Below are 55,438 nucleotides of genomic sequence, written 5' to 3'. Positions count from 1 at the left end.
TTCCGCGATTTGCTCGCCGAACTGAGTGAGCGCTACGACCTGGTGATCATCGATACGCCGCCGCTGTTGGCGGTGACCGATGCGGCCATCGTTGGCCGTGAAGCCGGGATCAGCCTGATCGTCACGCGCTTCGGGGTGAACCCGGCCAAGGAGATCGAACTGACCATTCGCCGCTTCGCGCAGAACGGCATCGAGTTGAAAGGCGCGGTGTTCAACGGCGTCGAGAAGCGTGCGGCCAGCTACTACGGCAACGGCGGTTACGGCTATTACAACTACGAATACGCGTCCGACAAATCCTGACTGTCAGCGACTGTTTTTTCCTGTTTGAAGTGGGTGATTTGTGAAGAAAATACTGCACGTGGCAGAGACGATCAAAGGTGGCGTCGCGACCGTTATCCGTACGATTTCGGCTTCACCGGAAGGCGATGCGGCGAACTACGAACTGGTGTATCTGGTGCCGGAGGATCAGGCCAAAGAGTTGCACGGCATTGGCGCGCAACAGATCCGCACCTTCCCTCGCACCGGGCGCAACGTGCCGTCGTTGCTGCGTTTCGCCTGGCGCCTGACGCAGGTGATGCTCAAGGAAAAACCCGATGTGGTGCATTTGCACAGCACCTTTTCCGGGGTCATCGGCCGTTGCGTGTGCGTGCTGTTGCGACCGTGGCGCAAGCCGAAAATCGTTTACTGCCCGCATGCGTTTTCGTTCTTGATGGAAAGCTCGCCGATCAAGCAGAAAGTCTATGCGTGGATCGAGCGGGTGCTACAGAAAGTCACCGACGTGATCATTTGCGTCAGCCAGTACGAGCTCGACAAAGCCGCGCGTTTTGGCATTGAGCGCAAGCGCATGAAGCTCATCTATAACGGCATTCATCACCGCGATGACGCGCCGAAGGCTGACAGCCCTGCGCCGATTCATCTGCTGTTCGTCGGTCGCCTCGATTATCAGAAAGGCTTCGACGTGCTGCTCAAGGCCTACGCCAAGGTCCAGCGCAGCGACATGAAGCTGACCGTGGTCGGCAGCGCCGTCAACGAGGACGCGGTCGAGTGCCCGCCAATGGACGGCGTCGAGTACCTGCCGTGGGTCACCCCGAGCGAAGTGCAGGCGCTGTATCAACAATCCGATGCGTTGATCGTGCCGAGTCGTTGGGAAGGGTTTGCCATGGTGCCGCTGGAAGGCATGGCCATGGGCTTGCCGGTGATTGCCAGCAACTGCACCTCGCTGCCCGAGTTGGTCACCAATGAGGTGTCCGGCTACGTCTTCCCGTCCGGTGATCACCAGGCGCTGGCCGACGTGCTGAAAAAAATCCAGAAGCCGCGCCTGCTCGACCTCGGCAACGAAGGGCGCAGCATCGTCCGCGAGCGTTTCAGCGCTGCGTTGATGATTCGCCAGACCTACGACCTGTATCGCGCTCCCACTTTTTAAGTAGAACTCAAGCATATGAACGTAACGATTTTGCATGGCTACAGTGCGTCCAACTCCGGTGACGGCCTGCTCGTCGATCTGGCCATCGCCCTGGTGCAGCGCAACTTTGGCGAAGACACCGCGATCAGTGTGGTGGCTTCCGACCCGGACTCTTTCAGCTACTTGCCGCACCCGCGTTTCGATGCGCCGGTGATGGCGGCCAAGGGCCTTGGGCGGGTCAAACAAGCGGTGTTTCTCAACCAGTCCTACGCCGGGCTGGCGGATCTGTTGAAAAAAACCGATCTGATCGTCGGCGTCGGTGGCGGCTATATGCGCTCGAAAAGTGCCTTCGAACACGTCAAGTTGAAACTCGGCCACGCCAAACAACTGGAAACCGCGATCCTCAGCAAAGTGCCGTCGGTGTACTTGCCGCAAAGCATCGGCCCGTTCCATGGCGAGAGCAGCAAGATTGTCGAGCACTACGCCAGCGCTGATGCGGTGTTCGTGCGCGACAACCGTTCCTCGGCGATTTTCGACGCCTGCGAAAACGTCTATCGCGCACCGGATCTGGCGGTGCAGTCGCTGGCGAGCAAGATCCTCCTGCAGCCAAAATTCACCCGCTGCGCCGCTTCGCCGGCCACGGTCTGCGTGGTGCTGCGCAAGCCGCCGGAGTGGAGCAAAGACAAGAAAGTCGCTTACGTTGCCAACCTGAAGTTGCTGCTGCAGCGCCTGAAGCAAAAAAGCAAAGTGGTCTGCGCGGTGCAGAGCGCGGTGCGCGGCAACGATGACGGCGCGTTCTATCGCGAGTTGGGCATCACTGAAGACCTGCTGTCGTTGAAGGCGACGATTGCCAAGTATCAACCGGACCTGGTGATTTCCGTGCGCTTGCACGGCGCCATCGAATCGCTGCTCTCCGGCGTGCCGGCGTACCACATCAGCTACGAGCGCAAAGGCTTTGGCGCCTATCAGGACATGGGCGTCGAGGACTGGGTGATCAATGGCGGCGACATCGATGTCGATAAGATCATCGACACGGTATATGCGCCCAACGCGCTGTCGAATTTCGGCAAACGCCTGACCGACACCTGCCGGGAAATCGAAGCGAAAACCGTGGCCATGGACGAGATCATCAAGGGTGTCGTTCGATGATATTTCGGCTGCTGCTTCGCGGCGGAGCGTTAGGCGCGAAGTTTTTGCTGGTGTTGGCGATCACCCATTACCTCGGTTATGAGGCGCTGGGCTTTTACGGCGTGGTGGTCGCGGCCTCGTTGATCGCCTCGAAGTTCTACAGCGTCGGTTTCAGTTCCGAGATCAATCGGCTGATCAGCGTCGGCGGCAGTTCGCGCCGGGTGGTCGACAAAGTCCTGCTGCTGTATCTGGCGGTGGGATTGCTGCTGTCGGTGGTGACAGTGCTGATTTATTCACTGTTCCAGCAGGTTGCAGCGACGGCCATGCTGATTCTCTGCGTGACTTTGGTGTTGCTCACTGAGCACCTGTCGTTCGAGATCAACTCGTTCGTGTTTTCCGCGCAGAAAGCTACCGCCGGCGCGCTGCTGTTTTTCATCAAGACCGGCCTGTGGGCGGTGCTGGCGGTGGGCGGGATGATGCTCGGCTGGGTGTCGGGCATCGCCAGCGTGTTGTGGCTGTGGGTCGCCGCCAATGTGCTGGTGATCATTGCCGGTTACCTGATTGTGGTGAACGTGCACAAGGGCCGCGAAAGCGGCACGTTGGCGACGGGCACTGTGTGGAAGGCCGGCTTACCGTTCTACCTCGGCACCGGGCTGATCGCGTTGAGTCAGTACGCCGAGCGCTTTCTGATCATCGACCTGGAACCCTACGCCAGCCTCGGTAAATACGTGTACGCATGGTCGGCGGCGAACACCTTGCAAGCGTTGTCGTACGCGGTGGTGGCGGTGGTCGGGATTCCGGTGCTGGCCAAGCGTTTTCAAGCTGATCAGCAGGCGTTCACGGTCAAGCAGTTGTTCGTCAACAAGTGGGTGATGCGCTCGCTGGTGGTGTCGGCGGCGGTGGCGGTGGCGATCTATCTGTTCTTCAACGTCGTGCTCGATTACGTCGCCACCAGCGTGCCGCGTCCGGACAACGCCATTCTCGGTGTGCTGATTTTTTCCTTCGCCTTGCGCGCGATTGGCGACATTGTCTGGGGCGGTCTGATTGCTTCGAAAAACAGCCGGGTGTCACTGGCTAGCGCGGCCATTTGTTTGTTGATTTCGGTGCCGGTCAGCTATCTGTTGATCAAGCACTATTCGATTTATGGCGCGGCGTGGGGCAACGTCTTCGCGATCATCGTGCAGCTCGTGGTGATTGCCGTGCTGACCCGCGCAACCGCTGCGAAAAAGGCTGCGTTGTCATGGGCCTGAAACTGCCGTGCATCGAGTTTCGTGGCAAGCGACTCGATTCGTATGTGTCGTTCCTGATCCTCTTCACCGGGCTGTTTCTGTCGGTGGCGATGCCGCTGCTGATCCCCCGTGATCCGGGCCCGGATGCGATGACCTTGTGGTCGTCTTACGCCCGTGCCGACAACTGCAATTTCTGGAACCCGTTCTCGCCGGATCGCTCGTCCTACGAGTGTTCGGCGTTCCTGCTGCGGCCCACCGGGATCAACCTGACCAATGCCTGGGCCTACGGCATGTTCTGCAACTTTTTCCTCACGGCGATTCCGGTGGTGGTGTTTCGGCGCATGCCGTTGGCGATCTTCGGCACCTTGTGTCTGTGGGGGATTGTGCGTTCGTTTTTCCTGGAGAACCTGACCAAGGAAATCATCGTGTCGGTGGCGGTGTTGAGCATTTTGCTCAGCTCGCTGACGCGCAAATATCGCGGCGGCTTTTTCCTCTCGGCGGTGATCTACGGCGTGCTGATCCGGCCTTACTGGATTCTGTTTTCGCTGTCGTGGATCGGTGTCTGCGTGATGAAAAAGTATGTGTCGCGCACGACGTTCTTTCTGATGCTGTTCCTGTTTTACCTGGCCGTGGCCATGGCGATCCAGGTCGCTTTGGGGTTTCCGGTGTCGTCGATTCGCGCCAGCAACAACGAACTGCGCACGGCGGGCGAGGAGGGCTCCAAATCCTTGATCGTCTCGTGGCTTACCGGTAGCGACTTCGTTTCGCAGGCGCTGGACTCGATGATCATCTTCTTCCGCTTGTCGTTCCCGGTGGAGCTGATTCTGCTGTCCGGCCCCGGTCAGGTGATCTTCGTGGCGTTAATGATCATGACCGCGTTGCTGCTGTTCAAAGTCATCACCTCGACCGACTACAAAGGCGCGCCGATCCAGACCAAGCCCAAGGAACTGATCGCGATTCCGCTGGCGTTTCTGCTGGTGCAAGGGCTGTTCGAACCGGACTTCGGCTCTTTTGCCCGGCACTTCTCGATGGTGGTGCCGGTGTTGTTCGTCGGTCTGGGCTTGATGCTGCGGGCGAACAAACCGGTGCAGGTTGAATCAAGAATTCTGAATTGAGGCGGGTGCTTTATGTCGAGCAAGAAAAAGTCCCTGGAGATTGAAACCCTGCGTGGCCTGGCGTGCCTGCTGCTGGTGCTCTATCACGTCATCGGGCCGTTGGGCGGTGGGTTGAAGATCGATATCGGCTCGCCGTTCCGGGTGATCGCCGATTCGATGGTGTATGTGCGCATGCCGCTGTTCACCTTTATCTCCGGGTACATCTATTCCATTTATAAAATTCGCGGCAATGACTTTTCCGCGTTCTTCAGCGGCAAGGTACGTCGCTTGATCGTGCCGCTGTTTTGCGTCGGTGTGCCGTTCTCGGTGCTGCAAGCGGTGGGGCCGGGGGTGAACAAGGACGTAAGCGTGCTCGACGCGTTGTTGTCGTTCTGGGTGCCGATCAACCACTTCTGGTTCTTGCAGGCGGTGTTCATCATTTTCATGTTCGTCGGGCTGCTGGAGTGGCGCGGGATGTTGCGTTCGGCGATGCGGTTGTATGGGTTGTTTGCGTTCGCGGCTGTGTTGTTTCTGCTGCCGCCGTTCAAGTTCGATGCGTTCGGGATCAACGGCGCGATTTATCTGTTGCCGTTTTTTGTCGCGGGGATGATTGGTCAAGAGAACGTCGATGCGCTGAAGCAGCGCTTCAAGGTGATCGGGCCGTTGGTATTTGTGCTGATCTCGTTGACGTTGCTGTACGTGGCGGCGATTGATCGCGAGTTGATTGTTGATCGCCGTAGCCTGATCGGATTGACCGTGGGTTGCGTGTCTTGCATCGCGTTGCTGTCGAGTGATGTGCGCTCGAAAGCGCTGACGTGGCTGGGTGGTTATTCCTATGCGATCTTCCTGTTTCATGTGCTGTTCGCGGCGACGTCGCGGTTCGTGCTGGGGCGGTTGGGGGTGAAGGATGAGAGCTTGCTGGTGCTGGGCGGCTTGAGTTGTGGCTTGCTTGGGCCGGTGGTGTTGTCGATGGTTTTCAGTCGGTTCAATTTCACCTCGGTGTTGTTTCTTGGTGAGCGGGCGGCGAAGAAGAAACCGTTGGTGCCCGTTACCCCGGTGGTGCAAACCCAAAGCAGCTAAGAGCTTCGCGAGCAGGCTCGCTCCCACACTGGTTCCGTGTCGTACACAAGATCTCTTGTAGGAGCTGCGGCACGCTGCGATCTTTTGATCTTGTTTTTGAAGCGCAGGATCAAAAGATCGCAGCCTCGTTTCACTCGACAGCTCCTACAGTTGATCTGTGTACATCCCGGTATTCAGTGGGCCATTCCAGACTGAAGGAAATTTTGCATGTTGGCAGTAGATGACGCACAACCCGTCGCAGCGTCGGTGGTTCAGGTGGGCGATGCCCGTGAGCGTTTTGCGCAGTGGCGCGAAGGCAAGGCCGGCAACGTGTTGTCGGTCTCGGTGATTGGCGACAGCTACAGCGCCGGGCAGGATTTCTATCTGAACAAACTGGTGCAGCGCGTGGCCGGGGAGGTCGGTTTTGCCGGGCCCGGTTATGTCGGCTTCAATCACGGCGCGGCGCTGGGCGGCACGCATTTCAAATACACCCGCAGCAGTGAAAAGTATTTTGCCGGTGACTGGAAAGTGTCAGACCTGGGCCAGGCGAGTCCGGACAGTCGCACGGTGACAGGCCGACCCGGTGCATGGTTGCAAGTGGATGCGACTGCGACGCCGCGCATCGATACTGCTGTCACTCAGGCGAAATTGCTTTATCTGGGCAACGGCGAATCCAGCGAGATCCGCTACCGCTGGGCGCCCGGGCAAGACTGGCAACCGTTGAAGCTTGAGGGTTCGGGCGTTCAGGAAGTGCCACTGACAGGCCTCTCGGCGGCGAAAGACTGGTCCTTCAAACTGGAAGTTGTGAGGGGCTCGCCGACGTTGTTCGGCTTATGGATGAGCAACGATCAGAAAGGCGTTCGGGTTTCGAAACTCGCGGCCTCCGGTGCGGCCTCTGCGGACTTCTATCACCAGGACCCGCAGTGGCAGGTGCAGTGGAAAGCCGCGGTATCGAAGATTCCTGCGGATGTTTATCTGATCATGCTCGGTGGCAACGATCAGGGCTTCGGCGTGAAGCCGGCGCAGTACCTGCAGAACGTTCAGGGTCTGGTGGGCATGCTGCGCGAGATTCAACCGGCGGCAAGCATCAACCTGATCATGCGCCAGGACACCACGCGCTCCAGCGCTTACCCGATGTCGGCGTATGCGCAGGTGCTGGAGCCGTGGGCACGCGAGCAGCATCTGGGGTATGCCAATCTTCAGTGTGCGTTTGGCTCTGACGTCAAACGTTACGCGGCGGCGATGATTGGCCCGGACAAGATTCACCCGGTGCCGGCCACGGGCGGGAAGGTGATTGCCGATTACTTTTATGGCTGGATCACTGGCGCCAAGGACCGTTGCGACGCCTCCCCTAAATAACACGAAAACCCCAGAGCGGTGATCGTTCCCACGCTCCGCGTGGGAATGCCACCCGGGACGCTCCGCGTCCCCTCGCTGTGTGACGCAGAGCGTCACTGGATGCATTCCCACGCAGAGCGTGGGAACGATAAGGTGAGGGGAGTTATTCGAAGGCGTCGACTTGCTCGAGCAACTCGGCAATCTTCTGCGGCATCAACCGCGTATCGCACCGGGTCTCAACATTGATGATGATCGCCGGGTCGTTGCAGCAAATCCGCACGCGAAAACGCCAGTCACCAAAGATCACCTTTAGCCCATCACGGTCATCCATTTCCAGCGCCTGCTCGCCATACAGCTTTTTCAAATGCGCGAGCAGCGGATACGGATCGCGCAGCGGCCGGCGGATATCCCCGGAGGCGGGAAACACGCCAATCCGCTCCACCAGCAGAATCGTGCCCAGCCAGGTTTCGTTGGCGCTGGGCAACGGCTGATGGCGGGACAACCAGCTCATCACCCCGAGGTTACCCACCTCGCGTTCAATCTCTACGGAATGTTGTGCAATGTTCATGGTGGCCTCGTTGGGTGGGGGGAGCCGTCTCAGCGGCCCTTGAGATAGACGTTTTCGTAGCAGAAGTTGGTCGCCTGCAAATAACCTTCTGCGTCGCCGCAGTCGAAGCGCAGGCCTTTGAACTTGTAGGCCAGCACGCAACCGTTCTGCGCCTGTTTCATCAGCGCATCGGTGATCTGGATTTCGCCGCCCTTGCCCGGTTGGGTGTCGGCGATCAGGTCGAAAATATCCGGCGTGAGGATGTAGCGACCGATGATCGCCAGGTTCGACGGCGCGTCTTGCGGTGCCGGTTTTTCCACCATGTTGTTGACCCGGTAGATGCCGTCGGAAATCAGCTCGCCGGCGATCACCCCGTACTTGTGCGTCTGGTCAGCCGGGACTTCCTGGATGGCGACGATTGAGCAGCGGAATTTCTTGTACAGCTGGATCATCTGCGTGAGTACGCCGTCACCTTCCAGGTTCAGGCACAGGTCATCGGCCAGCACCACAGCAAACGGCTCGTCGCCGATCAGCGGCCGACCGCTGAGAATCGCGTGGCCCAGGCCCTTCATTTCCACCTGACGGGTGTAGGAGAAGGTGCAGGTGTCGATCAGTTCACGGGTGCCGGCAAGGAACTTCTCTTTCTCGGTGCCGCGAATCTGGTGTTCGAGTTCGTAGCTGATATCGAAATGGTCTTCCAGTGCACGCTTGCCGCGACCGGTGACGATGGCCATGTGTTGCAGACCGGCGTCCCGCGCTTCCTCAACGGCATATTCGATCAACGGCTTGTTGACGATCGGCAGCATCTCTTTCGGCATGGCTTTAGTGGCCGGCAAGAAACGCGTGCCATAGCCGGCAGCGGGGAACAAACATTTACGAATCATAAAAGTATCCTGGACAGTCATGGAACACAGGCGACGGATGCGCGCACTAATAGAGGGCGTGCAAGTTTCAATAATTATTGAACGAGTGATTTAATACCTGAGTCAGGTTATTCATGGCAATGTGCAGAGGTGTTAAAACATGGTAATGTTATGAGATGTCGGTTAGTGCGCTATTAGTTATTTTTAGTCGGTAAGTGTTGATAGTGGTTAGTGCGCAGGGAGTGCTAATAAGTACCCGGCAATACAGTTTGACCTGCAAAAATATTTATTGCCAGTCGTTGAACTAAATTTGTTTGAGGTTGTTGTCGCCTTATTTGTGTGGATTACGACACATATCCCATGCAAGAGGCTTGACACACCACGGGGCACTTATCCACAGACGGACCGCGCTATGAAGATTCTGGTAACGGGTGGCACCGGTTATATCGGCTCGCACACCACACTCGCGCTGCTTGAAGCAGGTTATGAAGTTGTTGTGCTGGATAATCTCTGCAACAGCAGCGAAGCGGCCCTGCACGCCATTGAAGGCATCTGCGGCAAGAGTGCCTGGATGATCCGCGGCGATGTCTGTGACCGGGCACTGCTTGACCGGATTTTCCGCGAGCACACCATCGACGCCGTGTTGCATTTCGCCGGGCTGAAGGCGGTCGGCGAGAGCGTGCGCAAGCCGCTTGATTACTACGAGACCAATGTCGGTGGCAGTATTAATCTGTGCCAGGCGATGGCGGCGGCGGGGGTGTTTCGCCTGGTGTTCAGTTCGTCGGCCACGGTGTATGGCGAGCCGGAACAGATGCCGATTCGTGAGGATTTCCCCATGGGTACACCGACCAATCCCTACGGCCAGTCCAAGTTGATCGTCGAGAATGTCCTGCGCGATCTGGCTCAGGCCGAGCCGCGCTGGAGCATCGCGCTGCTGCGTTACTTCAACCCGATCGGCGCGCACGACAGCGGCCACATGGGCGAAGACCCCAATGGCATCCCCAATAATCTGGTGCCTTACATCAGTCAGGTCGCGGTCGGCAGCCTGCCGGAGTTGTCGATCTTCGGTAATGATTACCCAACCATCGACGGCACTGGCGTGCGAGATTACATCCACGTGGTCGATCTGGCGGATGGGCACTTGAAGGCGTTGCAGTCGATCTCGGATCGCAGCGGCATTCATACCTGGAACCTCGGCACTGGCGATGGTTACAGCGTGCTGCAAGTGCTGCAGGCTTTTGAACAGGCGTGCGGGCAAGCGGTGCCGTATCGCATGATGCCACGTCGCAGCGGTGATATCGCCGAGAGTTGGGCCGACGCTTCCAAGGCTGAAAAAGAGTTGGGCTGGAAAGCCACGCGCAACTTGCAGGACATGGTCGCCGATACATGGCGCTGGCAATCGAATCATCCCAAAGGCTACTTGCGATGATGGCCATTTAGTTCGATGTTATTTTCAGTCAGGTTGTTAGATAACGTCGGGAAATTACACTGGCAATGCCTTTTGCAAGTCCGTAGATATAAACCTGCCGTTCGACTTTTATCAGTTGGGTAAGACTGTGAAAGAACGACGGATCATGTTCGCGTTTTTTGCGGACTTGAACGCTACCAACTCTGACTCAGACCGGTTTTTTAACAGGTCGAATGTTAGAAAGGAGTTGTTATGAAGAAAGTGATGGCAGTTGCCCTGTTGACGATGTTGAGCAACTGGGCTGCCGCAGCTGAAGCACCGCTGACGGCGGTAACCAATGTAGGTGGCAATGTGGCGGCTTCTCAAGCGCCGGCAGCCAGTACTGCAATGGTTGCCAGTGCAGTAGCGGCGTCCAACAGCGGTGGCAGTGCCAACGGCGGTACTACCGGTACCACAGGTACCACCGGTACAACCGGCACGCATAACTAACAGGAACATTTGTTAGTGCAGTACAAGGTCGCCCGACGCAAGTCGGGTGACTTTCTTTTTGGATTCGCCCTTGAATAGCGTAGTGCCATTATGACTCGTAGTGTTTATCTTTTAATGTTGGCAAGTCTCGCTTTGCAAGGTTGCATGTTTTCCCCCGGTCAATACCTGAGCACCAGTGACATCACCCGTCAGGGCGCCAGCGAAAGCAGCCGGGTCGAGCTGATTCCGATCACCCCCAAGCTGATTGCCATGAACCGCGCCACGCAAAAGCGTGAGTCGCTGCCAGCGGAGCTGTTGGCGACCCCGGCCGAGTACCGCATCGGCAACAACGATGTCCTGTACATCACGGTGTGGGACCACCCGGAGCTGACGGCCCCGTCCGGCGCGCAACAACAGATTGATGCCAACGGCCGTCTGGTGCGCTCCGACGGCACGCTGTATTACCCGTTCATCAAGGAAGTCCAGGCCGCCGGCCGGACCATCCAGCAACTGCGCTCGGATATCGAACAGCGGCTGTCGGCGTTCATCGCCGAGCCGCAGGTGGATGTCGCGGTGTTGCGTTTCGCCAGCCAGAAAGTCGTGGTCACCGGTGCGGTGACCAAGGCCGGGCCGCAAGCGATTTCCACCAACCCGCTGAGCGTGGTCGAAGCCCTCGGCTCGGCCGGTATCGACACCAACAATGCCGATTTGTCCGGGCTGCTGCTGACGCGCAAGGGCCGCACCTATCCGCTGAATCTCGACTCGCTCAATCAACAGGATTCCGAGTTGCAGAACGTCTACCTCAAGGGCGGCGATCAGCTGTATCTGCCGTACAACGACAACAAGCGCATCTACGTGATGGGCGAGGTCAATCAGCCACGCGCATTGAGCTTCAAGACCGCAACCATGAACCTCACCGACGTGCTCGGTTCGGTCGGCGGCCTGGCCCAGACCACCTCCAATGGCAACGCGGTGTACGTCATTCGTGGCGTGGAAAATCTCGACGTTGAGCCGGCCAAGATCTATCAGCTCGAAGCCGAGTCGCCGACCGCCATGGCGCTCGCTTCGCACTTCCAAGTTCGCCCGCAGGACGTGGTGTATGTCGGGCCTGCCAACGTGACTCGCTGGAACCGTCTGATCAGTCAATTGGTGCCGTCGGCATCGATTGTCGGTACTGGCGCTTCCGCTGCGAAGAACTGGAGCGAATACAGTAACAACAGCAAATAAGGTCGCCGACTTTGAACATTCTGAAAGTTGGCCTGTGCCTGACGGCGGCCTCGTTGCTGTGTGGCTGTAACCCTTTGATGAGCGCTTCGCTGAACAACCTCAAGGCTGCGGTCGTCGGCCCCGACGAAGTGGACGTGACGGCCGCCGAAGTGGCTGCGGTCAACTATCCGCAACTGAAACTGACCACGCCGTCCGGCTCCGGGGTGTTGGCGCTGATGCGCGAGCGTGAAGACCTGCAGTTCTGGGTCGCGTCCGGCAAACAGGTGCTGTTGCTGCGCGATGGCCTCGCCGTGCGCAGCGTCGGCCTGGGCCTGGAAGGCGATCTCGATGGCACGCGGCTGGCCGATGACGCGCCGTTCAAACAAGGTCTGCATCACGTGGCGGATGGTTTCACCACGCGGCGCTGGATCGACCTCTACAAGGGTCAGGAAGTCGGCGTGATCGTCAACAGCCGCTTCTCGCGCCGCTCCGAACAAACCCTGCAGATTCTCGACAAGGAATACAGCGTGCTGCGTGTCGATGAACAGATTGACGCGCCGGCCATCGGTCTGAGCGCGACCAATCATTACTGGGTCGACCCGCGCGACGGTTTCATCTTGCAGAGCGAGCAGCAACTGACGTCGCAGTTGCGCGTCAAGGTCGTGCAGCTGACGCCTGATCGCAGGCACCTGCCGTGATGCGCCTGAGGATGTTATCGGCGGGCCTGATGATGATCGCCAGTGTCAGTCAGGCGGCGGTCACGGTGTCGGGCGATGTCGCCAACCCCGGGCCGGTCCCGCTGCCACCCGGCGGGCGCCTGCTCGATGTGATCGGCGAAGCCGTGCCGAATGCCGAAGGCTATTGGCTGGCGGGCGGATTGCTGCGTCAGTCGCTGATTGAGGAGCAGACACGGCTGAAGGTCGGCGTGCTGTTTGATCTGGATGTGCTGCAGCGCATGTCGATGCTTTTCGATCGGCCGAGTCGAGCGGCGTTGGCGCAGCGCATGGCCGGGGAAGTGCGGCAGATGCCGGGAACCGGGCGGCAGATCGCCGATCTCGATCCGGTGGCGTTGGAAGTCGGCTTCGCACGCAACATTCGTCTCGACGATGGCGATCGTCTGGTCTATCCGAAGCGCGTCGACGAAGTGCAAGTGCTGGGCGCCGTCGCCGAGCCGTGCCACTTGCCGTATCAGCCGTTGCAGGAGGCTCGTGAGTACCTGCAAGGCTGCTCGATTCTCAGCGACGCCGAGGCCGATTATCTGTGGCTGATTCAGCCCAACGGCGCCTCGCAACGGGTCGGCATCGCCCACTGGAATCGCGAGTCCGGGCACTTTCCCGTGGCCGGCAGCAAGATTCTGGTGCCGCTGAAAAATGATGATCTGGATCCGCCTCTACCTGAACTGAATCAGCAGTTGGCCGAATTTATTGCCACGCAGCTGGCCGAGGTGGTTCGTTGAAGTTACGTTTTGCAGCTGTGTTGTTATTGCCCTGCGGTCTGGCCCATGCCGAGCCGCGCATCACCCAGAATGACTTCGGAGGCACCGGTCTGTTGCAGACGCCGACCGCGCGTATGGCGCCGGCCGGCGAGTTGAGCGTCAACGCCAACCGCACCGAACCGTACAGCCGCTACAGCGTTTCGTTGCAACCGCTGGACTGGCTCGAAGGCTCGTTTCGCTACACCGCGATCACCAACCGGCCGTACGGCTCGGAGGCCCTCAGCGGCAGCCAAAGCTATAAGGATAAGGCGGTCGACGTCAAAGTCCGGCTGTGGCAGGAGAGTCACTGGCTGCCCGATGTGGCGCTGGGTTTCCGAGACATCGGCGGTACGGGTTTGTTCTCCAGTGAATTTTTCGTCGCCAACAAGCGCTACGACAATTTCGATTTCAGCGCCGGGATTGCCTGGGGGTATCTCGGCAATCGCGGCGACATCGATAACCCGCTGGGCTATGTCAGCGATCGCTTCGACACCCGGCCAGAGCTGGAAGGCACCGGTGACGTCAACTCGGGTTCGTATTTTCGTGGCCGACCTTCGTTTTTCGGCGGCGTGAGTTACCAGACGCCGTGGGATCGCCTCAGCCTGAAACTCGAATACGAAGGCAACGATTACAAGAACGAACCGAAGGACAACATCATCAAGCAAGACTCGCCGATCAACCTTGGCGCGGTGTTCAAAGTCACCGATTCGATCGACCTCAGCGCTGCGTGGGAGCGTGGCAATACGGCGATGTTCGGCGTGACCTTCCACACCAATTTCGTCAGCCGCAAAGCGCCGGCCAAGACTTACGACCCGACCCCTGAACCGCTGCCGGCGAAGGCACCGACCACGGCGATGGATCAGGTCGATTGGGCCAACGTTTCGCAGCGCCTGCAGCAGAATGCCGGCTACAAAGTCGAGCGCATTACCCAGCGCGATTCCGAGTTGATCGTCTACGGCGAGCAGCAGCGTTACTTCCATTCGCCCAAGGCTGTCGGGCGGGCGAGCCGGGTGCTGGATAACAGCGTCAACGACGACATCGACTGGTTCACCGTGGTCAACAAACGCTACGACTTGCCGGTGGAAGAAACCAGCGTGCCGCGCCAGACCTTCCGTGAAGTGATCAACAACGAAGAGCCGCTGGTATCGCTGCACCGCACCACCGAAATCAACCCGGCGATGCCGCACAACGAGAAAACCCTCTACACCGAAGCACCGCAGCATTTCAGTTATGGCGTGGGCCTGGGCTTCAAGCAGAACGTCGGTGGTCCGGATGGTTTGCTCTATCAATTCACCGCCGATGCCGACGCCGAGTACCGCTTCAATCGAAACACCTGGTGGAACGGATTGCTCAGCACCAACCTGGTCAACAACTTCGACAAATTCGTCTACGACGCACCGAGCGGTTTGCCCCGTGTGCGCACGGATTTGCGTCAGTACCTGACCACCTCCAACACGACCATGCCGTTGTTCCAGGTCAGCCATGCCGAGCAATTGGATAAAGACCTGTATGGCATGGTGTATGGCGGTTATCTGGAGTCGATGTTTGCCGGTGTGGGCGGTGAAGTGCTGTTCCGTCCGACCGGTGAGCGCTGGTCGGTGGGGGCGGATATCAACTGGGTGCGTCAGCGGGATTTCGATCAGGGCTTTGCGCTGCGCGATTACTCGGTGGTGACCGGGCATGTCACGGCGTATACCGATTTGCCGTTCGATACATTGGCGGCTGTCAGCGTCGGGCGATACCTGGCCGGGGATTGGGGCGGCACGCTGGACATCTCGCGCGAGTTTTCCAATGGTGTGCGCTTTGGTGCCTGGGCGACGATCACCACGGCGAGCAGCGCCGAGTATGGCGAGGGTAGTTTCGACAAAGGCCTCTACCTGTCCATCCCGTTCGACGAAATGATGAGCATGTCGACCATGCGCCGCGCCAACCTGGTGTGGGCACCGCTGACCCGTGACGGTGGTGCACGTTTGAACCGCAGCTTCCAGCTGCACTCGATGACCGATAGCCGGGAAGGGGACATGTTCTATCGCAATTTCGAGAAGATTACGGAGTAAGCGCAGATCTCCGAAGCACCTCTGAAACCTGTGGGAGCTGGCTTGCCAGCGATGAGGTCGGCACATTCAATATTGATATTGGCTGACCCGCCGCCATCGCTGGCAAGTCGAATCGTCGCACCGCAGCTCCCACAGGTTATGTGTCTAGCCACAAGGCTTGAGCCAAACACAAATCCCCTGTAGGCCTTCGCCTGCTCGCGATAGCGTCAAACCAGTCGACAATCCCTGTTGCCTGACACACCGTCATCGCGAGCAGGCTCACTCCTACATTGGTTATTTGTCACGCCACAAATCCCGAGCCAATCCCGAATCCCTGTGGGAGCTGGCTTGCCAGCGATGAGGTCGGCACATTCAATATTGATATTGGCTGACCCACCGCCATCGCTGGCAAGTCGAATCGTCGCACCGCAGCTCCCACAGGTTATGTGTCTAGCCATAAGGCTTGAGCCAAACACAAATCCCCTGTAGGCCTTCGCCTGCTCGCGATAGCGTCAAACCAGTCGACAATCCCTGTTGCCTGACACACCGTCATCGCGAGCAGGCTCACTCCTACATTGGTTATTTGTCACGCCACAAATCCCGAGCCAATCCCGAATCCCTGTGGGAGCTGGCTTGCCAGCGATGAGGTCGGCACATTCAATATTGATATTGGCTGACCCACCGCCATCGCTGGCAAGCCAGCTCCCACAGTTTTTGCATCCATCCAAGATCCGATTCCATCCTCACATCCCAGGCACAAAAAAGGGGACTTTCGTCCCCTTGCGGTGTGCAGCGCTGAACCTCAGTAAATGTCCTTCGACAGCAACGTAAACGGTGTCTTCACCAGGATCTTCAGATCCAGCCACAACGACCAGCTGTTGATGTACTGCAGGTCAATCTCCACACGCTTCTGCATCTTGTCGAGCGTGTCCGTCTCACCACGGCAGCCGCTGATTTGAGCCAGCCCGGTGATCCCCGGTTTAATCCGGTGGCGCGCCATGTAGGCGAGGATTTTCCCCGAGTAGAAATGGTTGTGCGCAACCGCGTGCGGACGCGGGCCAACCAGTGCCATGTGTCCCTGCAACACGTTGAACAGTTGCGGCAATTCATCCAGCGAAGTGCGGCGAATAAAGCGACCGACTGCGGTGATGCGCGAGTCATTGCGGCTGGCCTGTTTCACGTCACGGTCATCGTGAACACGCATCGAGCGGAACTTCCAGACCTTGATTACCTTGCCGTTCCAGCCGTGGCGATCCTGCTTGAAGAACACCGGCCCCGGCGAGTTGATCTTCACCGCGAGGGCGATGATCAGCAGGATCGGACTCAGCGCAATGATCGCCAGAAACGCCACGGTTTTCTCAACCAGACTCTTGCTCAAAGCCGCAGTAGGGCGGCTGGTCAGCGGACTCTCGTTGAGGTAAATCGCCGGCAGGCCGTCCACGACTTTCACCGAGTGATTGAGCAGCGTCAGTGCGTTCAGATCCGGCACCCAGACCACGTCGACGTTGGCACCCAGCAAATCGCCATAAATCGCTTCGATTTTCGCGGCTTCGCACAGCGGCAGGGTGATGTACAAACGACGGATGTCATGGGCTTCAATCAGCTTCAGCAAGTCTTCCTGAGCGCCGACCACACGCGGTGCATCTTTACCCAGCGCCGACACATCACCGTTGCTGACCAAACCTACCAACGGCAGATTCTCCAACTGACTGAGCTTTTTCGCCAGACCCAGCGCCAGGTCGCCCGTGCCAACGATCAGCGTCTTGTGTTCACTTTTGCGCGAGCGCTGGTAGTACTTGGAAAACGCATGCAACGGCGCATAGAGAAATGCCTGACCGAGGAAGCCATACACCGCCCAGCTCAGAATCACCTGCCGCGAAAACAGCTCATCGGCCTGGCAAACAAACGCAATGCAAGCCAGCGCGGCCATGGTCATAGACCACCCCATGAACAGCCGACCCAGACCGGTCAGGTAGTTATCGCGTTTGCGATAAACACCGCTGAACGTATACGCCGGCACCGAGGCCAATACCGCAAGAGTGGCGCACATTCGGTAGTAGAACGCGACCGTCCCGGTGTGATGCTCGGCGAGGATGAACAGCAGCGTCACGACAAAGCCCTGCGCCAGCGCCCATTGGCCCCAAAAGGTCAGTCCCTTGAGGCCTGTGCTTCGATTGATACTTAGAGAAAGATCCATACGGTATCCCCAAAAGACGTCCATTCAGGTTTCAACAGTTGAAATCCGAGTTGTTATGCAGACTTATTGTTTTTGTTTTAACGAGTGTCCTGAGGTAACAACATCGATATGCCGAACTGTCGTCAGTCAATAGACTAAGTTATTGGCTGGAATGGTGTCTGACGAGTTCTAACAAGATGGCAAAGTGCCAACTTTTTAATAATTAAATAGAGCAGTGTTAGAAAAGGTCGCAGAGCAGGGGGTGAATAAATGATGTTGTATTTGTTACTGTTGGAGGGGTGGAGGCAGGGAATTGTTAATTCAGGGAGGAAGATGAAGCCAAACAGAGTGCTCTTGTTGTTTTTGTAATCGCACTTGTATCTGTTTGTTTTGTTCGCGGTATCGGCTGCGTGTTTACGCAACGATTTCCTGAATGAGGCAGTAACCGCGATTTCTTACAGCACGAAACAGGCGCTCACCATTACTGGCGCTTTTGAATTTGTCTTGAAGGCGACTCAGGCACATTTCCAGACCGCGATATTGCTCGGGCTCTCGACCGATACTGAGGATCAACTCGTCTCGGCTGACAACGCGCTCTTCATGATTGAGCATTTTCCTCACCAAAGCTGTTTCCAGACCAGTCAGACTGATCTCGATACCGTCTTTGACCAATGCACCTTGATCATTGTCGAGATGCCAGGTTTCGCTGCAAGGCAGATCGCCTTCAATGGCTGGTGGCATATTGCTGCTTTCGCCAGTCAGTGCCGGGATGCTTTGAAAAGGATTGGCGGTTTGCGCAGCCAGCCATTCGGACTCAAGAGTCGCTAGGATTCGCTGGGTATCATGCTCAATACTGCGAGCAACATTCTTTCGACTGACGCTTGGATATGTGAACTCCATCACCATTGGCGCGGAGGAGGGCGATGCAACACCTTCAGAGTTGCCAAACGAATTGAAGCGTTCGCTGGACAACATGCTTTCCAGTTCACGTTGCGACGTTGTGCTGTGAGTCACGACAACAAAATATTTCCTTGGGAGGGTTGTACTAGTTTCCATGTCTCTCTCCTAAATACACACCAAAATTGGCTAAAAGATAAATCGGCAGGCGAGCAATGACTTCCTCGGAAGTAATCGATAGGCAGGGTCTGGGCCCAAGAATGGCCTCGATAAATTCCACTCGAACTGCTGCTATGTTATGGAGTTTTATTGTTATGGGTCGTGTTGCCGCGCTCATTCAATTGCTTGATTTCTAATAGGCGTGAGATGCAGATAGAACGATATGGTTGCATTAGACGATCCTTCGTACGCATGCAAAAGGGTGGCTGCCCTTGAGTCAGGCAGTCGATATCAGACCCCGCAGCAGGCGATAGCCATAGCCGCGAATGCTCTGAATCGCGTTTGTACCATACATGTCCTTGATTTTTCCACGCAAGCGGCTGATCGATTTTTCCAGCGCTCGAGGGTCGTAGAAATTGGTGTTCAGGCCCATGATGCTGGCGATTTCATCATGGCTGAGTATGTGATTATTGGTTTGCGCAAAGGCTTCGAGGATCTTCATCTCGGCAAACGAGATGTCGAGTTTCTTGCCGGTGTCCATCAGGCAGATACGCGTCGGATCAAGCGTGAGGTTGATATCGCGCTGCCACTCTTCACTGCTGAAGAACTCACTCAGCAAATCGGCACCGTCATCGGCAACGGTATTAAGTTTGATACACGCGTCCGCGCCGGCAAGATAGTATTTGATCTTGTTGAATGCACCACGACCGGTGATGACCGCGCAAATGATCGGTTTCAAGTTACCGTTGCGCAGGTTCTGCACCAACGCCAGATTGTCTTCCAGCGCCTGTGGGTTGTCGATGACCAGAAAGATGGCCCGATAATAGCCGCAATATTCATTCAGCTGATATGAGCCAGTGTAGGAACTAGCCTCAAGTGCCATCTCAGTGTGCACATGCTTGGCGACCAGCGCTCTAAAATGTTCAGCCACGCCACGGGTACGACCCAGAGTGAGAACACCAGGTTCGTCATTTGTCGGGCGCGGGCTTCTAGTCGCTAAGTTCCCTGAGAGCATCGTGCATTGACTCGAATTAGTGCTGACATCGGGATGTTAAAGCACCGGTTCTCATCTGTGACTGACAATTGGTAACATTTGCGCGGATTTTAGACGTGTCTCGCGAGTTTTCTAACAATAATTAAGGTTTTCAAGCTTTTAGTTGATTTTCTCGGAGGGGTGAACTACTGCTTAGATGGTGGCGATATGCAATGGTGCCACTATTTTGAGCTTATTGCGATGGCTTTGTCCATGTCCAATTGCCACTGTCTGGCCATCTCTGGATAATGTGATATTGATCACACTTTATTGTCAGGGCAACTTTTTTCTGCAAAAAGGCCTAAATATTTTCTGCGTAGTTCGTCAGCCGACGATTACTAACATGGCTTGAGTGTGACAATTCATAAGACCTATTCTTTGTGATCAAAAGATCGTCCGATCGCGGCCCGAACCTTCGGCAGCTCCTAAAGGAGAATGCATTACAAATGTAGGAGCTGCCGAAGGCTGCGATCTTTTGATCTTCATATACGCCAATTGTGTAACTTCAGATACTCAACCCCTGAGTGTTATTGCCCGGTCGCTTATCAAGAGCGCTCTGACGGAGGATTAATGGATTTCTGGACCCTTTTCCAGGTGTTGATATTAGGTGCGGTAGAAGGCCTGACCGAGTTCTTGCCGATCTCGAGTACCGGCCACCAGATCATCGTAGCCGACTTGCTGGAATTTGGCGGTGAACGCGCCATGGCCTTCAACATCATTATTCAACTGGGTGCCATCCTTGCCGTCGTCTGGGAGTTTCGACCGAAGATCTTCGAAATCATCAAAGTCCTGCCAACTCAACGCAATGCTCAACGCTTCACCCTCAACTTGCTGATCGCCTTCCTGCCCGCCGTGGTCTTGGGCGTGCTGTTCGCCGACGCGATCCACGAATACCTGTTCAACCCGATCACCGTCGCGGTGGCCTTGGTCGTCGGCGGCATCATTATGTTGTGGGCCGAACAGCGCAGCCATGTGATCAGCGTCGAACACGTCGACGACATGCGCTGGTCCCACGCACTGAAAGTCGGATTCGTACAATGCCTGGCGATGATTCCCGGCACCTCACGCTCCGGCTCGACCATCATCGGCGGCCTGCTCTTCGGCCTGTCGCGCAAAGCCGCCACCGAGTTCTCGTTCTTCCTCGCCATGCCAACCATGGTTGGTGCCGCCGTCTACTCCGGCTACAAATACCGCGACCTGTTCCAGCCCAACGACCTGCCAGTCTTCGCCCTCGGCTTCGTCACTGCGTTCATCTTCGCGATGATCGCCGTGCGCGGTTTGCTGAAGTTTATTGCCAACCACAGTTATGCCGCGTTCGCCTGGTATCGGATCGCGTTTGGTTTGTTGATTCTGGCAACGTGGCTGTTTGGCTGGGTCAACTGGACCGCTGCGGCGGCCGCCTGAATGCTGACGCCAGGCGGAGCAGTCCGCCTGGCGCAGTGTAAGAGGAGGGGATTAACGCCCTTCAAGCAACTCGGCAGCCTGATCCAGCAACGCCAACGGATCCTTGGCCTTGTGAATATCCACCGACAACAACTGACGGAATTTGCGCGCCCCCGGGAACCCCGTGCCCAGGCCCAGCACATGCCGGGTAATGTGATGCATCGCGCCACCGGCCAGCAAATGCTCGGCTATATAAGGACGCAATTGCGCCAACGCCTCAGCCCGACTGATCACCGGCGCCGAACTGCCGAACAACTGCTGATCCACCTCCGCCAGCAAATACGGATTGTGATAAGCCTCACGCCCCAACATCACACCGTCAAAGGTCTGCAAATGCTCATGGCAAGCCTCCATCGTCTTGATCCCGCCATTCAGCACAATCTCCAACGCCGGAAAATCCGCCTTCAGCTGCGCCGCCACGTCATAGCGCAACGGCGGAATGTCGCGATTCTCCTTCGGCGACAACCCCTCCAGAATCGCAATCCGCGCATGCACGGTAAAACTGGTGCACCCGGCATCGCGCACTGTGCCGACGAAATCGCACAGCTCCGCGTAACTGTCCCGCCCGTTGATGCCGATGCGGTGCTTTACCGTCACTGGAATCGACACCGCGTCTTGCATCGCCTTCACACAATCCGCCACCAGTTGCGGGTGACCCATCAGGCAGGCGCCGATCATGTTGTTCTGCACACGATCGCTTGGGCAGCCGACGTTCAGGTTCACCTCGTCGTAGCCGTGTTCCTGAGCCATGCGCGCGCAGGCGGCCAGATCCAACGGAACGCTACCGCCCAACTGCAACGCGAGAGGGTGCTCGGCTTCGTTGTGGCGGAGGAAACGCTCGTGATCGCCGTTGAGCAGCGCGCCGGTGGTGACCATTTCGGTGTAGAGCAGGGCGTTCTTCGACAGGAGGCGTAGGAAGAAACGGCAATGGCGGTCGGTCCAGTCCATCATGGGCGCAACGGAGAACCTTCTAGACAGCGTAGAGCCGGTGTTTGTTGGGTATGTAGCTGATTTATGTACCATTTTGCTCTACGTGTTCTAGGCCGATTTCAGGGGGTAAATAGGCGTTTTCTGAGGTCGGTTGGTACAATGTACCAATCACTTTTCCAATTGTACCAGTTGACTATGGCCACGATCAGAGCACGGAAACGCACCGACGGCAGCACCAGTTACACGGCACAGATACGCCTGTTTCGCGATGGGGTGCAAGTTTACCAAGAGAGTCAGACCTTCGCCCGAAAACAGGCCGCACAGGCTTGGGTGCGTAAAAGAGAAACCGAGCTGGACGAACCAGGTGCGATCGAGCGGGCGAACCGACCTGGTGCGACGATCAAGGAAATGATCGATCGCTACTTGGCTGAAATGACCAAGGCGCGCCCTCTCGGGAAAACGAAGCTCGGTACGTTGAAGGCAATTAGCGAGTGCTACCTGGGAAAGTTGAACGACAGAGATATAAGCAGCCAGCACCTAGTCGAGTATGCGTTATGGCGCATGGGCAAGGAGGGTGGTGGCGTTCAGCCTCAGACCGCTGGCAACGATCTCGCACACCTGGGCGCGGTTCTCTCGATCGCTCGACCCGCTTGGGGTTATGAGGTGGATCCGCATGCAATGGTGGACGCGCGCCGAGTATTAAAAAAGCTCGGTTACAACATGAAAAGCCGCGAACGTGATCGCCGGCCCACCCTAGACGAACTCGACAAGCTGCTTACACACTTCCGGGATATCCAAACCCGTCGTCCAACTTCTATCAACATGCTTAAGTTGACGGGTTTCGCGTTGTTTTCCACGCGTAGGCAAGAAGAGATCACTCGGATCCTATGGGATGACTTGGACGAAGCTGGCCAGCGGGTGCTGGTTCGTGACATGAAGAATCCAGGCCAGAAGATCGGTAACGACGTCTGGTGTCATTTGCCGCCAGAAGCATGGGCGATACTTCAGACCATGCCTAAAGTATTGCCTGAGATTTTTCCTTACAGCGCTGAATCCGTGTCCACGTCCTGGACAAGGGCCTGCAAAATCCAGGGCATCGCAGATCTGCACTTTCACGATCTGCGCCACGAAGGCGTCAGCCGGCTTTTCGAAATGGACTGGGATATTCCGCGAGTGGCGAGTGTGTCGGGACATCGAGATTGGAACTCGATGCGCCGTTATACCCACCTGCGCGGGCGAGGGGATGTTTATGCAACTTGGGAGTGGTTCGAGCGCATCCTGCAGGCGCCCGTAAAGCTGGGCGCCAAAACGTTGAAGTGAGTTAGCTGCTGCGCGGCGCGCTATTCAGTTGGTTACTTTCTTTGACTGCTGCAGCGCGCTGCTCATCCAGGTAAGCCGACAGGTCTGCAATATGAATACCTTTCGCGCTTTTCTGACTCGGCTCCATGCGAGTGATAGGGAGCTTTATCTGGCCGGCCCCCACTTTGCGTTGGAACATGTCTGTTGTCAGGTGCGTGAAATAATCCTGACAAACTCGATCCAGCGGAATTACCACTTGGCCATTGTATTGAGCCATCAGTACAAACAACGTTTTCATAGTGCGATTCCTTCGAGTGAGTGAGGTCGATCAATTGGGATTAGGTTGGCTGTTGAGCTGCCAGCCAGTAGTTGAGCGACAACAGCGAACTCTGCCGCGTCGATGTCGCCTAACTCCTTGGCGAAAGTGGTAAGGCATTCAAGACGGATACGCGCTACTTCGGTTTTCCGTACCCGATAATCAAACAGTGCTGTACCTACGATTCTGATAGCCATCAGATGCCGAGCATGGGGGTCACTGTTGTTGAGTGTGTTAGCCTTCGAATCACTGCCGCTTTGGTGCTGTACTTCCATGGTGTTGCCCTCGGTGGTGGTTGATGTCGGGGAGGTGCAACTCCTCGACATCGCTTCTTTTTTCCGTCAGTCCTGGCGGGCCAGGTGAATGATCAGGTCGGCGTACTTCGGATCTTCCTCAGTGCAGGACTGCCATTCCAGTACGCTCAGAATCTGCTGTGGGCGGCACGCGTCCACCAGGATTTCGCGTTGGCCACCTGCGGCACGAACCTCAAGAATTTGCAGCAGTCCGTCCTCCCCATAAGCACCGGCCTGAATCACCGGCTGGCATTCGCCGATCCCTTCCAACCGGTTCTGGATCTCCTGCAGCTTGCTTGTTGTGCCGTCGCCGGCATTGCCCAAAAAGACTTGGATTTGCATCGGTGTAGCCTCCTTTTTTCACGCTTTGAATATCCAGCACTTGACCGTGGTAGGGCGACCGGGCGCTAGGGGTGTTCTGCTGTTCATGGCTGCGCGGACTGCGCTATGTACGGCCTTGTTTGCTTCCAGAAACTTGTGCGAGCGGGACTCTTTCAGTAGGTCACGCAGGGTGGCGACGTCCGCCAGTTTCTGTTTGTGTTCAGCAGCTCGTTCGCTGAATTCGTTGAGGTTTATCGCGATGACGCTCGGGTCGCTGCTGTGATCAACCAAGGGGGCATCGTTGAGTGATTCGAGGTAGTCGTAGACTTCCCAGAATTCAGCAACGGCCGGGTGGTCGGAGCTGATTGACGCCTGGCGCTCGATCGCCATGCGGACGATTTGGCGCTGGGTCGCGGCTATTTGAGGCTCATCCAGTTTTAGGACTAGGCGCAGTGCATCGAGCAGCGAAAGCAACTGAGCGTGGTTCTTGCTAATGCGCTCCACGCGGATGTAGCCGCGCAGGTCATAGCCACAACTGGTGCAGTTGCCCTGGTCGCTGACATAGGCCGTACTGCAGGCAAAACAATGCGTGTGCAGGCGACGCAGCTTGGCTTCGTGTTCGGGCACGCGATGGGCGAACAGATCGAGTACGGCAGATTCTTTGCCCACCGCTTTCAAGAGGAAGTGGCTGAGGGTTCCGCCGTCCAGTGCGTTCAACTGGTCAGCGGCCGCACGGCTTTCCGGGGTGACAGTCGGGCGTACAAAGTGCAGCTTTACGATGCGCGTCATGATCGCTTCGTGAGCCACCACGGCGGCGTTCTGGCTGATGGCGATCGTTCCCCGAAATGGCGGTTCGTACGTCTCGTTGCCCGCCGTCTTGACGCCTTTGGTGGCAAGCGTGCCGCCGCCGTAGAAGTCTTTCAGCTCGTCCCATTCGAAAGTTTTCGCGTGTGCCCGATCGTCGCTGTGGCGATCGGCTTCCAGAAACACCACCGGCATACCTGATACTTGGCCCATCAGGCGCGAGCGTCCGGCCTTGGTCGATTTCATCGGGTCGAAGCCTTCATAGCCTTCGCGTCCGAGCAGTTTCCACAGCAGGTTGAGAAGGGTGGTTTTGCCGGCACCGGCTTCACCAGTGGCTTCCAGAAACGGGAAGGACTGGTAACGCGCGCGGATCTGTTCGCAGAACAACGAGCCGAAAAAGAACACCAGCGCGACGAAGCCCTGGGCGCCGAAGCAGGTCCACAGCAACCGCACCCACTGCTCGTTGAAGTCTTTGCCGTCACGCTGCAGCTTGATGGGGACGCCTTTCTGCAGGGTTTTCAGGCGCAGCTTGCCAAACTCGAAATAGTCTTCGCTGTTGACCTTGTAAGTGGTGCCGTCCTTGATTGCGATATCGCCGTAGACGTAGCAGGCGTATTCCTTGCTGTAACCCACGTAGTCGATGGTCGACACGGTTTTGATGCCGAACAACTGGTCCTTCATCAGCTTGTCGAGCTGCTGACCGCTGCCCGTGAACATGGCGCCGGCGGCCATGCCGAGCAGGCGCTTTTTGAATTCACTGGCCGCTGACAACTGGCCGCTGGTGAAAGTGTTTTTCACACTTTCTGAGTCGTGCGGGAAGTCCACGCGCAGGTAATACCAGGACTCGTCGGTCACCTCGTTACGCTGGAAGTACAGGGCTTGCGGGTAGCAGTTGGCAATCTCAACCACACTGCCGGATTGCTGCAGCGCCTTTTCGCGCTGCTGCGCCTGGTTGAGCAACTGGTCGTCGTGGTTGTCGCTGTCCTCGATGTCGGACATGGCTCGGTTGAATTTCTCCATGTCCAGCTTGAACCAATACAGGCGGCTGCCGAAGCCCAGGTGAAATTCACCGCGCTTGTTCCAGTCGTACATGAGCAAGGCTTTTTCAGCGGCACTGTCTGCCAGCAGCAGGGCGCCCAAATGCCGCGCCTGCTTGAGATCGGTGGCGATCTGTTCGGCACGCTTGGCATCGTCCTGGATGAAGCTCCAGCGCTGATGCAGATCGTTCCAATCAGCCTTGCGTCCGTCGCGCTGGGAGATCTGCGCGGATTCGCAGACGAAGCCCAGGGCGCGGGCTTCACGGACCCAGCGCCGGGTGTAGGCGTTGGCACTCGGTTCGTTATCCAGCGCCCACACCAGCTTGGGCAGCTTGCCGCCTTCACGGGTTTTGATCAGCGCCTTGAGTGAGTCCCCCGGGAACGCGTTGGACGACATTGCAGACACCGCCGCGATGTCGTTGTGCACCAGGGCGATGGCATCAAAGATGCCTTCGACGATCCAGATTTCCTTGACCTCGAGCAGGTCGACGCAGGGCGGGCACCACCAGACGCCGCGATAGCTGTCCTTGGATTTAAAGCGCGCCTTCATCTTGCCAAAGCGGTGTGGCTGATCGATCAGACGTTCCCACCAGCCGCCTTTCTCCAGAGCGAAACGCACCGTGGCGCTGCCGGCGTTGTGTTCAGGGGAATAGAAACTTTCCTGCGTGAACCAGCCCTGAATCAACTCAAACCGAAAGCCTCGGGCGTATTCCAAATAGGCGCGCGCGGTGGCGTTGGGGTGCTGGTCCGTCGCCGGCGCACGCTTGCTCCAGTCCTCAAACAGATCGTCGTACAGCTCTTTTACGTGCAGGGTATGGCCGCATTTTTCCGGGCGACCACAGATCACCATCCATGGTGTATCGAATCGGGAGTACAGCTCCTTTTTCTTGCACTTGGGGCAGGTGCCACCGCGCATGTAATCGGTGCCTACGCGGTGCTTCAGTCCGAAATCGAACTGGAGGCGTTGCAACACGTCGTGGCGGAGATCTTCTTTCATGATTACTTCACTGCTTTGAGGCTGAGGGAGAGGGCGGCCATCAGGCGTTTCTGGGCGGCCATCACCGGCGTTCTTTCGAGGATCGAGCTGTGCCGTTTTTCTTGCGGGACATACCGGTACTCATCCGCGTACCAGTAGTCGTTGAGGCTCAAGCGGTACTGCTCACGCATCGCAGCCAGAAGTGCTTCGGCCTCTGCAGGTGGCAGCTGGGTGGTCAGAATTACGGCGTTTCCCATCTTGAAACCTCGATTTCGGGCGCAGCTCACCCAAACCCACGGAGTGCGGGGCAGGCGTTTGTGTGAGGGTTGGTGTTACGAGTTGGCTAAGCGAAAGCGGCCAAGGTCCGGCGCGTTGATGATTCGCTCATAGATAAGGCTGACCGGTACGGCCCATTGTCGGCCGGTGACCGGATCAACGATCACGGTGTGCGTCGACGTGCTGCTCTGGATGTTCAGGCGTTGCCGATCACGAACAGCGACCATGGTGGTGCCTGCCAGGTGAACGATTTTTTCAGCGACCTGCGTTTGCACGTCGTAGTCTGCAACCAGGTGTTGAACAGCCCGGCTGAACAGTTGCTGATCGTCGCTCAGGTGTTCGCAGTGGTGACGTTCAAGAAACGCCAGCGCGGCGCTCTGCAGGACATCCTGGTATTCCGGTACTGCAGACAAATTGTTCATTGAGCCTTTCCTGCGCGGTAGAGAGCGATGGCAGCCAGCACTTCAGCGTGCCTTGCTGCTACGTGGAGGTTATGCGCGTCCATGATGAATTCGGCTTCTTCATCACTGATCGAACCGTCTTCAAGAGCAGCGGCAATTGCTTGATCAACACACCCGCGCTTTGCAGAAACCTGCACAGAGCGTCTGTAAAGTTCGACATTGTCGAGCGTTCCAGGATCAGCCACCGGTACGAACAGTCCCCCGTACATCGACGCGACGTAGTTGGGGAAATGGTGCGTTCCGCATTCCCGCTCCAGGATGAAAACTTGAGTGTCACTTAGAGGACTGCAACCAGCATTTTCGTAGGCATGGTTGTCGAATTTTTTGAGCTTCAGACCCAAGCGCGCAGCAGCCGATTCGCGTCCGCCGGTGTAACTGCGGATGATCTCGCTCATGACTTCTTTGCGGGTATCTAGGATTGGACTTTTCAACTTCTACTTTTCCCTGTTGAGCGCCGCTATTACTGTTCGATCACACCGTCTTTGATGCCGAGTAATACTGCGGCTCGGTGTGCCTCCCCACGGCGACACTGGCTTTGGCCACTCAGCACCGCGTATACGGTGCTGGGACTCAATTCATGTAGAAGTGCAAAGTCCTTCGCGGATTGCCCGCGCTTTTCTAAAGCTTTCCGCGCTTTCTGGCGGGCTTGCTCGCTGATACTCATCTTCGGCATAGTGCAAATCCATGCAATTTCATGTGGTGTGAAATGCAGAATGATGCATCGTGATGCATTTGTAAATATTTGGGATGAATGATTTTGCATCTTTCTGAAGAAATTGGTTCTCGCCTGCAGGAAGAGCGGAAGCGCTGCGGCATGACACAGGGTGAGATTGCCGAAGCAATTGGCGTTGTGAAGCGAACCCAAGCGAATTACGAAGCAGGGACAAGTGATGCTCCCGCTTCGTATCTGAGCAAGGTTGCTCTGCAGTTCGGCTTTGACGTTCCTTACATCCTCACAGGTGTTCGTACAAACCTTGCTGAAAGTGATTTGAACGAAACCGAAGACTGTCTGATTAAGCAGTTCCGAAGCATTCCGGAAGACGATCAGAAGGCTATTCGCCGCATCCTTGAAGCGATGGCCGACGACGTCGCTCGGCACCGGTCTTAACTCGCAACAATCCCGCACTGTCATTGGGGTATCTCTTATTCCAATGCAGTTGCGCACCCCCCATAAAGTCCATTCAGCAATGCACTTTATGGAGTAGTTAGCATGTTGGATCGCAAGAAGAACGATCACATCAACCTCGAACACGCCGGGTCGGAAGCAACCGTACTCACGGACATTGAGCGTCGACTGATCGATCTGTATCGCCGGCTGAGCCGCACTGAACAGCAACAGGTTCGTCGCGTGGTCGAGATACTGGCAATCAACCCGAAGGAGAAAGTTGAGGGCTGACCGTCATTCCTTGAATGATCCCGATCGCCGGCGCTAAAGCGTTGGCGGTTTGTAGCTATGCCACCGCCTGCGATCCCAACTGCTCGAAAAGCTCCCGCTGCTTCGCTCGGGGCATTTCCCGCAAGCGATCGATCAACATCCGCTCGAATGTCTGCGAGGACGGACTGAGCGTGTGCGAGAACGTCAGATTTGCCACCCATGTGTGCCCGCACTTTGCGTCCAGGCACTGGCAGTACAGTTTTACAAAGGCTCTGGTTACCTCTTCCCGCGAGGCAATCCGGCCCTTGTGTCCGCAATTGCATACAACTCTCATTGTGTCCCTCCCCAGGGGCAGCTGATCGCCACCATATTGCCACAATATGTAGTGGCTTTCTCTCCATCTGGTTGTTCATGCAGTGGCATCCACTGCTTCAGGAGTAGGCTTCCAGCTAAAGCGCCTGTCTTCTCGCAGCTTGTCATTCAGTTGGTTGAACAACTGGCAGATCGGCCGGATCTCGTTGCTGGTGTACACGCGATCGATCTTTTCGATGTCTCCGAAACCACCGGTGTTTTCCGGGATGATGCCGGCCAGTGCCGGGTTCATGCGCCATGCGGCGATAACGTCGTTTCGGGTGATGTTCTTCACCTTCTCCAGTTCGTCTTTCGCCTGGAAGTCACCCACGGGGATGATCTGGATCGCGTTTTCTTTGCCGTTGGGGATGTTGACGAACATCGAGCGGAAGTTGCCCACGCCCTTGCTGGCACTGATCTGTGCGCGCAGCTCGTCCTCGTCCTCTTCGGTCAGGTCAGGATCGTTGGTGTAGAAGATGTAACCGGCGTGCGCGCCGTTGCTGTAGTACCGACGGCGGAAGAGGGTGGCCGCCTCATTGAGCAGCAGCGCCTGCAAGCCGCCCAAGTAGTCCGGGATCCCGTAGATGTTCTGTTCCACGTCGTAGTCCAGGACGTGTGAAATCTCGTGCTGTTCGAACTCCATTTCCTTGTTGTCGGGCAGCAGCATCACGAAACCGCCGTCGACCTTTACCCGCATGTTGATGGCCGGAAGGTGCTGCAGCTCCAGCACCTGGCCGAACGCGTTGGTGTCGTTGTAGAAGTACGATTCGCCAAACACCATATAGTCCAGCCCGGCGCGCCCCATCGTCTCAGTGCTGCAGCCGGCCGAAGGGATGAACTCACGCAACAGCAGGTTGCGTTTGAATTTTGGAATGGCGCCGTGGTGCGCGTTGGCGCGTAGCAGCTTGGCCAGACCAGCCCGTGACACCGGAGGTTTGTAGATCTTGCCGTCGTCGCTGGGGAACACGCCCACGTACTCGCCGATGTTGCCGGACAGCACCTGTTCCGGCTCCCCGAACGTAAACGAGCGCATCGGTTGCTGCGTTGGTTGGGCTACGTGTTGCTTTCTGCGCTTGCGGTTGGCCATGGCTGCTCTGGTTACTCGTGACGTAGCGGCTGCGACGCCGCTTGTTGGTGTTCAAAGGTTCGTTGGACAGGGCGTGCATCACCGCCCAGGCAATGTCGGCGTGACCGGTGGCTTCGGTACGCGATGCGCTGTAGGTGATCTGGCCACTGTTGGTGGCGCCGCGCTTGATGGTCAGGAATGCCTGGGCGATATCGGTCCAGCCGGCGTCCCACTCGATGCGACTGCCTTGGATCGTGTCCTGGGCTTTGAGCACCAGGGCGTTTTTCGCCTCAAGGCTGTAGTGAATCGGTGTCGCCTTGGCGTAGAAGTCGCGCACCAGATCGAACACGCCGTAACCCACGCCGGTGACGTCAATGCCGATGTGCTGGACGTTGAAGCGCTCGGTCAGCTTCTTGACCTGTGCAGCCTGGTAGGTGAACGAGTGGCCACGCCAGCTGTGCTTCTCCAGAATTCGGAACTTCGCCCCGGGTTCGAGTGGCGGGGCGATAACCACACAGGTGGCGTCGTCGCGGGTGCGGCTTGGGTCGTAGCCCAGCCAAACCGGACTGTTGCCGAAAGGACGTTCCAGCTCCGCGTTGTAGTCCTCCCACAACGACAGATCCGAGTAGCAGCGTTCCAGATCCTTGAGGCTGAATGCGCTTTGGGTGCTGTCGATGAACTTGCAGTAGAACAGCTGCTGAAATTTGTCTTCGTCGTACTCCAGCTGCAGCTGCTCCAGGTCGAACAGATCGCAGCCGCCGGCGATCGCATCGTCCAGGGTGATCGTCTTGCGCCACTGGCCGTCCGGACACAGCGCGCCCTGTGTGTAGGCCGCTTCGCTCGGCCACACACCGCCGGCCTTCTTGCCGCGTTTGCTGTTGCGGAATTCATCGCCCGACCAGAATGGGTACGCCTGGTGCGACACGGCGCTGGGCGTCGAGAAATAGGTTTTGCGCCACTTCTTGTGTGTGCCCATAGCACTGGCCACGGTGCTGAGTTTTTCGAAGTCGCGAATCCAGAAGTATTCGTCCACGTAGACGTGGCCGTGGTAGCCCTGGGCGGTGCTGCTGTTGGTGCTGAGAAAGCGCAGTTCGGCGCCGTTACTCAGTGTGATCGGATTGCCCGTAAGCTCGATGCCGAACCACTGCTGGGCGAACTGGATGATGTAACTACGGAAGATCTCGGACTGCGATCGGCTGGCCGATAGAAACACCTGGTTGTCACCGCTCAGCACAGCGTCCATGAAAGCTTCGCCGGCGAAGTAGTAAGTCAGACCGACCTGACGGCTTTTGAGGATGTTCCGGACACGGCGAGTCAGTGGGTTCTGTTTCGCCTCGAACAGCTCTTTCTGGTAGCCGTACATCTTCGAAATGAATTTATCGATAAAATCAACTTCGGTCAGGCCACTGATGTCGTTCTTGGCCTTCTTTTCGCGCTTCTTGGCGCCGCCTTCGCTTCGCTCACGGCGTTGACCAGGTTGCCGTTCGCGAGGCTCATTCGGTGCGTCCGAGGGCGCTGCCTGTGCAGGCTTGGCTGCAAGTTTTTTCAGCCGCTCAAGCAGGCTCGTCAGCCGCTCCAGTTCGTCCAGTTCGGCTTTCGTCAGCGCATCGATCTTTTCCAGGATCAGGGTGATTCGTCGGTTGACTGCGCTCAACGGTTCTTCATCCGTCAGCATCTCGTCCCAGCCGCCTTGGCGGATCCAGTAATAGACGATTCGGATGTTGGGCAGCTTCAGATGCGCCTGTATTTCCTTCACCGAACAGCGGCGCAGATAGAGGCGTTTTGCGGCTTCTTTAACTTCGGTCGGGTAGTTCATGGGCCGCAGTCTATGCGGCGAAAACCCCGGAAACGCGGGGTTAAATGCTGCGATCCGCCTATCTCCCGAAAATAGGAGAACTCCGAATTTCAACCGTTTGTTTGGCGGTAAACGGCTCCCTATCGTGGCGGCTCATTCAACGATTGAGCGCAGTCACCACTCATGCCCCGTTCCCTTGTCTCCTACTGGAAACGTGTAGCCACCAGCGGCCCGACCGTCGATGGCCGCGAGATCCTTCCCCAGGAACTGCGCGACATCGCCGAGACCTACACGCCGACTTTGTACACCGCTGTTATCTGGTGTGAGCACGAACGCTGGTTCGGATCCCACGGAACGGTTTTCGCTGTGCGCCTGGTCGAGGAGGGCGACGATTTAGAACCTGGCCAAGTCGCCCTTGAAGCGCAACTGAAGCCAAACGACAAGCTGCTGCGCCTGAATGACGCCGGCGAAAAGCTGTTCACCAGCATAGAGATCAAGCCGAATTTCCGGGGCCGTGGAAAAGCCTACATGACCGGTATCGCCGTCACCGACGAACCCGCCAGCGTCGGCACGCAGGAACTCTACTTCTCCAGTCGCACCAGTCGCGATGCGTACTACGCCGCCTCCCAAGAACTCGGCCCTCTGCGCGAAACCGAAGCGCAGGGCGAGATTGGTCGCCTTGTCGGCATGTTCACCCGCCTGTTCAAGCGTTTCGGCATTGACGACACCGCCGCCGAAACCACTCCGCAAACCCCAACCGAGAGCAAACCCCCAATGGATGAAGCTACCGCAACGGCTTTGAAAGCCCTGCTGGCCCAGCTGCTGGTCGTCGCTGCCGGCATTCAGGCCGTGATTGAGCCTGCAGCCGAAGACGCACCAGAACCCGATCAAACCCCGATCGATGACGTCAGCGCGGCAGTCGACGAGATCGTCACCACCGCCGAAGAAGAACGCGAATTCAAGCGCAACGGCGGCAGTTCCAACAAAGCAGTGTTGGCAGCTCTGACCAGTCTGCAGCAACAGTTCACCACGCTGCAGAACACCAGCACCGGCCGTCAGTTGCCGCGTTCCACCGGCGCAGCCGACAAAACCAAAGCGCGGGTACTCTGACATGGCCCGTTCCCTGAGCGCCTACGGCGCCAAGATGTATGCAGCCATGCAACTGGCCATGGCCGAAACCTACGGCGTCGAGCTGTCCAGCAAGATGTTCAGCGTTGAGCCGTCCATCACCCAGGAACTGAACGACGCCATCACCGCCAAGTCGGACTTCCTTTCGCGCATCAACGTCATTGGCGTTAGCGAAATCAAGGGCGAGAAGGTGTTCATCGGTGTGTCTGGCCCTGTCACCGGCCGCACCAACACCAAGACCACCGACCGCGAAGCGAAAGACGCTTCCGAGCTGGACAACACCACCTACGAACTCTCGTCCACCGAGTCGGACGTGGGTCTGCCTTACGCAAAAATCGACGCCTGGGCCAAATTCCCTGACTTCCACCAACGCTACTCGGCCGCTGTGCAGAAACAGATCGCGCTGGACCGCATCATGGTCGGTTTTCACGGCCTGAAAGCCGCTGCGCAGACCGATATTGCCGCTTACCCAATGCTGCAGGACGTGAACAAAGGCTGGCTGCAACAACTGCGCGAGCAAGCCCCACAGCAGGTACTCAAGGAAGGCAAAACCGCTGGCAAAGTAATCCTGGGGCAGGGCGGTGATTACGCCAACCTGGACGCTCTGGTGCATGACACCAAGCAAATGGTGGATGAGCGTCTGCGCGATGGCGGCGACCTGATCGCCATTATCGGCACCGACCTGTTGGCGGCTGACAAAGCCAAGCTGTACGCCAAGCAGGGTGATACACCCACCGAAAAAGAGCGCATCGAGGACGCCCAGGTGATCGCCACTTATGGTGGTCTGCCAAGCTTCAGCGTGCCGTTCTTCCCGGTCAACGGCGTGCTGGTCACCAGCTGGGACAACCTGTCGATCTACTTCCAAGACTCCAGCTGGCGCAAGCAAACCGTAGACAACCCGAAACGCTCCCGTGTCGAGGATTACAACAGCCGCAACGAAGGCTACGTGATCGAGCAGTTGGAAAAGATCGCGTTTACTGAAAACGTCGAGTTGGCCGCATGAGCCTGGCCCTTGCCCACAAGCGCCGTACTTTGGCACAGGGAACCGCTGCAGTAATCGCTGCAGCCGCCGCACCGCTGGCGTATTCGCCGGCGGAAGCCCTGAGCAGCCCGGCCAACGCGAAAAAACACCTGCTGCTGATGGAAGCCTCTCTGGATCAGGATCTGCAGCGCCTGAGCGATATCAAGGGACTCGCTGGGCGTCAGGCACTCAAGCGCGAGGAACTGTTGCCCAAGTACCAGGATTTCATTCAGCGCTACATGGACTCGGGTCTGGTGATGCCGAATCGCGTTCTGGTGCAAGTGATGGTCTGGCTGTTCGACACCGAGCAGTTCGAAGACGGCCTGGCGCTGGCGGATTTTGCGATCGGGCAGGGCCAGGAGATGCCCGAGCGGTTTAAGCGCCGCGACTTGCAAACCTTCGTTGCGGACGCAGTGATCGATTGGGCTTACGCCGAATACAACGCGCAACGCAGCCCGGAGCCGTATCTGTCCGATCTGCTGCCGCGTGTCGACGGTGAATGGGAGCTGACCGAACAGATCCCGAGCAAGTACCACAAGTTGATCGGCATGCGCGCCATGGAGGCCGAGCAGTGGGAAACCGCGCTTCAGCATCTGGAACGCTCCACCGAGCTGTACGCGAAAGCCGGCAATGAGACGCGCATTGCGAAGTGCCGCAGGGCGATCGCCAAACAAACCCCCGCAGTGACCGGCGCCCAATAACCGACTACCCCCCCAGCGGGGAACTGTGGACGTGTGCCTGCCATTCATGGCCAGCCCCACGAAAAACAGTCTCCCCGCCCTATTCGAGCGGCCAGCCATGAGCTTTTCCGGGAAACCCACCACCTTTGTGGAACAAGCGATCGAGAACGACGGCTTTTGGCCGGACCTCTCCGTGGCCGAGTTTCAGAAGGGTTACCGCCTGCCGGCGGAGCACCTGGTAGAGATGCTGGTCATCAACCTGGCTACGGCCATGGCCCAGGTCAACAGTGATCTGGCCAGTTTAAAAGCGCGCTGGCAGGCCGCTGGAGTGTCACGCGTTGAATCTGCAGACACCACTGTCCTGCCGGAGCGCACCTTTCAAGCTGAGACGTACAAACGCGCCGTGTATTGCCGCGCCAAGGCCAGCTTGCTGCCGGAGTTCGCCTCGATCATACGTCGCGAAAGTGCCGAAAACTTGGGCAAGGAAGCCCCCGAGCGCAAGGAAACCTTCCTCGAGTTCAGCCAGCAGGCCGTCCGATCGCTGCAGGGGCGCGGCCGCATCACGGCGGCACTCCTGTGATCAAGCTTCGCGCCCTGACCGCCTACCTGATCGAGCGCCGCCTGGTCGAGCCCGAGCAACTGGACAGCTGGACCAACCAGGTGAATCTCGAACTGATCTGGAAACCCGACGTCGGCGGCATGCGCATGGGTGACATGCGCTACAGCGCCACGATCGCGCTGGAGCGTTTCGCCGATCACCCGGGGCGTCTGATGGCGTTGGTGGGCAGTTGGCTCGAGGGCAACGACCAGGAGCGCGACGAACTGCCGGCGGCGAAGTTCGACATCACCATGCTCGACAACGATCTGGCCGACGTCGACATCACCCTCGAATTCATCGAGCCGCAATACCTGGCCGAGGATCCGGAGGGCGAAATCGAGAGTTTTGGTAAGACCTGGTCGTTCATCCCGTTTGACCTATGGGTCGCCGAACACGGCGAGGTGTCGAGCCGTGGCCGGGCGTAGCACGTTCGAGCTCGACGTCCGGGGCTACCTCGGCGTGCGCGAGCAAATGGCGCTGCTGAGTCTGCCGCCGCAACTGCGCCGGCGTCTGCTGAACAACATATCCAAGCGCGTGCGATCGATGAGCCGCAAGCGTGTGCGCGACCAGCAGAACCTGGACGGTTCGCCCTTTGAGGCACGCAAAGGTTCGGGCAAGGGCAAGAAAAAGATGGAAGCGGGGTTGGCCAAGCTGATGCAGGTCACCCGTGTCAGCCCTGACGAAGCCGTACTGGGCTGGAAAAACGCTCTGACCAGTTGGGTCGCGGCGCAGCAACACAACGGTGTCAGCGAACGCCGCACCGCCGCGCAGATGAAACGGTGGAACAAGGTTCCGGAGGGGTTGGCAGCGACCGAAAAGCAGGCGAAGCGTCTACGTCGATTGGGCTTCAAGGTTCGCCAGGAGGGCAAAAAGTCGCTGACCCGTCCGTCCGTGGCTTGGATTCAAGAGCATGTGAACTACGCCAAGGCGGGGCTGCTGATCCGCATCTTGGACGATGAAAAAGCCGAGAGCAGTGGCGCGCAGAGCTGGGAAATCACCCTGCCCAAGCGCCAGTTCATCGGCGTCAGCACCGAACGAGACACTGGCTTGCTGCTGAACCAGGTGCTCCAACAAATTCTTAATTCACCCCGCTAACGAGGCACTGCATGGCACTCGGCAAAGTCAGCGTAAACAACCTCAATCTCGGCCAGGGTGCCGTGACTGAGATCGAACGCTATTTCCTTTTCATCGGCACCGCCGCCAAAAACGTCGGCCAGTTGCTCGCACTCAACACCGACAGCGACCTCGACGGTTCGCTGGGTATTCCGGCCAGTGATCTGAAGACCCAGATCACGGCCGCACGTCTCAACGGCGGCGATCGCTGGGCGTGCCTGGCGGCTCCGATCGCGGCCGATGGTAACTGGTCCGAAGCGCTGACCAACGCCCAGCAGAAAGGCTTTTCCGTCGAGGCGGTGGTGATTACCACGCCAGTGGAAGCCGGCAATGAACTGTCGGTCATGCATGACGCGGCGATCGGACTGAACAATACCTTCGGCCGTCGCGCTTTTGTCATGGCGGCGAGTGCCGGCATCACTGTGCAGCAGACCTGGGCGGAATACCTGATCGAGCAGAAGGCGATCACCGCCGATCTGGCTGCGCCGCGTGTCTTGGTCGTGCCGCAGTTGCACGGCAATGACTTGGGTGTGCTGGCTGGCCGACTGGCCAACGCCGCCGTGAGCATTGCCGATAGTCCGATGCGCGTGGCGTCCGGTGCTCTGCTGGGTCTGGGCCCCGTTCCCGTCGACAAGGAAGGCGTGCCGTTGCCGTCCGCCATTCGCGCCGAGCTGGACGCCGCACGTTTCTCCGTGTCGCAAACCTATGCCGATTACCCGGGCGTGTTCTGGGGCGACGGCAACATGCTCGATGCGCCGGCCAGTGACTTTCAGGTGGTCGAGTACCTGCGCCTGGCCGACAAGGCCGCTCGCCAAGTCCGCCCGCTGCTGATCCGCCGTGTCGGTGATCGTCGCTTGAACAACTCGCCCAACAGCATGGCTGCCGCTATCAGCGCATTCATGAAGCCGCTGCGCCAGATGGCCAAGTCCACGACCTTCGCCGGTGAGGTGTTCCCGGGCGAGATCGAATCGCCAAAAGACGGCGACATCGTCCTGGTGTGGCACAGCAAAACCAAGGTTGAGATCTACATCAAGATCCGACCGCTCAACTGCCCGAAAGACCTGACGGCAAACATTGCCCTCGACCTTTCCAGCGAAGATTCGGAGTAACCCTTATGTCCCGTATTGGCGGTAAAAACTTCGACATCAACCTGGGCGATCTGCAGATCCATGTCGAAAGCTGCACCCTGGATATCACCGACAACACAGCCGTGGCGCAAACCCGTGGCGTGCCCAACGGCACCGTTGACGGCGATGTGTCTGCCAGTGGCGAGTTCGAGTTCGACACCAACAACTTCAACCTGCTGATCGAGGCGGCACGCTCTGCCGGCAGCTTCCGCCAGCTGGAGCCTTTCGACTCGGTGTTCTTCGCCAAAGCCGGCGACGAGGAGCTGCGCATCGAGGCCTTCGGCTGCAAGTTGAAGGTGTCCAGCCTGCTCAGCGTCGACCCGAAAGGCGGCGAGAAAACCAAGCACAAGGTGCCGTTCGACGTTTCCAGTCCGGACTTCGTGCGCATCAACGGCGTGCCGTACCTGGCTGCGGCAGAGATCGAGGGCCTGCGCTGATGGTCTGCCCGTTCGACCGTGCCCAGGCGCTGGAGCAACGCCAACGTGACCAGGCGATCGCCGCCCAGTTAGCCCGTAAGCGATCGAGCGGGCCGAGCCTGACCCATTGCGAAGACTGCGATCGGCCAATCCCGGAAAAACGTCAGGCGCTGGGCGGCATCACCCGCTGCGTGCCGTGCCAAACCATTTTTGAGAAAGAGGTTCTGCGATGAGCGCGAATCAGGTCGCCCAGGACACCGCCGTTGCCTTGGCCAAGGCGTCGCCCGCAATCGGCGTGGCCGCTACAGGCGTGACGGGCGCAGTCGATTGGTCGGCGGTCGCGTACATGCTGACCGCGCTCTACATGGTGCTGCAGATCCTTCTGCTGATTCCCAAGTATCGCCAGATGCTGCTGGATTGGAAGGGCAAGTCTTGAGCCTGCGCACCAAGATCGCCGCCGGCGCCATTGTGCTGGCCAGCGCGCCTTTGCTCGCGTTCCTGGGCAAGTGGGAAGGCAACGGCCAGAACGTGGTGTACGCCGATAAGTTTGCCCGTGGCCTGCCTACGGTGTGCAAGGGCATCACCCGTTACACCAGTCCGTATCCGCTAATCGTCGGTGACTACTGGTCGCCGGCACGCTGTGCCGAGGTGGAGCAGCTGGTGATCGAGAAAGGCCAGTTGGCTCTGGCTGACTGCCTGAGCAACCCAGCGACCGGGCAGAAGACTTTCGACGCCCTGAGCAGCCACGGCCACAACTTCGGTGTGCCCAGCACCTGCGCCAGTCGAGCCGTCGGCCTGATCAATGCCGGCCGCATTGCCGAAGGCTGCAAGGCGCTCGCCTGGGCGCCGGATGGCAAAACACCGGTGTGGTCGTCGGTTACCGATGCCCACGGCCGCAAGCAGTTCGTGCCTGGGCTGCACGCTCGCCGGCGAGCTGAAGCGGCCATGTGCGCGGAGGGTTTGTGATGCTGCGCGAGATCCTGTTTCCGCTGTTGGTGTGCCTGCTGGCCTACATCGGATTCGACATCCTGCAAGGGCAGCGCGACACCGCCCGGGCAGACCGTGATGCAGCCCAGTACGAAGCCAGCGGCCTGCGTGAAGCGGCCCGAATCAGCGGCGAAATGATCGCCGCCCGAGACGCGATCGACCGTAACCGAACCCAGGAACTGAACGATGCACGCACTGAAATCGATGCTTTGCGCCTTGACGTTGCCGATGGTCGTCGGCGGCTGCGCGTCAAAGCTACCTGCAGCAGCACCCCGTCAAACGCCACCGGCGCCGGCGGCGTGGCTGATGCAGGTACCGCCGAACTCGCAGCAGACGCTCGACCGGATTATTTCACCCTCAGAGATCAGCTTGCCCTCAGCAAGCAAATGATCCTGGGCCTGCAGGACTACGTCAGCCAGGTGTGCCTGCGCTGACCCGAATCACCCCTTTAATCCAACCACCAACACGGACATGAACATGAGCCAGATCCAATCCCGCGAAATCACCCTGGAAATCGGCGAGAAAGAATTCGCCTTCAACCTGACGCCCCAGGACGTGACCAAGTACTTCAACGCCATGACCGCCAACAACAAGGTTGCGCCGTCCTTCAACTTGCTGAGCACCACCGTGCTGCCGGCGCAGAAGGCCGATCTGCGCGAGCTGATGGTTAACCCGGTGAACACCATGCAGATCGCCGGCGCGCTGCTCGAGGAGTACGCCCCTGACATCGGGATCATCGTAAAAAAGCCCTTGAGCACGCTGACCGCCTGACCGAGGACGGGCTGGGCCAGTTGATGGCCCTGACCAACCGTTGGCTGCCTGGCGCCGAGCCCACCATTGAGAACATGGGCACGGCCAAGTGGCTGGAAGACGAACACTGGAAGCGCATGGAATTTGCCGTAGCCAACGGCATTGCCCATGCGCTGAACGGATAGGACACACATGGCCGACCGTAGCGCCCGCCTGGACTTCATCCTGGCCCTGACCGACAAGGTCACTGCACCGTTGGGCAAGGTGAAAACGGGTTTTTCCGACCTTGCCGAGCAAAGCGAAAAGAACATCAAAACGATGGGCATGGGCTTGGCCGGTGTCACGGGCGCTTTCGTCGGTATCAATGAATCGCTGCAGCCTGCGCTGGAAATGAACCGCGCCCTGGGTGAGGTCAAATCCTTGGGCGTGGCCGAGGACGCGCTCACGGCGCTGAATCAAAAATCTCTGGAGTTCTCGGTGGCCTATGGCGAGAACGCCCGGGATTTCGTCGCCTCGGCGTACACCATTGAGGGCGCTATCAAGGGCCTGACCGGCAACCAGTTAGCCACCTTCACCAACACCAGCAACCTGTTGGCCAAGGCCACCAAGTCCGACGCCGAAACGATGGGCGCCTATGTGGGCACCATGTACAACCTGTTCAAGGGCCAGGCGGACGCCATGGGCAAGGGCGAATGGGTTGAAAAGCTGGGCGGGCAGACGGCCCTCGCGGTTCAACTGTTCAGAACCGACGGCGCCCAACTCAAGGACGCGTTCAAGGAGGTGGGCTCGATCGCTACCGCCGCCGGCGTGGACATCGCCGAGCAGTTTGCGGTGATCGGCTCGCTGAGCAGCACCATGGAAGGCGGCGATGCCGGCGGCCGTTACAAGGCGTTCTTCGAGAACCTGGGCGCCGCCTCCGAAAAGATGGGGATGAAGTTCACGGACTCCAACGGCAAGGCGTTGCCCATGCTGCAGATCATGGAAAAGCTGCAGGGCAAATTGGGCGACCTGACCAGCGCGTCGGCCAACACCAAACTGATGGAGGCGTTCGGCGGGGAGGGTGCGCAGGTGATCACGTCCCTGGCCAAGGACACCGATAGGCTGCGCAACGGCATGGATAAGTTGGGCAAGGTGCGCGGCCTCGAGGACGCCGAGAACATGGCCAAAGCCATGGTCGACCCGTGGCAACAATTTGCTGCAGCGGTCGAAGCGCTACGCATCGCCTTCGGCCAGGCACTGATCCCCATCCTGACGCCGCTGATGGCCAAGCTGTCCGGCATTGCCGGCACCATGACCCGCTGGACTCAGATGTTCCCCAACATCACGCGGGTGATCGGCATCGTCTCGTTGACGATCCTGGCGCTCATCGCCGCCATGTCCCTGCTGACGTTTGCCGTCGGTGCCGGCCGGATGGCGTGGATGGCCATGGTGACGGTCTGGAAAGTGGTGCAGCTGCTTAATCTGCGTGCCGTGGCCGGCTTCGTGCTGCAGGTGGCGGTGATCGCGCTGTATGTCGCGGGCCTGACGATTCTCTACACCACGATGGGGATCATTCGCGCCGCCATGCTGCTGTGGCAGGGCGCGATATGGCTGGTCAACGTTGCTCTGACGGCCAACCCTATCGGCGTAGTCGTGATGGGGATCGCCGCTCTGATCGCGTTGGTCGCCGTCGCCATTTACTACTGGGATGACTGGACGTCCGCGCTGATGAACACCGAGGCGTTCCAGTGGGTCAGCGCGCAGCTCCAAGCACTCTCTGACTGGTTCACGTCCATGGGCGGCTGGAGTGGCATGGCCAAGGCCGCTTGGGACGGCATCGTCGCGATCTTTCACAAGTCGATCAACAGCCTGATCGAGATGCTGAACAAGATCCCCGGCGTCGACATCAAGACCAAGTTCGGCGCCATGCCTGAAGTGCCCGGTACCGACATTGGCGTCAACAACGTGGATGCCTCTGCAGCTGCGCAAAAAGCCCAGCAGACAATCAACGCAGCCATTCCAAGCTTGTCGCCAGCGCGACCTAACGTAGTGCCGCCGGGTGGCCTGCTGACCAGCATTCAGAACAACAACAGCAGCCAGAACAAAGGCATGCACGTGGAGAAAGTCGAGATCCACAACAGCAAGCCTATGACTCAGCTGGAGATGGAAAACATGGTGAACATGGCGGTACCGGGATGAGCGAATACATCGACCTGCTGATCCACAACAACGACCTGGTGCTCGATCCGTCCCGCCAGCCCGAGCTGATCGATGACCGAGCCAGCATCGCCCAAGACATCGCCCACATGATCCGCGACAGCGGCCTGCTGGTGACGCTGGTGGCCGAGCGCAACCGCCTGAAACAGCGCGACTGCATTCAGCAACTGGAGCTGCTGGTCGAGGCGGACGAACGCCTCGTACCGGGTACGGCACTGATTACCCAGCTTGAGCCTGGGCAGTTCCTGGTGACGGCCACAACCCTGAAATTCGGCAGTATCGAGGTGACGTTGTGAGTGACGTGGATTTCAAACAGGCCCTGTCCGATGCCGGCATTCCGACCACTGAGGCCGGCCTGCGCCAGGGGTGGGAAGCGGAAGTGACCGCCCGGGGCAGCAAACTGAGCAACACCAGCCCCTGGTCGCCGTTCTGGCGGGGGGGCGCCGCGTTGGTGACCAAGCCGGTGATGTGGATTCTGGACTCCTTGATCGGTACCGTCCTGCCGAATTTCTGCGTCAAAACCGCCGTGGATGCCTGGCTCGACATGCTGGCCTGGGGCGTGAACGTTGAGCGCAAGGGCGCAACCAAGGCCACCGGTTTTCTGCTGTTCACCCGCGTGGCCCCCGGCGGCGCCCTCGAGGTCGCAAAGGGCACGGTCGTGCAGTCGGCCGCAATCAATGGGCATGTGTATCAGCTGGTGACCACAGCGATCGGCACCTTTACCGATGGCGTGATGCAGTCGCTGGTACCGGTTGAAGCGGTCGACGTCGGCAGTGGCTTTAACTTGGCGCCTGGCTACTACGCCGTGTTGCCGGTACCGATTCCCGGCATTGCCCAGGTCGTCAACGCGGACGGCTGGTTGACCACGCCTGGGGCCGATCGGGAGCCCAACGACGAACTGCGCCTGCGGGTGCGCAACCAATTCTCGGCAGTCAACCAGTGGCACACCGACGCGGTGTATCGGGCGATGATTTCCGCCTTCCCGGGCGTGCGTCCGGACGGCGTGTATTTCGAACACGGCGCCCCGCGTGGACCCGGCAGTGCCAATGCCTTTGTGTTGTTCGATGCTGACGTGCCGGCGGCAACGTACCTGGCGCAAATCAACGCCCATATCCGCGACCTGGGCAACCATGGTCACGGCGACGACCTGCTGGTGATGGTCATGCCCGAAACCCAGCACGACCTGCGCGTGACACTCTGGCCGCGCTCGACGTTGACCGCTGCACAGCGTCAAAACCTGCAGGACGAAACCGCCTTGTTCATCCGTGCAGCCTTCCGTGAGAGCACGTCGGGCGACTACCAGCCGACGCTGACTTATCCACAGTCACGCTTTTCTTTCAGCCGCTTGGGTGAAGAGCTGCACCAGCAGTTTCCCGGCATCGAGTCGCTGCACTTCGACAACGACGACATCCTCTCGGAACTGAACATTCCCCGGATTCAGAGCCTGCAGGTGCTGAGCAATGATTAAGCTCGATCTGAAATTCTGGTTGGCCGGTACCGAGCTGACCAAGCTCAAGGACGCTGCCCAGGGCTGGTGGGAAAAGGTCGAGGGCTGGCTACGCTGGCCCCTCCTGCAGATGGATGCAGACAACTGCCACCTGACCGTGCTCGATCTGCTGGCCTGGCAGCGCGATATCACCCGCTTCAAGGGTGAGCCCGAGGCGCTTTATCGCCTGCGCGTGAAGTACGCCTTTATCAACGCGGTGGACGCCGGCAGCACCGCCGGCATGAAACGCATCCTGCAGCGCCTCGGTGTCGGTTACGTCGAGATCGAGGAGCGTATGCCCGATCGAGATTGGGACGTGGTGCTGCTGCGTTTCTCTGACACCCAACTGTCGCAAAACCCCGAGCTGCTGCGTGTACTGATTCAACAGTACGGGCGCACGTGCCGCCGTTATGACTTCGTGACCATTACCCCGGTGCCGTTCCGCATCGCCGTGGTCGACTTCAACGACGACCAGCAAACGCTGGTTGCAAGCCTTTAGGAGCCCTCATGGGAGCCAGCATTACCCTTGCGGGCGAAAGCCTGATTGCGCAGAAACACGCCGCCCAGCTGGGCCTTGATGTGTCGCGATTCATCTTTGCCAACGTTCCAGGGCTTGACCCTAATGGTCCGGTCGATCGCGCAGCACCCAAACCTGCTGCCGGGCAAATCGTCCACGTCTACGACATCCCGGACGACAACGCCGGCTATGTGAATCCCAACCAGGTCGTATACAGCTCGCAGATCGGCTCTGACATTGGCGACTGGGATTTCAACTGGATCGGCCTGGAGACGGCCGAGGGTGTGCTATTTGCCGTGGCCTACGTACCGCTGCAGATCAAGCGCCGTAACATCCCGCCGTTGCAGGTCGGCAACAACCTCACGCGCAACTTCCTGGTGGCCTTCGACGGCGCCCAGGCGCTGACCGGCATCACCATCGATGCCACCACCTGGCAGCACGACTTTACCGTGCGCCTGGCCGGCATCGATGAGCGCGAGCGCCTGAGCAACCGCGACGTCTTTGGGCGATCGTGCTTCTTTGGCAGCTCGCTGCAGGTGGAAAAGGTCGGCAACGTGTACCAGGTCAAACCGGGCACCGCTTACGTGGAAGGAATCCGTCTGGAGCGCACGGCCGTACTGCCGATTGTGCCGCCGGCGTTTCCCACCACGGCCTGGCTCGACGTCGCCCTGCAGCGCGAATTGAGCGACGTCGTCGCCTGCTGGCAAGTGGTGTTCGGCGTTGATAAACCCGACTACACCGACAGCGCCGGTGTGCGTCATTACTGCGTCGCGCTCGCGGACCTGACCAATTCCAATACGGTGATCGATCGCCGATCTGTCGAGGCGATCGGCGGGCCATTGGTGACTCACTTTGCCGCTCGTAACGGCGACTACGCACAACTACGTGCCCGATCGACCACCAAGGAGGACGTCGGGCTGGGGAATCTGCCCAATGCCAAAAGCGACGATCCGGATACGGACAGCAGCGTCATTCTGGCGACCACCAAAGCGGTGAAATTCGCCATTGATTTCGTGGTGGGAAAGTTGGTGCAAGCCACCGAAACGGTGAAGGGCATTGCCAAGGTCGCCACGCAGACCCAAACCAATGCGGGGACTGATGACACGACATTTATCACCCCGAAAAAGCTGCGCCTGGGCTTTTCCATCAGCTTGGCACCCAATGGCTACATCGTGTTCCCGACGTGGCTCGGAGGCGCAATCATTCAATGGATGTACACCTCGAACAGCAACAACCTTGGTTCTGGTTACTCCCGGTCGCCGTATCCAATGGCATTTCCAAATGCCTGCCTGGCGGCGTCAAAAATCAATCTGGCAACGGGTTCGGGTGGCTACGTCACTGTCGACACGAGTTACACGTACTTGGGAAATAACGCCATTGATTGGATTGGCTACATGAACAACAACGAAGTGGCCAGCAACGTGGCCACCGTCGGGGTTATTTTCTTTTTGATCGGGCACTGAGGAACATCACCATGCAACGTTTTTACAGTGCAAGCACCGGCACCACGTACCTGTCGTCTATTCACACCACCATGCCCGCTGATGCAAAGCCAATTAGCGACGAGCGCTATTTGCAAGTGATCGCCAATCCTGCTCCGCAGAAAGTGCGCGGCCATGATCTTGACGGTTTGCCTATCTTGATTGACCCGCCGCAGCTCGATGCCGACGCGCACCTGGTAGAGCGTCATGCCGCGCTGTTCGCCGCGATCAATACGGCGTGCGAACTTGAAATCACCTCGGGGTTTGACTCGGCTGCCTTGGGCGCTCGATACGTTTACAGCAGCCAGCTGGAGGATCAGCTCAATCTGACCGGTGTTGTGTTGTTGGACGTCGACAGTGCGTATCCGTGCAGCGACGAACAGGGTTCCAAAGCTTTTCGCGTTCATACCCGGGCGCAGCTACGCCAGGTCAGTGACGACTTCACCGTGTTCAAGCTGCAGTTGCTGCAGAAGGCCAACGAACTGAAACAGCAACTGGATCAGGCGCTGGCGGCCGGTGATCTGGCCGGCCTCGAGGCAGTGAGCTGGGAGGGCGTGCAGCCATGAACTGGGCACCGGTGACCATGCGCTGGCCAGAGCAGGCCACGCAATGGATGGATGGATTGGGCGCGGCCAAGGATCTGGCTGGCGGTGAGCTGGCCAGCACCGCGTTACGCTTGGCGAGCCTTGACGGTTTGACCAGTACCAACCCGGGGCCGGTCGGTGACGCCGCAAAAGATGCGATCGCCGCCGGCCGTGCCGCGATGGCGGGGCAGATGGGCGAGGCGCCGGCGTGCCTGGTGGTGACGCCGTTCCAGAGCGGCATTGGCCAGGGACGAGGCAATCAACGTTTTCTGTCGGCGCCGAATCTACTGCGGCAACTGGCGAGCAAACTGATCGATGGCACCGACACCGGACGCCCGACTGGGCCGCAGTACGCGCTGTCAGTGTTGTTCCTGGGCACCAACTACGACCAGCTCGCCAGCACCCTGTCGCGCTTCAACGCGTTGCTGCCGATTCCTGAGCTGGTGCGCACCGAGCGTCGTGCCGGACACCTTTCGACGCTGGAGACGGACAAGTGGGAGATCCCGAGTTCTGGCCCATTGCCGCGTTGGCAATCGCTGCCGCTCGAGCGCTGCACGTTGGTCAAGGCCGCGAAGCAATCGATGTCCGGCCAACTGGCGGTGCTGGAGAGCTACGCGGCCGATAGCTCGCCGATGGGCGATCTGGCCGCGCTGGCCATGCGCAAGGCCGCTCAGCAGCAGGGCCGCGATCAGCAACTGAACGACCTCAAGGCTTTGCTGGCCGGCGGATCCGCTGATACCAGCATGCGCGCGCGCCTGATCGGTCCTGGTGATGTCAACGAGCTGCGCCGATCGCTGCTCGAGGGCGAAGCACCAGGTCATGAGTGGGTGCTGTCTGCAGGCGTGCTGCTGGTGGGGTCGCTGGAAGGCTTGAGTTTCGTGCGGGAGTTGTTCGGCCTATGACGCTATTACTCGACGGCGAGCAGGTCCTGGGCAAACGGATGAAGATCACCGCCAACCTGCGCATCGAAGCCGATGACATGTCTGGCCAAACCAGCAACACCGAGACTGCCCACAAGGGCTTCAAGCCGAAAACCTTAGCGGTGTCGCTGATGATTCCCTTCGTCGATGCGGTGCAGATGCGCACGATCATGCGCTTGGCTGAGGCCACGGCCGGCGGTGGCCAGCTCAAGATGTACCGGATCGTCAACGATACCGCCGCCGCGTTCGGCATCCGTGAGGTGCAGTTTTCGGACGGTGTCAGCGCCCGGGAAGACGACACGCTGGCCGCTTGGCTGGTCCAGTTCACACTGTCGGAAAAAGCCTCGAACCCCGAGAAGGTTGAACAGCGACGGGCAGCGAACGGCGTCAGCGCGCAATCAGCACCCGGCCAGGCGGTCGGCGGCGCCGCAGCCGGTGGTGGGACTGAAGGCGAGGCCCAAGAACTGAGCGGCTTTGAAAAGACCCTCAAGAAGCTGGATGACTACTTGGCGCCCAAAACATGAAACTGCATAAGGTTTTGACGATCGCCGGCAAGGTGTGCCCGTTGATCAAGGATGAGGTGCGCCTGGACATCAAAAGCCCTGGCCGTGCGACGTTCACGGTGCAGGCCGGCGAATCCTTGAAAGGTCTGGTGACGCTGGATATCGGCTACAACGAGCGCACGCTGCAGCGTCACTTCCTAGGCTACATCGAACGGTCGACAGCCGCCAACAGCACCCAGCAGTTGGTGGCCTGCCGCGAGTTGTCCTCGATCCTGGCGAACCCGTTGCCGCTGAACCTGCGTCACGTCGACCTGCAGGCGGTGCTTGCCGAGATCAGCGAGAAGACCGGGTTGGGGGTCCGGATCCCGAACAAGGCCTATGCGAAGGTCAAGGCGCCGTATTTCTATAGCCTGGCGGCGGGCTATTTGGCGATGGACAGTCTGGCCAATGTCTTCAACATCCCCGACTTCATCTGGCAGCAGCAGGGCGACGGCGAAGTGTTTGTGGGCAGTTGGGCCGACAGCTTCTTCGGTACCCGCACTGCGCTGCAGCTGCCGGTCGAACTGTTCGACGGCTACCAGGGCAATCAAAGCGCGGTGATCGCGCCCCTTCCGGGGCTTCGACCAGGTGCAACCATCAACCAGGGCGAGCGAATCACAAGTGTGACTCTCGCCGGCAATCAAATGGCGATCAAATGGACGACGCAATAAAGCGCAGCGTAGCGCGCCAATTTCCTGAATTGAGCGGCGGTTACCACCTGCCGCGCTTTGGCCGCGTAGTTGCGGTACCGGATGCGCCGGCGGCGCCTGGGCTGTGTGATGACTTCCGGCCGCGCTTTGGCGTCGACGTCGAAGTGTTACTGGCCGATGGCGAGCCTGATCCGGATCTGCCGATCCTCGAAGGCCTGCCATTGCCTGCACCGATGGGCGGGCAAGAAGCGGGCATGTTTGGCTTTCCGGAGGAGGGTACCACCGTCGTGATCAGCTTCGCCTACGGCCTGCCACACAAACCGTTTATCACGCAGATCTTGCCGCACGGTCTGAGTCTGCCCCGGGTGCCGAAGGGCGACCAGGTGTGGCAGCACAGCGAGGCTTGCCAGCAGCGCGTCGACGCGGACGGCAACTGGCTGCGTCAAACCGATGGCAAGATTAAAGACAAGGCGATCGAGCGCGAAGTCGAAGCCCTGAACAACACCGAGGCCTTCCAAAATCACACCAGGACGGTTGACGATCATTCGACCGAGACGGTAGGGGGCATCAAGAAGATTGAGTCGCTGGGCGCGCTCAAGTTGCTGTCTGGTGGGTCTGCAAGTCTGGCGGCGGTCGATGACCTGCACCAAGCGACCGGTCGTGATTTGAACGTAGTGGTAGGGCAGAAGCACAACGCCACTGTGGGTGGGGACATGCAGGAGCGAATTGAGGGAGTGCGCCTTAGTGTGGCTGGGCTCAGCCAGCGCCTGATCGCACCCCAAAACCATGTAGGGTCCGAAAACGTCAACATATTCAAAGTGCTGTGTGACACTTTGGACTTGATCGAAACTATGGCTGTTCAGGTTGCGAGCCACGTCCACGGCACTGGCCCTGTGCCTATGACTGCGGCTTTATTCACAGGAGACGCAGAAGCAGCTGTTGCCCTTTCAACGCCATTGAAACTAATTACGGCCTGACAGTTATTATGCTTTTTCCACTTTCGCCTGCTCCAGTATTGCATCGCGAAGTGTGATGGCTAGCGTCTCATTAATTACCGCAAGTACAGGGGCTCGAGCTTTTACGTCGATAATGTTGCAATATCCATAAAGGTGATCGTTTAATTCTGAGTTTGTAAAAAAGTTCCGTTCAAAAAACTGAAAATGGTCACCTATGGTTTTCTTGTTTTCTAAAGTCACTCGCACATATTCATTGGAAATAATGGATTTTGCTTCGTTGTACTTTTTGAAAGGGTTGCTGGTAGCAATGAAGTCTGTAGTTGAATTTTTTTTCACAGAGTATCGATAACTCAACTCAAGCATGTCGTATAAACCTTTGTCGACGCCGATGTCCGCTAAAATAGATCGTAAGCTCCATTTTTCCATTGCACGGCTAAAGTCGGAGAAATACATTTCCTGCCAGCGCATCCTAACTATGGTTTTGTGAGTATCTTCAACTAACTCCTTGAAAATAGCATTGAAACTTCCGCTAAGACTGTGCATCTTTTCAGTAAAAAATGAAGTCTGTTCTAGTCCGTGTTCTGGTGAACTCTCAAAAGAGTTAGCTACGGCGCTCATTTGAGATATTAAATCTCTGCATTCTTGGACTAGTATCGTTTGTCTTTCATTTTTTTTGCTTTTTGTGTATTGGAACACTGCAAACGCAAACGCACCTGCTGTAGCGAATTGAGCAATGGCGTTAATTATATCGATAAATTTCATCGCCCAAAAATCGGCAGACGTATAAATGTACAAAACTTCCAAAACTATTACTGATGTGATGAAAGCTGCCACTGTGTAAAAAAATGCTGGCTCTTCAGTAAGCCTGCGGCTCCATTTTCTTTCAAAGTGCATGTGCTAATCCTGATAGTAATTGAGACCGATTTTGTGTTGTGAAATCATTATGCAGCGTTAATTGCAGTCTTCTTCTCACGAACAGGTGTTGCTGTCCACCATCTGTTCTACTCTAAGCGGCACCACCAAGATTGCGCGTAAGCGCATCCATCAATGTATTCAATACCACTAAGGACAAACCCGGTCACAGCCATGCCTGCCAGCGTGGCATCGAGCAGCGGCGGCAGTGGATCTGGATCGAGCGGCATGCCCACCTCGACACGTCCAACATTCGCAGCCCGACCCAGCACATCGCACATAGTAGAGTTCACCATGACGTTGCCCCGGATCGCCGGATAGCGGCGCCGCTCTTTGGCTTCCAGCGCGACACCGCGTAGGCGCATTGGTGTAACCAGTACATGCATGTCGCCTCCTACCCGGCTGTGTCGATATCAAGTAGCGCTTCAATCGCATAGGCCAGCGCTGCGTCCGCTAACTCCAGCAACTCACCGAGTTCGTCAGCATTGATCACCTGATCCTGATGAAGTGCATGGGCTTGCCTGAGTAATGCCTTGTGATGGGCTCCGGGCATTGCGAGCAAGGACAGCTCGTCACGCAGCATGATCCGCCAGAGCTCTGTTCTGGACGGCTCTGGGATTACGATTCCCGCAGACTCTCTACTCATCGACCTGCCTATCCGCATGAATACTGTATATGCAAACAGTATATCGACTCTGGCATTACTCAACATCACATAGCGACTGACGGCAATTCGAGACCGCTGGACGCAGGCCACGGACCAGACTTTGGGCACTGTCTGCTTGGGCGCTGGGAAAATCGCGCAGCCAAGAAAAAAACTGCTGAAAAAGCACTTATCCCCCTCCCGCCGGCGGTGCGTACGTCTCTTTTTTTTGCAAGGAGGAGGGTTTCGCAAGCCACCGCTACGTTGGCGTCTGCTCTGGGCTTTATGACGACTGGTAACGCTGCACCGATTGCAAAATTATGCAAACGAATGCAGGAAAGGCGCACAGTGAATAGAGAAAGGTTGGTTGGGTGAAAGGTTGGTAAACGCCCAGTTTTCGGGCGTTTCAAGCTGTAAAAAGGGTTATCAACGAGGTTTTTGGTTTTGACCGTAAGCGAGAGAGAAAGATTGCAAACGGCCTCGGCAGATACGTAATCCGGCTGAAAGCCTTAAGGTTGGCCTGCTTCGAGGATTGACCGTGTTTCAAAAACGATCAATCCCCTGAACCAGATATGAGCCCAATAAAGCCCTATACCTTCCTGTTTTCCGTCACCCATTTTGTCCATGCCAGCAATTCACGTCCATTGCGCAGCGCCGATGCTTGACTCCAACCCAAAGCGTATTTATCCGTAAGCAACTCTCCTAACTCCTTGCTTTTAATTGCTGGGTTGTTTTTCAGGATTTTCTCATTCTCTAGAATTATAGGTTCAGCTGCGGCCATCGAGAAAATCGCGTCAAAATGCGATGTATATTTTGCTAGTTTTGATTTGTTGAATAAATAATGGGTCTGATCTTGTGTGGCAAGTTCAAAGCGCACCAGGATTCGTAGAACATTTATATATCCCGTTGGATGTTTATCTTTTTTTCCTACGCTATTGATTTTTTCGAGCCATTTCAAACCTTCAATTGTGAGCGAGGGAGACGCGAGTGGGGAGAATATTTTCAAAGAGCGACGGCGGCGGGATGATTTTAGTCCATCCTTCAGAACAGATCCTAGATCTCTGTAAATCCATCCATTCATTGAGCTGACTAAGAATCCGCATAGCTCGAGCCATTTGCAAATGCGAAGAGTATATATGTGCCAGGTTTTCTCCGCGTAAGTGCTATTTGGGAATATCTCTTGTAGGATCGATATCGCATCGCTCAAAGTCATGATTGAACTTGAAGTGCGATCTTGAATGGCTAATGTGAATGCGTGCTTTTTGAATTTTTCCCGTACTGCTTGAAGAATAGCTGTTTCATCGCCTTCAATTAGGCCAGGGTTGAGTTGGTAGGCACCACCGTCGCGAGTCGCAACTCCGAACATGTTGATATCTGTGCCGGTATTTTGAATTGACCCTTCAGTTAAACCGGAGTTGGTGACAAGTTCCTGAATGGATACAGGTTTTCCCAGCTTAAGCATTTTAGCAATTTTAATTACTGATGCAGGCTCTGTCGAAGGGAGATAACGCAAAGGAATTATTGGAACCTTTTTAGTTAATAAGTATTCTCTAAAAATATCCCAATAAACGTTTAGCCTGTCGCCGCTTTTGATAACAAGTCTGCGATGCATTAAAGAATCCAATGCCTCGGAACTTGATGACTCGGTAACTTCAAACCAGTCCACAGGTGCACGCTGCGCAACAATCTGGAGGCAGGCTCTATCCGGTTTGCTGAGTTGATTTAAATCTGTATCAAATAGACTTGCAATGTCTAGTTTGTTTGCTAATAGGTTTTCTTGATCAACGCCGGATTTTATTTTTTCGTAAATATGAATACATAATTTTTTAAGCAACCAAGGGTATCCTTGGCTGCTTACAATTAAGTTATGCCTTAGGTCGCTATGTAGCTTTTGGCCCAGCTCTTTTTCGAAAATATTGATTGCTGTGTTTGATTCGTTGTCAGAAAAGGGAGAAAGTTTTCGAGTAATGCGATAGTCAGATAGTTGGTGCCAGAAAAAGTAGGCTGGATGATCTCCCTGTGTTGTACTATCGCTTTTCCAAGCAAAACCCAGGCATAGGCAACCGCAAGCGCTTGCCGCGTTAAGTAAGAGTGCTTTGGCTCGATTAAATACTTCAAACAGTTCAGGTTTCGAGTACAGCTCCTCGAACTGGTCAAATATTAATATAATTAATTTTTTTTGCGCAGCAACGCTTGTCAAGTAACTTTTTAAGGATGAGGAGTTGAGAGGGTTGCCTACATCAGAGATGACCAGTTCTATATTGCTGTCGCCGAACCCTTGGAGCTGAGCAGCGCTTAAGCAGTTGAGTAGTGCGGAATATATATAAGAGGGGTTTGTAGCGGCGCGTACATCGACTGGAAAAATAAAATACTTATTCTTGTTTTGTGCGTTTTTAGATTTGTCTGTTAGCTTCGCTATCAGTGAGCTTTTTCCCATGCCGGAGTCTCCGGTAAGGGCAAATATTCGAGTGCTCGTAGATTGTGCTAAGACTTGTTTGAAAAATTCAAATACGAATGTAATGTCTTTTGCTCGACCTACAAAGTCTTGAGGTCTTGCAGGTCGGTAGTCGCTCCACTCCAAACCGGTTTGTACCTGAGCAACTTCTCCAATATCTTCAGCTGCGGGAGATATCGGTTTTAAGGTACTCGCAGTTTGAGCCTCAAACTCTAGGGGGGCTAGAGAGGTATCGGTGCCCTGTAGGTTTGCTATCAACTTTGAGTCTATTACAGGTTCATTGTTTGAAGCGTGATAAAAAATAACCTTGTTAGGAATTCCGCCAGCTAAAATTGTTACAGCCCATAGATTTCCAAAAGGTGTGATGAGAAGAACCCAGTCACCTAATAAGTTCTGGCTTTTACAATATTCCGTTGCTTTATCCTGAGGTGGGTTTTTTATAACCCCTGCCGAAATCAATGCATTAATTACATCGTTGGGTTCGTAAAAGCTCAGTTTTGATGCTTTTTCGATCGGCTTTTGTTGCCATGTTTTAATAAAGCCTTTGGCTTCCTTCCCGTACTCGGCTGTGCTGATCAGCCAAGCTTCCGAGTACTCCATGAAGTCTCTTGTACCCGCGAGATTTTTTAATATGTTTGCATCAATAGGCTTGTCTCGATAGGCCTTGCATTCTACATAAATTTCTTTGCTGCTAATTTTGTGTTTGCAAAGAAGATCCAGTTCTACAGCTGTTTGTCGTATTTCTTTTACTACTTCATACGACTGGGCAGCTAAAAGTTTAGCCGCTAAATCCTCTAACAGATCACCCTTGTCTTTTGTAGATGCGGAGCTCGGGACGGCTACCTCTATTTTAATATCCATTTAAACCGACTCTCTTAGCTGCTCTTGTTTTCTTGAATGTCGGGCATAGTAGGCTGAGGTAGTGGCTCTGCGCCACTCTTTTGGGCGGTGGATAACCGCTCAGCATTGAACGATACCTATTAACGCCAATCCTAATTTTTGCCCGTGCTCTGCAAGCGAGCTATCCCCTGTTTGATGAAACCAGCGTTCTCCCCGATGCGTTCTAAAGCTCCGCGCGCGTTTTCGCCGATCGTTTCGTGCCCCTGACTTTCTACTAACAGTACCAATTCCATGATCGCAGCTTCGAGGCCGAGCTGATTTTCGTACATTTTCTCGAGGACGACGGTGAGGGAATATTCGCTAGCCATGCATTCGACTCCGTTTCGAAAGCACGAAGCATAGCAGGGCATTTGGGGCTGGTTTTCAGTTCGAGGCTGGGGAAAAGGTAATTTTGGTAAGACGGTGCTAAAAACTGGCTGCAGCCCTTATAGACCGTGGCTTTGAGGTATTACTTTTGAAGGTAATATTTGGTAAGGCCGGAGGTAATATTTCACCAAGTGGCTGATTTTAAAGGGTTTTTTAGATTGGTGAAATTACTACGACTAAGGGTAATTTTCTAACCTTCCTATTACCCTATCATTACCTTTGCTAAATCAATCTAACCTACTGAATTTACTGGTTTTTTATGACTATTAAAAAGAAAATTACCAAAATTACCTTTTTCCCAGGGGTCAACCTGAAAACGGAGTAAAGCACAGCCGGGAAGATTCGCTGGCTTTTCATGCGCGCGGTTTAACTCTCACGAAACACGCCTGAGCCGACGATAGACAGTGCCAGGATTGGAGCCGAGAACCGCTACTTAAAATTTGCTAACGCAGTCGGTAGGGGGGATGGGAAAAGGAAGGAGAAGAACAGAGCTGGTACGCAACTGGTACGCGGGTTGGAGGTGGGGCGTTTGGGCCTTTATTTGCGGGAGGTAAAAGAAGGGTCAGTTCGATCCATCATCGGGGCGACGGAGAAGCGGCGGGAGGGGGGGGCGGGGGGGGGGGGGGAAGGGGGGAGTAAGGGGGGGGGGATGGGGGGGGGGGGGGGGGGGGGGGGGTTTGTAGGGGGGGGGGGGGGGGGGGGGGGGGGGGGAGGGGGGGGGGGGGGGGTAGGGGGCGTTCCTGTGGCGCG

At 57.2% G+C, this 55,438-nt stretch carries 63 protein-coding genes and 1 pseudogene (1 of these 64 cut by a window edge); 42 read left to right on the top strand and 22 right to left on the bottom strand.

The features are described from left to right. The 7 genes from AK821_RS25960 to AK821_RS25930 form a co-directional block, all read left to right on the top strand. Positions 1–300, top strand: partial view of a polysaccharide biosynthesis tyrosine autokinase gene (locus AK821_RS25960; RefSeq protein ID WP_064392797.1) — the final stretch only. Its footprint begins 1,929 nt before the window's first position; the window shows 300 of its 2,229 coding nt (coding positions 1,930–2,229); its start codon lies beyond the left edge, outside the window; its stop codon occupies positions 298–300. A 40-nt stretch (positions 301–340) separates the two neighbouring features. Then, a complete protein-coding gene (locus tag AK821_RS25955) occupies positions 341–1,423 on the top strand; it encodes a glycosyltransferase (RefSeq protein ID WP_064392795.1) in 1,083 nt (360 codons plus the stop codon). Between the two features lie 15 nt (positions 1,424–1,438). Next, complete coding sequence (locus tag AK821_RS25950; RefSeq protein ID WP_064392793.1) at positions 1,439–2,551, top strand: polysaccharide pyruvyl transferase family protein; 1,113 nt, start codon at positions 1,439–1,441, stop codon at positions 2,549–2,551. Further along, positions 2,548–3,780, top strand: a complete 1,233-nt coding sequence (locus tag AK821_RS25945) for a phosphoribosylaminoimidazole carboxylase (protein WP_064392792.1) — start codon at positions 2,548–2,550, stop codon at positions 3,778–3,780. The genes AK821_RS25950 and AK821_RS25945 overlap by 4 nt, the downstream gene beginning before the upstream one ends. Beyond that, complete coding sequence (locus AK821_RS25940; RefSeq protein ID WP_064392790.1) at positions 3,771–4,874, top strand: hypothetical protein; 1,104 nt, start codon at positions 3,771–3,773, stop codon at positions 4,872–4,874. The genes AK821_RS25945 and AK821_RS25940 overlap by 10 nt, the downstream gene beginning before the upstream one ends. Positions 4,875–4,886: 12 nt before the next feature. Next, a complete protein-coding gene (locus AK821_RS25935) occupies positions 4,887–5,933 on the top strand; it encodes an acyltransferase family protein (protein ID WP_064392788.1) in 1,047 nt (348 codons plus the stop codon). Positions 5,934–6,140: 207 nt separating this feature from the next. Beyond that, a complete protein-coding gene (locus tag AK821_RS25930) occupies positions 6,141–7,271 on the top strand; it encodes an SGNH/GDSL hydrolase family protein (RefSeq protein ID WP_064392787.1) in 1,131 nt (376 codons plus the stop codon). 142 nt (positions 7,272–7,413) lie between these two features. On the opposite strand, the gene AK821_RS25925 is transcribed toward AK821_RS25930, so the two are convergent. Then, a complete protein-coding gene (locus AK821_RS25925; RefSeq protein WP_064392785.1) occupies positions 7,414–7,818 on the bottom strand; it encodes a mannose-1-phosphate guanylyltransferase in 405 nt (134 codons plus the stop codon). A 29-nt stretch (positions 7,819–7,847) separates the two neighbouring features. Next, the gene (gene galU / locus AK821_RS25920) at positions 7,848–8,681 is read right to left on the bottom strand and encodes a UTP--glucose-1-phosphate uridylyltransferase GalU (protein WP_042560129.1); all 834 of its coding nucleotides are present in this window, start codon (positions 8,679–8,681) and stop codon (positions 7,848–7,850) included. Between the two features lie 391 nt (positions 8,682–9,072). On the opposite strand from galU, the gene galE reads away from it, so the two are divergent. From galE to AK821_RS25890, 6 genes are all read left to right on the top strand, one after another. Next, entirely contained in the window at positions 9,073–10,089 is a 1,017-nt protein-coding gene (galE, locus tag AK821_RS25915; protein WP_064392783.1) for a UDP-glucose 4-epimerase GalE, read from the top strand. 231 nt (positions 10,090–10,320) lie between these two features. Next, positions 10,321–10,557 (top strand): hypothetical protein, encoded by a 237-nt coding sequence (locus AK821_RS25910; protein ID WP_007910552.1) that lies wholly within the window; start codon positions 10,321–10,323, stop codon positions 10,555–10,557. A 144-nt stretch (positions 10,558–10,701) separates the two neighbouring features. Beyond that, a complete protein-coding gene (locus AK821_RS25905) occupies positions 10,702–11,763 on the top strand; it encodes a polysaccharide biosynthesis/export family protein (RefSeq protein WP_064392780.1) in 1,062 nt (353 codons plus the stop codon). A gap of 11 nt (positions 11,764–11,774) precedes the next feature. Next, entirely contained in the window at positions 11,775–12,440 is a 666-nt protein-coding gene (locus AK821_RS25900; RefSeq protein ID WP_064392779.1) for a YjbF family lipoprotein, read from the top strand. Next, the gene (locus tag AK821_RS25895; RefSeq protein ID WP_064392778.1) at positions 12,440–13,198 is read left to right on the top strand and encodes a capsule biosynthesis GfcC family protein; all 759 of its coding nucleotides are present in this window, start codon (positions 12,440–12,442) and stop codon (positions 13,196–13,198) included. Before AK821_RS25900 ends, AK821_RS25895 begins: the two co-directional genes overlap by 1 nt. Continuing rightward, on the top strand, positions 13,195–15,273 hold the full coding sequence (locus tag AK821_RS25890; RefSeq protein WP_064392777.1) for a YjbH domain-containing protein: 2,079 nt from the start codon (positions 13,195–13,197) through the stop codon (positions 15,271–15,273). Before AK821_RS25895 ends, AK821_RS25890 begins: the two co-directional genes overlap by 4 nt. 781 nt (positions 15,274–16,054) lie before the next feature. Here AK821_RS25890 and AK821_RS25885 read toward each other — a convergent pair. The 3 genes from AK821_RS25885 to AK821_RS25875 all read right to left on the bottom strand — a co-directional run bounded on the left by AK821_RS25885 (position 16,055) and on the right by AK821_RS25875 (position 19,499). Then, positions 16,055–17,449, bottom strand: a complete 1,395-nt coding sequence (locus tag AK821_RS25885) for an undecaprenyl-phosphate glucose phosphotransferase (RefSeq protein WP_064392775.1) — start codon at positions 17,447–17,449, stop codon at positions 16,055–16,057. Positions 17,450–17,842: 393 nt separating this feature from the next. Continuing rightward, the gene (locus AK821_RS25880) at positions 17,843–18,484 is read right to left on the bottom strand and encodes a winged helix-turn-helix domain-containing protein (RefSeq protein WP_064392773.1); all 642 of its coding nucleotides are present in this window, start codon (positions 18,482–18,484) and stop codon (positions 17,843–17,845) included. 277 nt (positions 18,485–18,761) lie between these two features. Then, a complete protein-coding gene (locus tag AK821_RS25875; RefSeq protein WP_064392771.1) occupies positions 18,762–19,499 on the bottom strand; it encodes a winged helix-turn-helix domain-containing protein in 738 nt (245 codons plus the stop codon). 588 nt (positions 19,500–20,087) lie between these two features. Here AK821_RS25875 and AK821_RS25870 point away from each other — a divergent pair. After that, complete coding sequence (locus AK821_RS25870) at positions 20,088–20,921, top strand: undecaprenyl-diphosphate phosphatase (RefSeq protein ID WP_064392769.1); 834 nt, start codon at positions 20,088–20,090, stop codon at positions 20,919–20,921. A gap of 51 nt (positions 20,922–20,972) precedes the next feature. On the opposite strand, the gene dusA is transcribed toward AK821_RS25870, so the two are convergent. After that, positions 20,973–21,983, bottom strand: coding sequence for a tRNA dihydrouridine(20/20a) synthase DusA (dusA, locus tag AK821_RS25865; RefSeq protein ID WP_082355494.1), 1,011 nt, complete (start codon positions 21,981–21,983; stop codon positions 20,973–20,975). Between the two features lie 102 nt (positions 21,984–22,085). Between dusA and AK821_RS25860 the strand changes: the two genes are divergently transcribed. Then, positions 22,086–23,210 (top strand): site-specific integrase, encoded by a 1,125-nt coding sequence (locus AK821_RS25860; protein ID WP_064392853.1) that lies wholly within the window; start codon positions 22,086–22,088, stop codon positions 23,208–23,210. A gap of 1 nt (position 23,211) precedes the next feature. On the opposite strand, the gene AK821_RS25855 is transcribed toward AK821_RS25860, so the two are convergent. From AK821_RS25855 to AK821_RS25820, 8 genes are all read right to left on the bottom strand, one after another. After that, positions 23,212–23,487 carry a pyocin activator PrtN family protein gene (locus tag AK821_RS25855; RefSeq protein WP_064392767.1) on the bottom strand — a complete coding sequence of 92 codons (276 nt, stop codon included), beginning with the start codon at positions 23,485–23,487 and terminating at the stop codon, positions 23,212–23,214. Beyond that, positions 23,484–23,780, bottom strand: a complete 297-nt coding sequence (locus AK821_RS25850) for a hypothetical protein (protein ID WP_064392852.1) — start codon at positions 23,778–23,780, stop codon at positions 23,484–23,486. Before AK821_RS25850 ends, AK821_RS25855 begins: the two co-directional genes overlap by 4 nt. A gap of 66 nt (positions 23,781–23,846) precedes the next feature. Next, positions 23,847–24,140 carry a hypothetical protein gene (locus tag AK821_RS25845; RefSeq protein WP_064392765.1) on the bottom strand — a complete coding sequence of 98 codons (294 nt, stop codon included), beginning with the start codon at positions 24,138–24,140 and terminating at the stop codon, positions 23,847–23,849. Between the two features lie 18 nt (positions 24,141–24,158). Beyond that, a complete protein-coding gene (locus tag AK821_RS25840; protein WP_064392763.1) occupies positions 24,159–26,957 on the bottom strand; it encodes a toprim domain-containing protein in 2,799 nt (932 codons plus the stop codon). Positions 26,958–26,959: 2 nt separating this feature from the next. After that, positions 26,960–27,193, bottom strand: coding sequence for a hypothetical protein (locus AK821_RS25835; protein ID WP_064392761.1), 234 nt, complete (start codon positions 27,191–27,193; stop codon positions 26,960–26,962). A gap of 75 nt (positions 27,194–27,268) precedes the next feature. Beyond that, the gene (locus AK821_RS25830; protein ID WP_064392759.1) at positions 27,269–27,634 is read right to left on the bottom strand and encodes a hypothetical protein; all 366 of its coding nucleotides are present in this window, start codon (positions 27,632–27,634) and stop codon (positions 27,269–27,271) included. Beyond that, positions 27,631–28,104 carry a YmfL family putative regulatory protein gene (locus AK821_RS25825; protein WP_064392757.1) on the bottom strand — a complete coding sequence of 158 codons (474 nt, stop codon included), beginning with the start codon at positions 28,102–28,104 and terminating at the stop codon, positions 27,631–27,633. The genes AK821_RS25830 and AK821_RS25825 overlap by 4 nt, the downstream gene beginning before the upstream one ends. 29 nt (positions 28,105–28,133) lie before the next feature. Beyond that, entirely contained in the window at positions 28,134–28,346 is a 213-nt protein-coding gene (locus tag AK821_RS25820) for a hypothetical protein (RefSeq protein ID WP_064392755.1), read from the bottom strand. A gap of 78 nt (positions 28,347–28,424) precedes the next feature. On the opposite strand from AK821_RS25820, the gene AK821_RS25815 reads away from it, so the two are divergent. Next, a complete protein-coding gene (locus AK821_RS25815) occupies positions 28,425–28,781 on the top strand; it encodes a helix-turn-helix domain-containing protein (RefSeq protein ID WP_236708340.1) in 357 nt (118 codons plus the stop codon). 102 nt (positions 28,782–28,883) lie between these two features. Next, entirely contained in the window at positions 28,884–29,069 is a 186-nt protein-coding gene (locus AK821_RS25810; RefSeq protein WP_064392754.1) for a hypothetical protein, read from the top strand. Positions 29,070–29,124: 55 nt separating this feature from the next. Here AK821_RS25810 and AK821_RS25805 read toward each other — a convergent pair whose 3' ends face one another. The 3 genes from AK821_RS25805 to AK821_RS25795 form a co-directional block, all read right to left on the bottom strand. Then, positions 29,125–29,382 carry an ogr/Delta-like zinc finger family protein gene (locus tag AK821_RS25805; protein ID WP_064392752.1) on the bottom strand — a complete coding sequence of 86 codons (258 nt, stop codon included), beginning with the start codon at positions 29,380–29,382 and terminating at the stop codon, positions 29,125–29,127. A gap of 75 nt (positions 29,383–29,457) precedes the next feature. Then, complete coding sequence (locus AK821_RS25800; RefSeq protein ID WP_064392750.1) at positions 29,458–30,327, bottom strand: phage portal protein; 870 nt, start codon at positions 30,325–30,327, stop codon at positions 29,458–29,460. Then, positions 30,239–32,281 (bottom strand): terminase large subunit domain-containing protein, encoded by a 2,043-nt coding sequence (locus tag AK821_RS25795; protein WP_064392748.1) that lies wholly within the window; start codon positions 32,279–32,281, stop codon positions 30,239–30,241. Before AK821_RS25795 ends, AK821_RS25800 begins: the two co-directional genes overlap by 89 nt. 162 nt (positions 32,282–32,443) lie before the next feature. Here AK821_RS25795 and AK821_RS25790 point away from each other — a divergent pair, with 162 nt between their 5' ends. From AK821_RS25790 to AK821_RS25680, 25 genes and pseudogenes are all read left to right on the top strand, one after another. Next, positions 32,444–33,370 carry a GPO family capsid scaffolding protein gene (locus AK821_RS25790; RefSeq protein ID WP_064392746.1) on the top strand — a complete coding sequence of 309 codons (927 nt, stop codon included), beginning with the start codon at positions 32,444–32,446 and terminating at the stop codon, positions 33,368–33,370. Position 33,371: 1 nt separating this feature from the next. After that, entirely contained in the window at positions 33,372–34,391 is a 1,020-nt protein-coding gene (locus AK821_RS25785) for a phage major capsid protein, P2 family (protein ID WP_064392744.1), read from the top strand. Continuing rightward, a complete protein-coding gene (gene gpM / locus AK821_RS25780) occupies positions 34,388–35,110 on the top strand; it encodes a phage terminase small subunit (protein WP_064392742.1) in 723 nt (240 codons plus the stop codon). Before AK821_RS25785 ends, gpM begins: the two co-directional genes overlap by 4 nt. A 97-nt stretch (positions 35,111–35,207) precedes the next feature. Next, complete coding sequence (locus AK821_RS25775) at positions 35,208–35,669, top strand: head completion/stabilization protein (protein WP_064392740.1); 462 nt, start codon at positions 35,208–35,210, stop codon at positions 35,667–35,669. Next, a complete protein-coding gene (locus AK821_RS25770) occupies positions 35,666–36,112 on the top strand; it encodes a phage tail protein (RefSeq protein ID WP_064392738.1) in 447 nt (148 codons plus the stop codon). Before AK821_RS25775 ends, AK821_RS25770 begins: the two co-directional genes overlap by 4 nt. 46 nt (positions 36,113–36,158) lie before the next feature. Further along, a complete protein-coding gene (locus tag AK821_RS25765) occupies positions 36,159–36,782 on the top strand; it encodes a phage virion morphogenesis protein (protein WP_064392850.1) in 624 nt (207 codons plus the stop codon). An 11-nt stretch (positions 36,783–36,793) separates the two neighbouring features. Continuing rightward, entirely contained in the window at positions 36,794–37,909 is a 1,116-nt protein-coding gene (locus tag AK821_RS25760) for a DUF2586 domain-containing protein (protein ID WP_064392735.1), read from the top strand. 5 nt (positions 37,910–37,914) lie between these two features. Next, complete coding sequence (locus AK821_RS25755) at positions 37,915–38,364, top strand: phage protein (RefSeq protein ID WP_064392733.1); 450 nt, start codon at positions 37,915–37,917, stop codon at positions 38,362–38,364. Then, positions 38,364–38,576, top strand: coding sequence for a TraR/DksA family transcriptional regulator (locus tag AK821_RS25750; protein WP_064392731.1), 213 nt, complete (start codon positions 38,364–38,366; stop codon positions 38,574–38,576). The genes AK821_RS25755 and AK821_RS25750 overlap by 1 nt, the downstream gene beginning before the upstream one ends. Continuing rightward, complete coding sequence (locus AK821_RS25745) at positions 38,573–38,779, top strand: hypothetical protein (RefSeq protein WP_064392730.1); 207 nt, start codon at positions 38,573–38,575, stop codon at positions 38,777–38,779. The genes AK821_RS25750 and AK821_RS25745 overlap by 4 nt, the downstream gene beginning before the upstream one ends. Then, positions 38,776–39,309: a lysozyme gene (locus AK821_RS25740; protein ID WP_064392728.1), complete on the top strand. Its 534-nt coding sequence runs from the start codon at positions 38,776–38,778 to the stop codon at positions 39,307–39,309. Before AK821_RS25745 ends, AK821_RS25740 begins: the two co-directional genes overlap by 4 nt. Beyond that, entirely contained in the window at positions 39,309–39,764 is a 456-nt protein-coding gene (locus AK821_RS25735) for a lysis protein (protein ID WP_064392726.1), read from the top strand. Before AK821_RS25740 ends, AK821_RS25735 begins: the two co-directional genes overlap by 1 nt. A gap of 43 nt (positions 39,765–39,807) precedes the next feature. Next, positions 39,808–40,101: a putative phage tail assembly chaperone gene (locus AK821_RS25730; RefSeq protein WP_064392723.1), complete on the top strand. Its 294-nt coding sequence runs from the start codon at positions 39,808–39,810 to the stop codon at positions 40,099–40,101. Between the two features lie 23 nt (positions 40,102–40,124). Continuing rightward, positions 40,125–40,265: a DUF6890 family protein gene (locus AK821_RS30970; RefSeq protein WP_163005298.1), complete on the top strand. Its 141-nt coding sequence runs from the start codon at positions 40,125–40,127 to the stop codon at positions 40,263–40,265. 7 nt (positions 40,266–40,272) lie between these two features. After that, the gene (locus AK821_RS25725; RefSeq protein WP_064392720.1) at positions 40,273–42,258 is read left to right on the top strand and encodes a phage tail tape measure protein; all 1,986 of its coding nucleotides are present in this window, start codon (positions 40,273–40,275) and stop codon (positions 42,256–42,258) included. Next, the gene (locus AK821_RS25720; RefSeq protein ID WP_064392717.1) at positions 42,255–42,572 is read left to right on the top strand and encodes a DUF2590 family protein; all 318 of its coding nucleotides are present in this window, start codon (positions 42,255–42,257) and stop codon (positions 42,570–42,572) included. The genes AK821_RS25725 and AK821_RS25720 overlap by 4 nt, the downstream gene beginning before the upstream one ends. Further along, a complete protein-coding gene (locus AK821_RS25715) occupies positions 42,569–43,744 on the top strand; it encodes a baseplate J/gp47 family protein (protein WP_064392715.1) in 1,176 nt (391 codons plus the stop codon). Before AK821_RS25720 ends, AK821_RS25715 begins: the two co-directional genes overlap by 4 nt. Then, on the top strand, positions 43,737–44,261 hold the full coding sequence (locus tag AK821_RS25710) for a phage tail protein (protein ID WP_064392713.1): 525 nt from the start codon (positions 43,737–43,739) through the stop codon (positions 44,259–44,261). Before AK821_RS25715 ends, AK821_RS25710 begins: the two co-directional genes overlap by 8 nt. An 8-nt stretch (positions 44,262–44,269) precedes the next feature. Further along, a pseudogene (locus tag AK821_RS25705) lies at positions 44,270–45,385 on the top strand (phage tail-collar fiber domain-containing protein); the annotation flags it as partial. A 66-nt stretch (positions 45,386–45,451) separates the two neighbouring features. Continuing rightward, entirely contained in the window at positions 45,452–45,742 is a 291-nt protein-coding gene (locus AK821_RS31490) for a gp53-like domain-containing protein (protein WP_442965598.1), read from the top strand. An 11-nt stretch (positions 45,743–45,753) separates the two neighbouring features. Next, positions 45,754–46,326: a DUF4376 domain-containing protein gene (locus tag AK821_RS25700; RefSeq protein ID WP_064392711.1), complete on the top strand. Its 573-nt coding sequence runs from the start codon at positions 45,754–45,756 to the stop codon at positions 46,324–46,326. Further along, positions 46,323–47,246 carry a hypothetical protein gene (locus AK821_RS25695; protein WP_064392709.1) on the top strand — a complete coding sequence of 308 codons (924 nt, stop codon included), beginning with the start codon at positions 46,323–46,325 and terminating at the stop codon, positions 47,244–47,246. Before AK821_RS25700 ends, AK821_RS25695 begins: the two co-directional genes overlap by 4 nt. After that, positions 47,243–47,788, top strand: coding sequence for a baseplate complex protein (locus AK821_RS25690; protein ID WP_064392707.1), 546 nt, complete (start codon positions 47,243–47,245; stop codon positions 47,786–47,788). The genes AK821_RS25695 and AK821_RS25690 overlap by 4 nt, the downstream gene beginning before the upstream one ends. After that, positions 47,785–48,477 carry a hypothetical protein gene (locus tag AK821_RS25685; RefSeq protein WP_064392705.1) on the top strand — a complete coding sequence of 231 codons (693 nt, stop codon included), beginning with the start codon at positions 47,785–47,787 and terminating at the stop codon, positions 48,475–48,477. The genes AK821_RS25690 and AK821_RS25685 overlap by 4 nt, the downstream gene beginning before the upstream one ends. Beyond that, positions 48,462–49,433 (top strand): hypothetical protein, encoded by a 972-nt coding sequence (locus AK821_RS25680; protein ID WP_064392703.1) that lies wholly within the window; start codon positions 48,462–48,464, stop codon positions 49,431–49,433. The genes AK821_RS25685 and AK821_RS25680 overlap by 16 nt, the downstream gene beginning before the upstream one ends. Before the next feature lie 6 nt (positions 49,434–49,439). On the opposite strand, the gene AK821_RS25675 is transcribed toward AK821_RS25680, so the two are convergent. From AK821_RS25675 to AK821_RS25655, 5 genes are all read right to left on the bottom strand, one after another. Continuing rightward, positions 49,440–50,306, bottom strand: coding sequence for a hypothetical protein (locus tag AK821_RS25675; RefSeq protein ID WP_064392701.1), 867 nt, complete (start codon positions 50,304–50,306; stop codon positions 49,440–49,442). Positions 50,307–50,413: 107 nt separating this feature from the next. Continuing rightward, positions 50,414–50,710 (bottom strand): hypothetical protein, encoded by a 297-nt coding sequence (locus AK821_RS25670; RefSeq protein WP_064392700.1) that lies wholly within the window; start codon positions 50,708–50,710, stop codon positions 50,414–50,416. A gap of 8 nt (positions 50,711–50,718) precedes the next feature. Beyond that, a complete protein-coding gene (locus AK821_RS25665; RefSeq protein ID WP_064392849.1) occupies positions 50,719–50,907 on the bottom strand; it encodes a hypothetical protein in 189 nt (62 codons plus the stop codon). A gap of 649 nt (positions 50,908–51,556) precedes the next feature. Beyond that, positions 51,557–54,283, bottom strand: coding sequence for a restriction endonuclease (locus AK821_RS25660; RefSeq protein WP_236708339.1), 2,727 nt, complete (start codon positions 54,281–54,283; stop codon positions 51,557–51,559). 131 nt (positions 54,284–54,414) lie between these two features. Next, positions 54,415–54,630 (bottom strand): hypothetical protein, encoded by a 216-nt coding sequence (locus AK821_RS25655; protein WP_064392698.1) that lies wholly within the window; start codon positions 54,628–54,630, stop codon positions 54,415–54,417. Positions 54,631–55,438 lie beyond the last annotated feature (808 nt).

It is taken from the genome of Pseudomonas sp. RIT-PI-r, assembly GCF_001297015.1.
GTDB lineage: Bacteria > Pseudomonadota > Gammaproteobacteria > Pseudomonadales > Pseudomonadaceae > Aquipseudomonas.
Note: the sequence above shows the minus strand (reverse complement) of the source record. Positions and strands in the feature narration are given on the sequence as shown.

Bases quoted from the DNA above. Each gene is read 5' to 3' on its own strand.
- AK821_RS25950 (WP_064392793.1), top strand. From the start codon at position 1,439: ATGAACGTAACGATTTTGCATGGCTACAGTGCGTCCAACTCCGGTGAC.
- AK821_RS25945 (WP_064392792.1), top strand. From the start codon at position 2,548: ATGATATTTCGGCTGCTGCTTCGCGGCGGAGCGTTAGGCGCGAAGTTT.
- AK821_RS25940 (WP_064392790.1), top strand. From the start codon at position 3,771: ATGGGCCTGAAACTGCCGTGCATCGAGTTTCGTGGCAAGCGACTCGAT.
- AK821_RS25935 (WP_064392788.1), top strand. From the start codon at position 4,887: ATGTCGAGCAAGAAAAAGTCCCTGGAGATTGAAACCCTGCGTGGCCTG.
- AK821_RS25930 (WP_064392787.1), top strand. From the start codon at position 6,141: ATGTTGGCAGTAGATGACGCACAACCCGTCGCAGCGTCGGTGGTTCAG.
- AK821_RS25925 (WP_064392785.1), bottom strand. From the start codon at position 7,818: ATGAACATTGCACAACATTCCGTAGAGATTGAACGCGAGGTGGGTAAC.
- galU (WP_042560129.1), bottom strand. From the start codon at position 8,681: ATGATTCGTAAATGTTTGTTCCCCGCTGCCGGCTATGGCACGCGTTTC.
- galE (WP_064392783.1), top strand. From the start codon at position 9,073: ATGAAGATTCTGGTAACGGGTGGCACCGGTTATATCGGCTCGCACACC.
- AK821_RS25910 (WP_007910552.1), top strand. From the start codon at position 10,321: ATGAAGAAAGTGATGGCAGTTGCCCTGTTGACGATGTTGAGCAACTGG.
- AK821_RS25905 (WP_064392780.1), top strand. From the start codon at position 10,702: ATGTTTTCCCCCGGTCAATACCTGAGCACCAGTGACATCACCCGTCAG.
- AK821_RS25895 (WP_064392778.1), top strand. From the start codon at position 12,440: ATGCGCCTGAGGATGTTATCGGCGGGCCTGATGATGATCGCCAGTGTC.
- AK821_RS25885 (WP_064392775.1), bottom strand. From the start codon at position 17,449: ATGGATCTTTCTCTAAGTATCAATCGAAGCACAGGCCTCAAGGGACTG.
- AK821_RS25880 (WP_064392773.1), bottom strand. From the start codon at position 18,484: ATGGAAACTAGTACAACCCTCCCAAGGAAATATTTTGTTGTCGTGACT.
- AK821_RS25875 (WP_064392771.1), bottom strand. From the start codon at position 19,499: ATGCTCTCAGGGAACTTAGCGACTAGAAGCCCGCGCCCGACAAATGAC.
- AK821_RS25870 (WP_064392769.1), top strand. From the start codon at position 20,088: ATGGATTTCTGGACCCTTTTCCAGGTGTTGATATTAGGTGCGGTAGAA.
- dusA (WP_082355494.1), bottom strand. From the start codon at position 21,983: ATGGTACATAAATCAGCTACATACCCAACAAACACCGGCTCTACGCTG.
- AK821_RS25860 (WP_064392853.1), top strand. From the start codon at position 22,086: ATGGCCACGATCAGAGCACGGAAACGCACCGACGGCAGCACCAGTTAC.
- AK821_RS25855 (WP_064392767.1), bottom strand. From the start codon at position 23,487: ATGAAAACGTTGTTTGTACTGATGGCTCAATACAATGGCCAAGTGGTA.
- AK821_RS25850 (WP_064392852.1), bottom strand. From the start codon at position 23,780: ATGGAAGTACAGCACCAAAGCGGCAGTGATTCGAAGGCTAACACACTC.
- AK821_RS25845 (WP_064392765.1), bottom strand. From the start codon at position 24,140: ATGCAAATCCAAGTCTTTTTGGGCAATGCCGGCGACGGCACAACAAGC.
- AK821_RS25840 (WP_064392763.1), bottom strand. From the start codon at position 26,957: ATGAAAGAAGATCTCCGCCACGACGTGTTGCAACGCCTCCAGTTCGAT.
- AK821_RS25835 (WP_064392761.1), bottom strand. From the start codon at position 27,193: ATGGGAAACGCCGTAATTCTGACCACCCAGCTGCCACCTGCAGAGGCC.
- AK821_RS25830 (WP_064392759.1), bottom strand. From the start codon at position 27,634: ATGAACAATTTGTCTGCAGTACCGGAATACCAGGATGTCCTGCAGAGC.
- AK821_RS25820 (WP_064392755.1), bottom strand. From the start codon at position 28,346: ATGCCGAAGATGAGTATCAGCGAGCAAGCCCGCCAGAAAGCGCGGAAA.
- AK821_RS25815 (WP_236708340.1), top strand. From the start codon at position 28,425: ATGATTTTGCATCTTTCTGAAGAAATTGGTTCTCGCCTGCAGGAAGAG.
- AK821_RS25810 (WP_064392754.1), top strand. From the start codon at position 28,884: ATGTTGGATCGCAAGAAGAACGATCACATCAACCTCGAACACGCCGGG.
- AK821_RS25805 (WP_064392752.1), bottom strand. From the start codon at position 29,382: ATGAGAGTTGTATGCAATTGCGGACACAAGGGCCGGATTGCCTCGCGG.
- AK821_RS25795 (WP_064392748.1), bottom strand. From the start codon at position 32,281: ATGAACTACCCGACCGAAGTTAAAGAAGCCGCAAAACGCCTCTATCTG.
- AK821_RS25790 (WP_064392746.1), top strand. From the start codon at position 32,444: ATGCCCCGTTCCCTTGTCTCCTACTGGAAACGTGTAGCCACCAGCGGC.
- AK821_RS25785 (WP_064392744.1), top strand. From the start codon at position 33,372: ATGGCCCGTTCCCTGAGCGCCTACGGCGCCAAGATGTATGCAGCCATG.
- gpM (WP_064392742.1), top strand. From the start codon at position 34,388: ATGAGCCTGGCCCTTGCCCACAAGCGCCGTACTTTGGCACAGGGAACC.
- AK821_RS25775 (WP_064392740.1), top strand. From the start codon at position 35,208: ATGAGCTTTTCCGGGAAACCCACCACCTTTGTGGAACAAGCGATCGAG.
- AK821_RS25765 (WP_064392850.1), top strand. From the start codon at position 36,159: ATGGCGCTGCTGAGTCTGCCGCCGCAACTGCGCCGGCGTCTGCTGAAC.
- AK821_RS25760 (WP_064392735.1), top strand. From the start codon at position 36,794: ATGGCACTCGGCAAAGTCAGCGTAAACAACCTCAATCTCGGCCAGGGT.
- AK821_RS25755 (WP_064392733.1), top strand. From the start codon at position 37,915: ATGTCCCGTATTGGCGGTAAAAACTTCGACATCAACCTGGGCGATCTG.
- AK821_RS25750 (WP_064392731.1), top strand. From the start codon at position 38,364: ATGGTCTGCCCGTTCGACCGTGCCCAGGCGCTGGAGCAACGCCAACGT.
- AK821_RS25745 (WP_064392730.1), top strand. From the start codon at position 38,573: ATGAGCGCGAATCAGGTCGCCCAGGACACCGCCGTTGCCTTGGCCAAG.
- AK821_RS25735 (WP_064392726.1), top strand. From the start codon at position 39,309: ATGCTGCGCGAGATCCTGTTTCCGCTGTTGGTGTGCCTGCTGGCCTAC.
- AK821_RS25730 (WP_064392723.1), top strand. From the start codon at position 39,808: ATGAGCCAGATCCAATCCCGCGAAATCACCCTGGAAATCGGCGAGAAA.
- AK821_RS30970 (WP_163005298.1), top strand. From the start codon at position 40,125: ATGGCCCTGACCAACCGTTGGCTGCCTGGCGCCGAGCCCACCATTGAG.
- AK821_RS25725 (WP_064392720.1), top strand. From the start codon at position 40,273: ATGGCCGACCGTAGCGCCCGCCTGGACTTCATCCTGGCCCTGACCGAC.
- AK821_RS25720 (WP_064392717.1), top strand. From the start codon at position 42,255: ATGAGCGAATACATCGACCTGCTGATCCACAACAACGACCTGGTGCTC.
- AK821_RS25710 (WP_064392713.1), top strand. From the start codon at position 43,737: ATGATTAAGCTCGATCTGAAATTCTGGTTGGCCGGTACCGAGCTGACC.
- AK821_RS25700 (WP_064392711.1), top strand. From the start codon at position 45,754: ATGCAACGTTTTTACAGTGCAAGCACCGGCACCACGTACCTGTCGTCT.
- AK821_RS25695 (WP_064392709.1), top strand. From the start codon at position 46,323: ATGAACTGGGCACCGGTGACCATGCGCTGGCCAGAGCAGGCCACGCAA.
- AK821_RS25690 (WP_064392707.1), top strand. From the start codon at position 47,243: ATGACGCTATTACTCGACGGCGAGCAGGTCCTGGGCAAACGGATGAAG.
- AK821_RS25685 (WP_064392705.1), top strand. From the start codon at position 47,785: ATGAAACTGCATAAGGTTTTGACGATCGCCGGCAAGGTGTGCCCGTTG.
- AK821_RS25680 (WP_064392703.1), top strand. From the start codon at position 48,462: ATGGACGACGCAATAAAGCGCAGCGTAGCGCGCCAATTTCCTGAATTG.
- AK821_RS25675 (WP_064392701.1), bottom strand. From the start codon at position 50,306: ATGCACTTTGAAAGAAAATGGAGCCGCAGGCTTACTGAAGAGCCAGCA.
- AK821_RS25670 (WP_064392700.1), bottom strand. From the start codon at position 50,710: ATGCATGTACTGGTTACACCAATGCGCCTACGCGGTGTCGCGCTGGAA.
- AK821_RS25665 (WP_064392849.1), bottom strand. From the start codon at position 50,907: ATGCTGCGTGACGAGCTGTCCTTGCTCGCAATGCCCGGAGCCCATCAC.
- AK821_RS25660 (WP_236708339.1), bottom strand. From the start codon at position 54,283: ATGGATATTAAAATAGAGGTAGCCGTCCCGAGCTCCGCATCTACAAAA.
- AK821_RS25655 (WP_064392698.1), bottom strand. From the start codon at position 54,630: ATGGCTAGCGAATATTCCCTCACCGTCGTCCTCGAGAAAATGTACGAA.